The following is a 57,671-nucleotide window of genomic DNA, read 5'->3' as shown; positions in this document are numbered from 1 at the left end:
CGCGGTGACCGATCCGCCCGGCGAGTTGATGTACAGGGAGATGTCGCGGGTGGGATCCTCGGCCGACAGCAGAAGGATCTGCGCGCACAGCTTGTTCGCGATGTCGTCGTCGACCTGGGTGCCCAGGAAGATGATGCGCTCGCGGAGCAGGCGTTCGTACACCGAGTCGCTGAGGTTCAGCCCAGCGGTGGCCGAGGTCATCGTGGGACCGATGGATGTCGCCGGATTCTGAGGAGTCACGGGTACCTGCCTTCTCGTCGATCGTGGATTGCTGACACTGACACTAACGAAACGGGGCGGCACCGGATGCCCGGTGCCGCCCCTCTTCGCTCAAAGCGGAAATTCGTGTCCGTCGGATCTCGAATCTCCGCGGCTCGTCCGACTACTCGGAGGCCGAGTCCTCGGTGGTCTCCGCCTCGGCGTTCTCGTCCGCGGCGTCGTCGTTCTTCGTGCCGAACAGCTCACCGGTGTCGACGGTCGCACCCGTGGTGTCGGTCACGGTGGCGCGATCGACGACGGTGCCGAGCGCCTTGCCACGGCGGACGTCCGCGAAGACGGCACCGAGCTGGTTGGCCTGGCTGATCTGCTGGATGAACTGCTCCGGCGGGATGCCGTAGCGCTGCGCCTGGAAGAAGATGCGCTCGGTGAGCTCCTGCTGCTCGACCGTGGTGTTCTCCGCCTCGGCGATCGCGTCGAGGAGCAGCTGGGTCTTCACCGAACGCTCGGCGGACTCGCGTGCCTCCTTGTCGAACTCCTCACGGCTCGACCCCTGGCCCTCGAGCAGCTCGTTCAGCTTGGTCTCGTCGTGACCGAGCTCGTGGATCGCGTCGTGCAGCGCACTGTCGACCTCGGCCTGGACGGCGGCCTCGGGGACCGGGATCTCGACGGTCTCGAGGAGGGCCTCGAGGACCTTGTCGCGGATCTGTCCGGCCTGCTCGACCTGCTTGACGCGCTCGACGCGCTCGCGGAGGTCGGCCTCGAGTTCGCCGATGGTGTCGAACTCGCTCGCGAGCTGCGCGAACTCGTCGTCGGCCTCGGGCAGCTCGCGCTGCTTGACGGTGTTGACCTTGACGGTGACGACGGCTTCCTTACCGGCGTACTCGCCGGCGACCAGCGTGGAGGTGAACTCCTTCGACTCGCCTGCCGACAGGCCGATGATCGCCTCGTCGAGGCCGTCGATGAGCTGGCCGGAGCCGACCTCGTGCGACAGGCCCTCGGTGGCGGCCTCGGGAACCTCGTTGCCGTCGACCGTCGCGGACAGGTCGATGGAGACGAAGTCGCCGTCCTGCACCGGACGCTCCACACCCGTCAGGGTGCCGAAACGCTGACGCAGCGACAGCAGCTGCTCGGCGATGTCCTCGTCGGTGATCTCGACGGGATCGACGGTGACGGCGATCTCGGAGAAGTCGGGGAGGGTGATCTCGGGTCGGACGTCGACCTCGGCGGTGAACGCCAGCTCGACGTTGTCCTCGAGCTTGGTGACGTCGATCTCGGGCTGGCTGATGACCTTGACGTCGTTCGCGGTCACGGCCTCGCTGTAACGGCTCTGGATGGCCTCGTTGATGACCTGGTCCAGGACGGCGCCGCGGCCGACGCGGGCCTCGAGGATCTTGCGAGGAGCCTTACCGGGACGGAAACCCGGGATGCGAACCTGGCCTGCGAGGGCCTTGAAAGCGCGGTCGAAATCAGGCTGGAGCTCCTCGAAGGGCACCTCAACATTGATACGGACTCGCGTCGGGCTCAGCTGCTCGACGGTGCTCTTCACGGACATGCTCCTTCTGTCGTGCTCTCTTGTCGGTCGTTCGTTCACTACTGAGCGCGCTGACGCTGTTCGATCTGGTCGGGATGACAGGATTCGAACCTGCGACCCTCCGCTCCCAAAGCGGATGCGCTACCAAGCTGCGCCACATCCCGGTCGTGAAGGCACCGCAATCGACCCGCGGGACCCATCGCAGAATCCTACGGCCCCCCGATTATGAAATCCAAAGCGAGGTCCGGTACAGTCTCATCTCGCAAGCCGCAGCACCGGTCGACCACCGGCGCCGCAGCCCAACGGGGATGTAGCTCAATGGTAGAGCCCCAGTCTTCCAAACTGGCTACGCGGGTTCGATTCCCGTCATCCCCTCCATGAGGGTCGTGGATCCTGTCCGGGACCACGACACCACGAACTCCCGCCGATTGCGCACCGCATCGGCGGGAGTTCGTCGTTTCCGGAGGTTCGGCCGATCGGCGGCCTCCGCACGTATCCCGTCGTTCCTGGACACAGTGCCGGATGAGTGTCATCATGCGGTCGAGGTTGAGAAGCAGCCCACCACGAGTCGTTCGAATGCGATCTCGGCTGCAGTCCGCTTCCGCTTCGACCCACGGCACCGTTGCCGCACCGACACCGTGCGAGTCGCCCCCTCGTGCACCCGCATTCCGACGACCTCGTGGGACCACCGCGCCGCGATCCTGCGTCACCTCCACGAACGGACGTGACCACGAACGGGCGGGACGTCGTCGGGTGACACCGCAGGGGGGTGTCGACAGCCCGGCACCGTCCCGTCTCCGGCCGGCCGGAGTCGGGATCGGCTCCGGTCGGTCCCGACTCCGGAGGTTTCCACCGCGAACGTCCGGCATTTCGGTGATCGCGAAGGGGGAACACCGTTTCCGTGCAACCATGGTGCGAGATCCAGCAATTTCTCGTCTCACCCGTAGGCCGTGGTCGGTCGAGAAGGCGCCGGCGTCACCCCACGGCACCCGCCCGCATCGAGGGCGCCTCGCGAAGTAAGGGAGGCGGCGATGACTCGGCGCCCGGCATCGACATCCTTCGACCTCGCGGCCGTCGCGAGCCCCGGGGCAACGGATTCCGGTCCGACCGTCGGGGTCGAGGAGGAGTTCTTCCTCGTCGACACGACCTCGGAGTGTCTCACCGAGAGCAACGAGGCCGTCGTGGCCGCCGGCCGGAGGCTCGGCGCCCGGATGGACTACGAACTCAAGCGGATCCAGATCGAGGTGAACACGCCGGTCTGCCGCAGCTCGACCGAGTTGCGGGCCCGCGTCCTCGAGGCCAGGGCCACGGCCGCCGCTGCGGCCGTGCAGTGCGGTGTGGGTCTGCTGGCGGCGGGGGCATCGCCGACGGTTCAGCCGCTCGCACCTGTGACGGACGTGCCCAGGTACCGGACGATGGCGGAGCGCTACGGACGGCTGGTCGAGGAGCAGGAGGTCTGCGGTTGCCACGTCCATGTCGGCGTGGCAGACCGGGAGATCGCGGTCCATGTGTGCAATCACGTCCGGTTGTGGTTGCCCGCCCTGCTGGCCTCGACGGCCAACTCACCGTTGTACCGGGGCCGGGACACCGGATACGCGAGCTGGCGCGCGATCGTCGCCGGCCGATGGCCGTGCTCGGGTCCCCCACCTCGTTTCACGTCGGTGGAACACTTCGATTCCGTCGTGGACATCATGATCGAGAGCGGCAACATCCTCGATCCGGGCATGGTCTATTGGGACGTGCGTCCGTCCGCGCATCTTCCCACCGTCGAGGTGCGGGTGAGCGATGTCCCGGCGACCGTCGACGAAACAGTGCTCATGGCGACCGTCGTGCGTGCGCTCGTCGCCACGGCCGAACGGGACGTACGGGCAGGCATGGCCGCTCCCCCGGTCCCCGACGAAGTCCTCCGCGCCGCATATCTGTGCGCTGCGCGCGAGGGACCGGGAGGGCGCGCGATCGACGTGTCGACGGGACGGACGACGACCTCACGACAGTCGTTCGCCACTCTCCTCCGGCACATCCGGCCCCAACTGGAGGAGACGGGGGACTATCGCCGCACGGTGAAGATGTCGGAGAAGATCTTCTCGCGCGGCACCGGCGCGATGCTGCAACGCCGCGCATTCGGACGCCGCCACGACCCCGCCGATGTCGTCGACGCCCTGACACGGCAGTTCGTGGCCGAGCCGTGGGCGCACACCGTGTCCGGGGGCGCCCACCCGGCACCCGACGTGCCGGCGATGTGAGTCGCCCGGTCGCGGGCTGCCCGGCGCACACCGTCGTTTGACAGCTCCCGTGTCGGGTATCCGCGTCGACACGAACGACGACGAGGGAGCACAAGTGCGCGCGATGGTCTATCGCGGCCCGTACCGGGTTCGCGTCGAAGAGAAGGACATCCCCCGGATCGAACATCCGAACGACGCGATCGTCCGCGTCGAACTGGCGGCGATCTGCGGCTCCGACCTGCATCTCTATCACGGCATGATGCCCGATACCCGGGTCGGTACGACGTTCGGCCACGAGTTCGTCGGCGTCGTCCACGAGGTGGGCCCGTCGGTGCGGAATCTGAAACCCGGGGATCGGGTCATGGTCCCGTTCAACGTCTTCTGCGGGTCGTGCTTCTTCTGCGTGCGCGGGTTGTACTCGAACTGTCACAACGTCAACCCCAACGCGACCGCGGTCGGAGGCATCTACGGCTACTCGCACACCTGCGGGGGTTACGACGGCGGCCAGGCGGAGTTCGTGCGGGTGCCGTTCGCCGACGTCGGCCCCACCCTCGTCCCCGACTGGATGGACCGCGAGGACGCCCTGATGCTCACCGACGCTCTCGCGACCGGCTACTTCGGTGCCCAGCTCGGCGACATCGCCGAGGGCGACACGGTTGTGGTCTTCGGCGCCGGGCCGGTGGGCCTCTACGCCGCGAAGTCCGCCTGGTTCATGGGTGCCGGCCGGGTCATCGTGATCGACCACCTCGAATACCGGCTGGAGAAGGCCCGGACCTTCGCACACGCGGAGACCTACAACTTCGCGGAGTACGACGACATCGTCGTCCATCTGAAGAAGATCACCGGTCATCTCGGGGCGGACGTCGCCATCGACGCGGTCGGCGCGGAGGCCGACGGGAACTTCCTGCAGCACGTCACCGCTGCGAAGCTGAAGATGCAGGGCGGATCGCCGGTGGCGCTGAACTGGGCGATCGACGGTGTCCGCAAGGGCGGCACCGTCTCGGTGATGGGCGCCTACGGTCCGATCTTCAGTGCCGTGAAGTTCGGGGACGCGCTGAACAAGGGACTGACGCTGCGAATGAACCAGTGCCCCGTCAAACGTCAGTGGCCCCGCCTGTTCGAACACGTCCGCAACGGCTATCTGAAACCGAACGACATCGTCACGCACCGCGTTCCGCTCGAACACATCGCGGAGGCATATCACATGTTCTCGTCGAAACTCGACGGGTGTATCAAGCCGATCATCGTCACCGACGGGAGCTGAGGAGGATCCGCCATGGCCTACACCGCAGACAAGCCCGAACCCCCCGAGAGTCCCGACCGGTTGCGCGCTCGCATTCCCGGATGGGGAGTCGACCTGGATCCGCGCGACCGCCCGTCCGTCCCGAAGGAACGGTTCGCTCCCGAAGCCACCGGCGCGCACTGGGATTTCCCCGAACGCCAACCGGGCTACGAGAACCGCGAGCGCTCCATCGAGCACGCCTTCGTCACGCCGGTGTTCGGCACCACGGCACCGCTGAAAGGACTGTCCGGCGCCGTGCGCAGGCACGCCTACCGCCGGTACAGCGAAGGCCGGGCCGCGCACTGGCTGCTCCTGATCGGCGCCGACCGCATCGACGTCGCCGAGAGCCGCGTCCGCGCCCTGATGCAGGGCCGGCCCGACAATCCGGTGACCGAAAGCGGACTCCGGGCGGAGATCACCGCGCACGGCGGGGCGTCGAGGCGCCGCGGTTCGCGTGCCGACGTCAACCATCAGTGGCTCGACCCGCTCGTCTCGGGGGCACCGTGGATCGCCGCAGCCGGACTGGGGGCGGTGGCCGTGGGCCGGTGGAGAGGTCGTGCGCGGACGTGACGGCCTGCATGTGGGACGACTCCGAAGCCGGCAACGACGTGTCACCTTTTCGACTCGATAGTGCAAAGCGAGAGCAAAGCGCAGGTGTCCGACGATCACGATATGAGACGGTCCCTCATGTGAAGGACACCCCCGATGACCGCGCGCGGGCCCACTCCCCGGGTTCCTCCGTCGTCGCCGCGATCCTTCTCGATGCCACCCCCGACTGGGATCGGGTCGCCGCGGTGCTCGCGCCCGGCAATCACGAGTCGCCAAGTTTCCGGCACCGGGTGGTGGAACTTCCGTTCGGCCTCGACCCGCCGCGTCGCGCCGGACATCCCGACTCGGATCCGCCGTGGCATCTCGACCGGGTCGCGCTGTCCGCCCCGGCGAGTTTCGAGGAAGTGCTCGCCTACGCCCGCTCGGCGCCCGACCCTTCCGGTCTCCGGCACCCCCGCTGGGAACTGACCCTGCTCGACGGCCTGGACGGCGGCCAATCGGCACTCGTGATCCGCCTCCGGCACCTCGGCTCCACGCCGGCGTCCGGGCAGGCCGACTCGATGTTGTCATGGGCGAGGTCGGTCTCCGAGCAGGGTGCCGAGTCGTTCCGCACCGCGGCGCACGTGTTCACCTCGCTGAGCACCGGATTGATCAACGCCCTGCTCGGACGTACCGGTGACCGCGCCGAGGAGTCCGCGCCCCCCGCTCCGCGGTTGCACGTACTCGACGCGGATCTCGCCGCATTGCGACGCGCCTGCGAACGTGCGGGCTGTCGCGTCCCGAGCGGTTTCACCGCGGCGATGCTCCTCGCATACAGCGAATACCGACGGCGGCACGGACGCACGATGGACGGCCTGCGCGTCGTCGTCCCGGGACCGGAGGGCGGAGCGATCTCCATGACCCCCGAGGACGCGGCAGACCTCCACGCACTGGACACGGCCGATCTCATGCGACGGATCGACGTCTCGTTCCCGCCCTCCGCCGGGAGTCCGGCGGCGTCCTCCTCCGCCGGGTCTTCGACGGAATCCGGCATCGCCGTCGGCCCCGGGGACGTAGTGGTGTCCACCCTTCCCGGCTCCCACGCACCGCTCTACGTGGGTGGTGCGAAGATCGAACGGTACTACGGCTTCGGCGCGGCCGACGGCGCGATGCTCACCGTGTCGGCGATGTCCTATCGCGACACCTGCTGCATGGGCCTGGCCGTGGATCCCATCGCCGTCCCCGATCGTGATTCGTTCGACTCGTGCCTGCAGGACGGGTTGCGCGCGGTCCTCGGGGAGTGAGTCTTCCCGTCGGTACGCTGGAGGACAGGACCATCCCCCGACCGGAAGGATCGGCCGTGGAACTTCTGCTCATCGTCGCCGCCGTCGGCGCCGTGGTCTACTTCGTCTCCCGCGCCCAGAAGGGCACCACTCGTCACCGGACCGACACCCTCGACGACGCCAGAGCCGACGCGCGGCAGGCCATCGAGCGCCTCGGCGGCCAGATCTACAATCTGACCGGCACCGACGACGCCTCGCGTCAGGCACTTGCGGACGCCTCCGAACGGTTCACCGCGGCCGGCTCCCAGATCGAGCAGGCGAACACACCGATGCAGGCACGCCTCGCGAAGCAGACCGCCCTCGAAGGTCTGTACTACATCCGGGCGGCACGCCTGGCGATGGGCATGGATCCGGGCCCGGAGATCCCGACGCTCGACGGTCAGAAATCCGCGGGTGAGGTCACCGAGAAGCGCACCGTCGACTTCGAGGGCCGCACGATCGCCGCATCGCCGTCGCCGTCCTCGGTGACGCCGAACTACTATCCGGGCGGTCGCGTCGCGGGGCGGCCCGTTCCCGCGGGCTGGTATTCGGAACCGTGGTGGAAGCCGGCCCTCGTCGCGGGTGCGTGGGGCGTCGGCTCCATGCTGCTCTTCTCCTCGATGTTCGCCGGGATGGCCGGTGTCCCCTACGACGCGCAGGCGTTCGAATCCGGTGCGGGCGACCCGTCGGCGGACACCGATTACAGCGGTGGTGACGAGTACGGAGGAGGCGACGACGTCGGCGGCGGTGAGGATCTCGGCGGGGGCGAGTTCGGCGGTGGAGACGGCGGCGGATTCGATTTCGGCGGGTTCGACTTCTGAGTGAGCCGGGCCCTGCCCGGCCACGAATCCCGATCCTGATTCAGCGCGGCTGACAGACCGGGCACCAGAACAGGTTCCGCGCCTGCATCACCGAATGCAGCACGGGCGTCCCGCAGATACGGCAGGGTTCACCGGCGCGCCGATAGACGTACGTCCGGGGCCTGTTCCTGGCGTAGGCCGGTGCGCCGTGGTCGTGTTCGGGTCGAACGACGTGCATGCGCCCGTGCTTCACGCCGACGTTCATCAACTCGACGAGATCCTCCCAGATCGCATCGAACTCGGTGCGGGACAACTCGCCTCCCGGACGTTCGGGATGAATGCCGTGGCGGAACAGCACTTCGGCCCGGTACACGTTGCCCACCCCGGCGATCACCGCCTGGTTCATGAGCAACGCCCCGATCGCGGTGCGGGACCTACCGATCCGGCGCCACGCCCGTTCGGGATCGGCGTCGGAACGCAGCGGGTCGGGGCCGAGTCTCGCCTCGATCGCCTCGACCTCGCCCGGGGTGAGTATCTCGCACGCCGCCGGACCGCGCAGGTCGCTGCCGTGGCGTGCGCCGATCATCCGCATCCGCACCTGTCCGACCGGTTCGCCGAGCGGCAACTCCCGGTCGGTGAACTCCCCGTAGATGCCGAGATGCACGTGGACGGCGATACCGCCCTCGTAGTGGTGGAAGAGATGCTTCCCCCACGCGTCCGCGTGGGTCAGCACGCGCCCGTCCACCGCTGCGGCGCCGTCGGCGAACCGCCCCTGTGGACTGGACACCCGCACCGGCGCACCCGAGTACCACTCGTGGTGCAGCCGGGCGAGCCGGTGCAGGATGTGTCCCTCGGGCACGGATCAGGCAGGCGCGCCGGGCACTGCCGGTGCTCGGCCGGTCTTCTCGTACTCGGCGAGGATGTCGATGCGGCGCTGGTGACGCTCCTCGTCCGACCACTCGGCCGACAGGAATGCGTCGACGATCGCGAGGGTCTCCTCGAGGGTGTGCATGCGGCCGCCGATGCCGATGAGCTGCGCGTTGTTGTGCTCGCGCGCGAGCTTGGCGGTGTCGACGCTCCAGGCCAGGGCGCAACGGGCGCCCGGCACCTTGTTGGCGGCGATCTGCTCACCGTTACCGCTGCCGCCGAGCACGATGCCGAGGCTTCCTTCGTCGGCGACGGTGCGCCGTGCGGCCTCGATGCAGAAGGCCGGGTAGTCGTCGAGAGCGTCGTACTCGAACGCACCGCAGTCGATCGGCTCGTGGCCGTTCTTCTTCAGGTGCTCGACGATCTCATTCTTCCGTTCGAAGCCCGCATGGTCGGCTCCCAGGTAAACGCGCATGGCCAGAAGTCTAACGAGAGCCCGACACATCCCTGCACACCCACTGCCGTCGCACCGGGTGTCACGCCGGTGGGCGCCACGGAGGCCGAAGCTCGTCGACTCGTGCTGGAACTCGGCGCCGTAACCGGCCTCGTACCGCACCCGACTCGGCGCGTACTCCAACCCGTTGTTCTCGGCGGGGCGTAGCGTCCCCCGCCCCCGGGTCAGCGGCGCATCGCCCAGACCCTCGGGCCGTCGTCCGGCAGCTCGACGACACCGGTGACGACGAAGCCGAGACGTTCGTAGAGGGCGACGTTCGCTTCCGACGAGGTCTCCAGGCAGGCCGCGGCCCCGTGTTCCTCGGCCGCGCGGAGTCCGGGTTCGAGGACGGCCCGTCCCAGGCCGCGTCCCTGCGAGGCGGGATCGACGCCTACCGTGGCCAGGAACCACACGGGTTCGCTCGGCTGCAGTCCTGCGGTGGCCTGCTCGGCGAGTTCGGCGGCGCGGGCACGATCGCCGCGCAGTTCGGTCACCCGATCGGCGACGGAGGCGAACGCCTCCTCGAGCCCGGTGGAACGGGGCGTCGTCCACACTGCCACCGCGTCGACGTCGTCGGAGACCCACACCCTGCCGCACCGCATGCCGATCTCGGTGAGGTAGAGCCCCTGCAGGTCGCGGACGCGGGCCTCGTGGTCGCGGCCGTCGACGGTGTAGCGGGTGAACGGATAGTCGCGGAACGCTCGTCCGAGCGTTGCCGTCGCCTGCTCGATATCGCGCACCGTCGCCGGCCGGACCACATGTTCGTTCGACACGCCGTGGCACTCTACCGAGCGCCACGGCCACACCCGGTCAGGAGAAGTCGGGCTCCTCGTCGCGGCTGCGCTTGAGTTCGAAGAAGTGCGGGTAGGACGCGAGGGCGACCACGCCGTCCCACACCTTCCCGGCCTCTTCGCCGCGCGGGATCTTCGACAGGACGGGACCGAAGAAGGCGATGCCGTTGACGTGGATCGTGGGGGTACCGACGTCCTGGCCCACCTTGTCCATGCCGGCGTGGTGGCTCGTGCGCAGGGCCTCGTCGTAGGCGTCACTGTCGGCGGCCTCGGCCAGCGAGGCATCGAGGTCGAGTTCGGCGAGCGACGCGGCGATCACGTCCGCGAAGTCCTTGTTGCCCTCGTTGTGGATGCGGGTGCCCATCGCGGTGTACAGCGGGGAGAGGATGTCGTCGCCGTACTTCTGCGCTGCGGCGATCGCCACGCGCACCGGGCCCCACGCCTTCGTCATCAACTCGGCGTAGTCGTCGGGCAGGTCGCGACCCTCGTTGAGCACGGCCAGGCTCATCACGTGGAAACGCGCCTCGATATCGCGCACCTTCGTGACCTCGAGGATCCAGCGCGAGGTGATCCAGCACCACGGGCACAGCGGATCGAACCAGAAGTCGGCGGTGTCCTTGCCGGTCGCGGACGCGACAGTCGGATCGCTCAAGAGATCTCCTCACAAGAGTTCGGTACGGAGCCGGGCAACTACCGAAGGTGTACAACACGGCTCCGTCGCCGATTCTTCCCGAACCGGGCCGGAAGGTGTGCCGTACCCGTAACGTCGGACCCGGGAAGCAGGTCCGGCACGCATCTCAGTGGAGGCACCACGATGTCGGGTGAGGAAACGTTTCTGATCGTCGGCGCGGGTCTGGCCGGCGCCAGGCTGGCGGAGGAACTGCGCGCCCGCGACTGTCCCGGGCGCATCCTGCTCATCGGCGCGGAGGAGCATCTGCCCTACGAGCGACCACCCTTGTCGAAGGACTACTTCGCCGGACGCAAGCAGCTTGCCGACTTCACGGTGCACGACGGCGACTGGTACCGCGATCACCGTGTCGAACTGTTGCTCGGCACGAAGGTCACCGCGATCGATCCGGCCGCCCACACCGTGACGCTGCCCGACGGATCGACGCTGCGCTACGACAAGCTCGCTCTCGCAACGGGCTCGACGCCCCGCACGGTCCCGATTCCCGGCGCCGACGCCGAGCGCGTGTACGTCATGCGCACCGTCGAGGATTCCGATGCGTTGCTCGCCGCGATCCACGGTGAGACCGACCACGCGGGATGGCTGGCCGTCATCGGGGCCGGATGGATCGGCATGGAGATCGCCGCGAACGCCCGCGGCCGTGGTGCGGGCGTGGTGGTCGCGGAGTCCGCGAAGCAGCCGCTGCTCGGGGCACTCGGTGAGGAGATGGGAGCGGTCTTCGCCGACCTGCACCGCGCACACGGCGTCGATCTGCGCACGAGCACCTCGGTGCGCGAGATCGTCGCGTACGACGGGCGCGCGAGCGGAATCCGGTTCGGCGACGGCAGTGTGGTGCCCGCCGACGCCGTGCTCGTCGCCGTCGGGGCGCAACCGAACATCGACCTCGCCCGCGACGCCGGGCTCGCGGTCGACGACGGTGTGCTCGTCGACGCGTCGCTGCGCACGAGCGATCCGGACATCGTGGCGGTCGGCGACATCGCGTCGGTGGACCATCCGCTCCTTCGCAGCCGGGTGCGGGTCGAACACTGGGCGAACGCCCTGAACCAGCCGGCTGTCGCGGCCGCGACGATGCTCGGACGCGAGGCAGCCTACGACCGGCTCCCTTACTTCTTCACCGACCAGTACGACCTCGGCATGGAATATGTCGGGCTCGCTCCGCCCGATGCGCGAGTGGTCACCCGCGGCGACGTCACCGGACTGCAATTCCTCGCGTTCTGGCTCGACGACGAGCATCGGGTGCGGGCGGGGATGAACGTGAACATCTGGGATGCCGGCGACGACATCCGCGCTCTCATCACCTCCGGCCGGCCCGTCGACGCCGACCGTCTGGCGGACACCACGGTGCCGTTGTCCGACGTCGCTCCGTGAGGGTCCGCCGATCATGATGGGATGGACGCCGACCGACATTCCGTCGTGAGAAGGAGTTCTCCCGTGGCACCACCGAATCTGACCCGCGAGCAGGCCGCCGAACGGGCCGCGATCCTGTCCGTCGACAACTACAGCATCGAACTGGACCTCACCGACGGTGCCGGCGGGCCGGGCACCACGACGTTCCGGTCGGTGACCACCGTCCGCTTCGACGCCACCGAGGGTGCCTCGACGTTCATCGACCTCATCGCGAAGACGGTGCACTCGGCGACGCTCAACGGCGAACCCGTGGACGTGTCCGGATACTCCGAGGAGAGCGGCATCACCCTCACCGGGCTCGCCGCCCACAACGAACTCGTCGTCGACGCCGACTGCCTGTACACGAACACCGGCGAAGGCCTGCACCGGTTCGTCGACCCCACCGACGACGCTGTGTACCTGTACTCGCAGTTCGAAACGGCCGACGCCAAGCGGATGTTCGCGTGCTTCGATCAGCCCGACCTCAAGGCCACCTTCGATCTGAGGGTCACCGCGGCGCAGGACTGGGCCGTGATCTCCAATGCCGACACCGTGCAGACGGCGGCCGCGCAGCCGGGTCTCCACATCTTCCGCACCACCCCGCGTATGAGCACCTACCTCGTCGCGCTGATCGCCGGTCCGTACGCGGTGTGGTCCGACGAGTACACCGACGAGCACGGCACCATCCCGCTGCGCATCTTCTGCCGCGCGTCGCTCGCGGAGTACATGGACGCCGACCGGTTGTTCACCGAGACCAAGCAGGGATTCGGCTTCTACCACGCCAACTTCGGGATCCCTTACGCCTTCGGCAAGTACGACCAGTTGTTCGTGCCCGAGTTCAACGCCGGAGCGATGGAGAACGCCGGTGCGGTGACCTTCCTGGAGGACTACGTCTTCCGGTCCAAGGTCACCCGCTACTCCTACGAGCGGCGCGCCGAGACCGTCCTGCACGAGATGGCACACATGTGGTTCGGCGACCTCGTCACCATGCGCTGGTGGGACGACCTGTGGCTCAACGAGTCGTTCGCGACGTTCGCGTCGGTGCTGTGCCAGGCCTCGGACACCGAGTACACCAACGCGTGGACGACTTTCGCGAACGTGGAGAAATCGTGGGCGTACCGGCAGGACCAGCTGCCGTCCACCCACCCGATCGCCGCCGACATCCCCGACCTCGCCGCGGTGGAGGTCAATTTCGACGGCATCACCTACGCCAAGGGCGCGTCGGTGCTCAAGCAGCTCGTCGCCTATGTCGGGCAGGAGCCCTTCCTCGCGGGTCTGCGCGAGTACTTCCGCGATCACGCCTACGGCAACGCCACTTTCGACGACCTGCTCGCCGCGCTCGAGAAGTCCTCCGGCCGCGACCTGTCGGACTGGGGCGCCCAGTGGCTCAAGACCACCGGCCTGAACATCCTGCGACCGGACTTCGAGGTCGACGACCAGGGACGCTTCACGCGTTTCGCGGTGGTGCAGGAAGGTGCCCAGCCCGGCGCCGGTGAGTTCCGCGTGCACCGCCTCGCGATCGGTGTGTACGACGAAGACGGCTCCGGCACGCTCGTCCGCACGCACCGCGTGGAGATCGACGTCGACGCCGCCGAGCGCACCGAGGTCCCCGATCTGGTGGGCGTGCCGCGCGGCGCGTTCGTCCTCGTCAACGACGACGACCTGACGTACTGCTCGGTGCGGCTCGACGAGGAGTCGCTCGCGACCGTCATCGACCGGGTCGGCGACATCGCCGAGTCGCTGCCGCGCACCCTGGTGTGGTCGGCGGCGTGGGAGATGACCCGTCAGGCCGAGATGAAGGCGCGCGATTTCGTCGCCCTCGTGCAGCGCGGTATCGCCGCCGAGACCGAGGTCGGTGTCGTCCAGCGTCTGCTCATGCAGGCGCACACCGCGCTGGAGAGCTACGCCGATCCGTCCTGGGCCGCGGAGCAGGGCCGGGCGGACTTCGCCAACCGTCTGCTCGAGCTCGCCCGCGAGTCCGACGCCGGCTCCGACCATCAGCTCGCGTTCGTCAACGCGCTGACCACCGCGTACCTGTCACCCTGGCACACCGAGGTGCTCGAGGAGCTGCTGGGCGCCGATCCGGCGACGGTCGGCCTGCCGGGGCTGACGGTCGACACCGATCTGCGCTGGCGGATCGTCCAGGCGCTCGCCGCGGCGGGTGAGGTGGACGCCGAGGGCGTCGAGTCGCCGTTCATCGACGCGGAGGCCGAACGCGACCCGACGGCCGCGGGTGCCCGTCAGGCGGCGGCTGCCCGCGCGGCACGTCCGCAGGAGGCGGTCAAGGAACAGGTGTGGCAGACGGTCGTGCACGACGACAGCGTCCCGAACATCACGGCACGCGCCGTGATCGGCGGTTTCGCTCCCGCCGGTCAAGGAGAACTCCTCGAGCCGTATGTAGCACGGTACTTCGCGGAGGTGCCGGGGGTGTGGGAGCGCCGCTCGAGCGAGGTTGCGCAGACCGTCGTGATCGGTCTCTACCCGTCGTGGTCGATCGGTGAGCAATCGGTGGCGGCGGCAGACGAGTTCCTCGCCGGCGACCATCCGCCGGCCCTGCGCCGGCTCGTCGTCGAGGGTCGTGCCGGGGTCGTGCGCTCGTTGAAGGCGCGCGCGTTCGACGCGTCCTGACGCACCGACCTCACCGAACGACTGTGGCCCGCTGCCTCTCCGTCACGGAGCGGCAGCGGGCCATAGATGGTCGTGGGCTCCGGATCAGGGAGCGACCATGGCGTTCGCGATGACGCGGACGGCGCTGGTGATGCCGTCGAGCAGATTCCCTTGACCGAAGGACGACACGGCCGCGGTGATGCCGAGCTGCAGCACACGATCGGTGGCGCGGTCGGCGGCGGTGCGGCCCGAGCGGACCTCGATGCTCCGCTGGTTCGGGAAGACGGCGATGAGCACCGAGTTGTCGGCGTCCGGCGTCGTCGGCAGCAGGGCGTCGGTCGCCGCGGCCGGATTCACGTCGTCGCCGATGTACACGGTGAAGCGCACATGGGTGATCCGCACGGCGTGCGTGAGCGTGTCGTCGAGGATGATGAGGTCGCGGTCCTTGAACGGCGCACCCGTGAATGCCTGGCCGAGACCGCGCACCGCGGAGATGCGTCCGCTCGCGGTGAGTGCCGCACCGTGCGGCAGGTTCTCCGGCGCGACGGCCGGACGCCGGATCACGTCACCACTTGCCACTTGCGGTACCTCCGATCAGCTCCGCCGAGGTCAGAGCGGCATGACCGTGACCATGATGCGGGTATTTCCAGGGATGGGTCGATTCGTCGGTCGCGGTCCACAGGAGCGGCTCGTGCTCCCATTTCCGGTCGAGCGTGTACGGGTCGTCCGACGGCGTGGAGCCCGGGTACTTGCTCATGACGAAGGACAGCCCACCGAAGACCAAGACGATCAGCAGCGGGATGCCGACGAAGATCAGGGTTGTCTCGAGAATGCTCACAGCCAAACGTTAGCCCAGCCGAGCCCGAAAGGCCTCATACGCCCCGGAGAACGACCCCGATCAGGCCGCACCCTCCCCCAGATAGGGCAGCCAGGTGGGGTGCAACTCGGGCAGGGTGGCGAGCAGGCGCCAGTGCCGGCCCTTCGGCGGGTTCGGCACCACCCGCAGGTCCCATCCGAGTTCGGTGAGCAGCTTGTCGGCCTTGCGGTGGTTGCACGGCGCGCAGCATGCGACGCAGTTCTCCCAGGTGTGCTCGCCGCCGCGGCTGCGCGGCACGACGTGATCGATCGTCTCGGCCTTGCCCCCGCAGTAGGCACACCGGTTCCGGTCGCGGTGCATGAGCGCGGCCCGGGTGAGCGGCACCCGCGCGTGATACGGAACGCGCACGTAGCTGCGCAGACGGATCACGGACGGCAGTTGCAGCGACCATTCGGCCGACCGCACGAGCGGGGCGAGCGGATCGTCGTGCACGGTATCGGCCTTGCCCCCGGCCATCAGGACCACGGCCCTGCGGGCGGGCAGGGCGGTGAGCGGCTCGTAGGTGGCGTTGAGCAGCAACACTCGACGTTTCAACCAGTCGGGTACCGTCGCGGTGCTGTCGTGCACCACGCGCAGTGTGGTGGCCCCCGGCACCCCTGCAGGGGCGTCCGCGGGCGGGAGTTGTCGATGCGAGCTGCTGCTGTGCTTCATACGACCTCCGAAAAGACTGGGAACAGTGGACCACGGATGCTCCCGAATCGCACCCGGAATCAGTGGACCGGTCCAGGTCGGGTCGGTGAACATCCGGTGTCGCTCCCGGCGGGCCCGGCTCGTCGGACGGGGTGGTGTCGCGAGCGGGCACAATGGACGGTCGAGAGGGACGGTGAACGAATACAGATGAGTGACGAGCAGACCTTCTACGACGCGGTCGGTGGCGCCGAGACGTTCCGTCGGATCACGGCGCGGTTCTACGAAGAGGTGGCACGGGACGAGATCGTCCGGCCCCTGTACCCCGAGGAGGATCTCGGTCCGGCCGAGCGGCGCATGCGGATGTTCCTGGAGCAGTACTGGGGCGGCCCGCGCACCTACTCCGAGGAACGAGGGCACCCGCGGCTGCGCATGCGCCACCACCCGTTCCGGATCGGGCCGCTCGAGCGCGACGCCTGGTTGCGATGCATGCACACCGCGATCGCGTCGATAGAGGAGACGACACTCGACGACGAACATCGTCGACAGCTCGTCGACTACATGAACATGGCCGCCGACTCGATGATGAACTCGCCTGTCTAGAGATCAGCGGCCCAGCGTCCGGCGCAGGCGGTCCTCCACCTTCTGGGTGAACCGCGCCACGGGCGACAGGTGGCGACGCAGGACGGCGTGCTTGCGCACGTACTCGGGGACCTCCCACAGCGCGGTGGTCCCCGCACGGAAGAGCGCGGCGTCCCCGGCCCGCAGCGTGCGGGGTTCGGAGTCGGCGGACGAGACGATCACCGAGCCCTCCACGATGTGGACGATCTCGTCGACGCCGAAATGCCAGTCGAAGCGACCCGCGGTGCAGTCCCACACATGTGTAGTGGTGGTGCGGTCGGCGCTGGTCGCCCACTGACCGCTGCGCGCCACCGGGGCGCCCTCGTGGATCCACGCAGGGTTGATCGGGTCGTCGCGCAACTCCACGTCGTCCAGCCGGACCGCGACGATCGATGTCGTATTCATGCCGTTCGTCCTATCATGCGGCCCGGTCCCGGCGGAACGGCCGCGGGCACTGTTCGCCCTGCCTTTCGCCCTGTCGTCTGACACGATGAGTCCCGTGGCCCACCACGCAGCACCGACCTCCGGACGAGGCGACCCGACGGCGCCGTGGTGGCGTAACGCGGTCTTCTACCAGGTCTATCCCCGCTCGTTCGCCGACGCGAACGGTGACGGCATCGGCGATCTCGCGGGTATACGCAGCCGCCTGGGTTATCTCGAACTCCTCGGAATCGACGCGATCTGGCTCAACCCGGTGATGCGTTCGCCGATGGCCGATCACGGCTACGACGTGTCCGACCCCCGCGACATCGACCCGCTGTTCGGGGATCTCGGCGATCTCGAGGCACTGGTCGCCGACGCCCATGCACGCGGGATCCGGGTGGTGATGGACCTCGTACCGAACCATGTCAGCGTCGAACATCGGTGGTTCCGGGCAGCACTCGAGGCAGGGCCGGGCAGCCGCGAACGACGACGGTTCCATTTCCGGGACGGCCGGGGTCCGGACGGCAACACACCACCGAACAACTGGCCGAGCGTCTTCGGTGGCCCTGCCTGGACCCGCATCACCGAACCCGACGGCACGCCGGGTCAGTGGTATCTGCACGTGTTCGCACCCGGGCAGCCCGATCTCGACTGGGACGACGAAGAGGTCGTCGAGGATCTCGGCACGACCCTGCGATTCTGGCTGGACCGGGGCGTGGACGGTTTCCGGATCGACGTCGCCCACGGCATGGCGAAGCCGGCAGACCTGCCCGATCACGACGGGTGGGAGACCAACGAACTGCTCGGGCACTCCCCCGCCGACCCGCGGTTCAACAATCCCGAGGTCCACGACATCCACCGCCGGCTCCGGCGGGTCTTCGACGAGTACCCGGGCGCGGTGGCGATCGGTGAGATCTGGGTCGACGACCACGAACGGTTCGCCGAGTACCTGCGACCGGACGAACTCCACCTCGCCTTCGACTTCCACCTGACGTTGTCGGACTGGGACGCCGACGCCATCCGCGGTGCCGTCGAGAAGGGCCTGGCCGCAGTGACGTCGGTGCAGGCCTCACCGACGTGGACCCTGTCGAACCACGACGTGGACCGTGAGGTCACCCGCTACGGAGACGGTGAGCTCGGGACGGCACGAGCACGCGCGATGATCCTCGTCGCCCTCGCTCTTCCTGGGGCGGTGTTCGTCTACAACGGCGCCGAACTGGGGCTGCCCAACGTCGACCTGCCCGACGAGGTGCTGCAGGATCCGGTGTGGGAACGATCCGGGCACACCGAACGCGGACGCGACGGGTGCCGCGTGCCGCTGCCGTGGGAGGGTGGGACGCCGCCGTTCGGATTCACCTCCGCGCAGTCCGCGTGGCTCCCGCAACCTCCGGAATGGTCGGCGCTGACCGTGGAGACGCAACTCGAGGACGTGGACTCGACGCTCTCGCTGTACCGCAGGGCGATCGAGATCCGCAAGGAGCGAACGGAATTCGACGGCAACGAGGTCGCCTGGTACGGAAGCCCGGCGGGGTTCCTGGCGTTCCGTCGCCCCGGCGGCCTGACGTGCGTACTCAACGCCGGCGACGTCGCGGTCGAACTGCCACCCGGAGAGGTGCTGCTCGCGAGCCGGACGCTCACCGGACGCGAACTGCCACCGGATACCGCCGTCTGGCTGGTGTGACGACCCTCAGAGGACGCTCAGACCGAGCCCGCCGCCGCGCCGCAGGTAGACCGAACCGTAGCGGGCGTCGAGGCGCATCCATGTGGCGGACGCACGGACCCGGACCACCTCGGCAGGGTCGATGCCGGCCGAGTCGACGGTGTCGCGACCGGCACCGGGCACGAAACCCATCGCACCGAGCGCGAACACCATGCGCATCGGCACGCCCACCGTCGTTCCGGCGCCGCTCACCTCGAGAACTTCCTGGGCCAGCAACGACGCCGGGGGTCCCTGCGCACCGTGCTCACGGGTGAGCGCGACACCGCGCTGCGCGAGTTCGACGAGGACTCGCGCCGGCACGTCGTCGACGTGGACGTAACCGTCGTCCGGCGGCAGTGCCCCGCGCCATGCGGAATCCATCGCCCAACCCGGGTCCACCTCGGTGCGGGGTTCGGAGCCGGCGAGGAGCGCGGCCCGCAGCGACTCGGCAGCGACGCAGGTGTCGGCCGGCGCCACGGTTCCGCGGACGACGCGGCCCGCGAGTACCTCGAACCCGGTGCGGGTCCACACGCCGAGCAGCCCGTCGCTGCGGCGGCGCAACCGCACCACGGCGGCCTCGTCGAGACGCGCGGCGCGCGCGAGGAATGCAGCGAGATCGACGCTGTCGTCGGGGCCGTCGAGCCTCAGGAGACGCTCGTCGTGCCGGGCCTCGTCAGTCACGTCGCCACTGTCGCAGGAACTCGCGCTCGGCGTCGGTGAGCCGGCGCAGGCGCTGGGTCTCGATGTCGAACGCCGCGATCTGGGTGGACGCGACCACGGCCGGCGCCGAGTCGACCGGGGCACCGCTCGGCCGCACCTCGTAACCGATCGTGAAGTCGACCGCGCGTACCTTCTCCGTCCACATCAACACGTCGAGCGGACCGTCGTCGTGACGCAACTGCCCTCGGTAGCGGACGTGGAGATCGGCGATGACGGCCCCCTCGCGCAGGTCCCGGGTGGGGCGGCCGTCGGCGAACAACCACGGGATCCGCGCTTCTTCGAGGAGGGTGACCATCCGCGCGTGGTTGATGTGCTGGAAGACGTCCATGTCGGACCACCGCACCATCACCTCGGTGTGGAAACCGAACTGTTCGCCCGCACCGCTCACTCGTTACCTCCGATCGGATGCGCCCGTGCGCACCATGCCCCTGATCTGTCGTGCCGCCACCGACAGGGTGGCGAGGTCCAGACTTCCAGACGCGAAGATCTCGTCGAGCGCCGCCCTCGCACGCACGAGTTTGGATCCGTTGGACGACTCCCAGTCCTCGATCATCTCCTCGGTCGATTCGCCGGGTTCGGCGCCGGCCAGCACATCGAGAACGAGTGAACGCAGCGAGCCGTACAGGTCGTCGCGCAGCGCGAGTCGTGCCAGCGAATGCCAGCGGTCGCCCCGTTCGAGGCCGGAGACCGCCGTGAGCAGGCGGTCGACGCCGAGATGCGCGTCGAGGGCGTAGTAGAGGTCGGCGACCTCCGCCTCGTCTCGTTGTTCGATGTCGGCGATGTCGATGACATCGAGCAACGGGAACTGGTCGAGGAGCCGGAAGACGACGCCCGTCAGCTCCTGCGGAGCGCCCCGTTCGAGGAGGGGACGGGTGCGGCGCTCGAAGTCCTCGGCGTGGTGCCCGCGCATCCATTTCCCGACGCGCGGAGCGAGGCGGGCGAAGGCGTCGCGGTACCGGCTGATCTCGGCACCGACGGCGAGGGGTTGCGGCCGCGTGGCGAGCAGGCGACGCGACGCCCGGTCGAGCACGCGGCGGGATTCGAGCAGCAGATCGTCCTCGATGTCGACGGGCAGCCCGGCGGCGCGGATCTCGTCCCACAGCCCCGGCAACCCGAAGACGGTGGTGACGGCGGCGTAGGCGCGGATGGCGTCGGTCGCCGTCGCCCCGGCCTCCTCGGCGAGTCGGTAGACGTAGGTGGGGCCACCGTTGTCGACGGTGGTGTTCGCCAGCAGCGTCGCGACGATCTGCCAGCGCAGCGGATGCGCCCGGATCCCGGTGCGGAACCGCTCACGCAGAGCCGGCGGGAAGTAGTCGTGCAGGATCGCCGCGAAGGTCTCGCTGTCGGGCAGATCCGTGGCGAGCAGGTCGTCGACCAGGGCGAGTTTGACATGAGCGAGGAGCTGCGACAGCTCCGGCGAGGTCAATCCCTCCCCTGCGGCTGCGCGGCGGTCGAACTCGGCCTCGTCGGGCAGCGCCTCGAGGTCGCGGTCGAGTCCCCGATCCAGTTCGAGAGCCGCGAGCAACCTGCGATGCACCCCCAGCAGGGACGGTGCGGCGGCCCGTTCCAGTCCGAGCACGGCGTTCTGCGAGATATTGTCGGCGAGAACGAGATCGGCGACGTCGTCGGTCATCGACGCGAGCAGCGGATTGCGGTCCTCCGCCGCGAGCTCACCGGTGGTGACCATGCCGTCGAGCAGGATCTTGATGTTGACCTCGTGGTCGGAACTGTCGACACCGGCCGAGTTGTCGATCGCATCGGTGTTGATCTTGCCGCCGGTGCGGGCGAACTCGATTCGGCCGCGTTGTGTGACACCGAGATTGCCCCCTTCGCTCACGGCCCGGGCGCGCAGGTCGCGGCCGTCGACACGCACGCCGTCGTTGCTCTTGTCTCCCACTTCAGCGTGGGTTTCCGTCGACGCCTTCACATAGGTGCCGACGCCGCCGTTCCACAGGAGATCGACCGGCGCGCGCAGGATCGCGCGGATCAGTTCGGGCGGTGAGAGTTCGGTGATGTCGTCGGGAAGGTCGAGTACCGCGCGCGCCTCGGGGCCGACGGGCACGGACTTGGCCGTCCGATCCCACACCCCGCCTCCTGCCGAGATGAGCTCTTCCGAGTAGTCCCTCCACGACGACCGGGGCAGTGCGAACAGCCGGCGACGCTCGTCGAACGACCGCTGCGGGTCGGGATCGGGGTCGAGGAAGATGTGACGGTGGTCGAACGCCGCGACGAGCCTGATGTGCCGGCTGAGCAGCATGCCGTTGCCGAAGACGTCGCCGCTCATGTCACCGATGCCGACCACGGTGACATCGTCGGTCTGCGGGTCGGATCCGAGTTCGCGGAAGTGGCGCCGGACGCTCTCCCACGCACCGCGTGCGGTGATGCCCATCTCCTTGTGGTCGTAACCGGCGGAACCACCGGAGGCGAAGGCGTCGCCGAGCCAGTAGCCGTATTCCGCCGCAACGGAATTGGCGATGTCGGAGAACGATGCCGTGCCCTTGTCTGCGGCCACCACGAGATACGGGTCGTCCTCGTCGTGGCGCACGACCCGCGGCGGCGGGACCGCTTCGTTGCGAGCCGCGTCGAGGTTGTCGGTGATGTCGAGCAGACCGGCGATGAAGCACCGATAGCACCGTTCGCCGCGCTCCCGGACCGCGCGACGGTCGGCCTCGGCGTCGCCGGTCGGACGCGGAGCGTGCTTGACGACGAACCCGCCCTTCGCTCCCACCGGCACGATCACCGCGTTCTTCACGGCCTGCGCCTTGACCAGACCGAGCACCTCGGTGCGGAAGTCCTCGCGGCGGTCGGACCAGCGCAGACCACCACGGGCAACGGGACCGAACCGCATATGGACACCCTCGACGTCCGGGGCGTAGACGAACACCTCGAAAGCCGGTCGTGGTTGGGGTAGTTCGGCGATGCGCCGCGGATCGAACTTGAGCGACAACGCGCGACCGTCCGGGTGTTCGTTCCCGATTCCGCCGGTCACATGGAAGTTGGTGCGGAGCGTGGCACGGATCAGGGAGAACAATCCCCGGAGGATCCGGTCGGTGGCCAGCGCGGTGACCTCGGCGATCGTCGCGGTGAGTTCGTCGACGATCTCACGTTCGCGTTCGGCGGATGCGCTGTCCGGATCGAAGCGGGCCTCGAACAGTCCGGCAAGCAGTGTCGCGGTGTGCGGGGCACCGAGCAGGACGCCTTCGATGTTGTACTGGCTGTACGGGAATTCGGTCTGGCGCAGGTATTTCGCGTACGCCCGTAGCAGCACGACCTGTTTCCAGGTGAGCCCGGCGCGCAGCACGAGCTGGTTGAAGCGGTCGGTCTCGACCGCACCCCGCCATGCCACGGTGAAGGTCTCGGTCAGGCGCCCCGCCAAAGTCGGGTCGGCCTCGACAACCTCGGGCTCGATGTCCTCGGGCAGGCAGAGTCCGAAATCGTAGATCCAGCAGTCGATCCCGTCCGATCGCGGCAAACGGTACGGTCGCTCGTCGACGACCTCGACGCCGAGACTCTGCAACACCGGCAGGATCCGGCCGAGGGTGACGGTCTCGTCCGCCACATACAGGGTGAAGCGCAACGACAGCGGATCGCCGGATCCGGGCCGGTACAGATGCGTGTCGAGATCACCGGAGTCGAGCGCTTCGAGACGCATCAGATCGAACAGAGCGCGTTCGGAGTCGAAGTCCTCCTTGTACGCCTCGGGTACGACCTCGGCATACCGCTGCACCAGCACCGGATCGAGATCACCCGTGACCGCGGCTGCTTCCCCGAGACGGTCGGCCCAGTTGCGGGTCACCTCCGCGAGCATCGCCTGGATGCGCAGACGGTTGTCCTCCGAAGTGTCCACCTCGCGTCGCGCGCGGCCGGAGAACCGGATCGTCACGTGCAGCAACGCCAGGTCACGTTCGGAGACACGGGCGGTGTAGTCGAGCACGCCACCCCCGAACTCGCGCAGCAGGATGTCCTGGATCGCGATGCGCACCTTCGTCGTGTAGCGGTCGCGCGGCAGGTAGACCAGGCACGAGATGTATCGTCCGTAGGTGTCGACGCGGACGAACAACCGCACCTGCCGGCGGATGTCGACCACGGCGCTGACGGTCTCGTAGAGGGTGTCGGTATCCATGGAGAACAGTTCCGCGCGCGGCACGGTCTGCATGATCTCGAGCATCGCCTGACCGCTGTAGGACGACAGGTCGACCCGCGCCCGCGCGACGACCTCACGCACCCGGCGTGACACGACGGGGATGTCGAGGATGTTCTCGTGCAGGGCCGTCACCGTGAGGACGCCGAGGAAACGATCCTCCCCGACCAGCGCGCCGTCGGCGTCGAGCCGGGCGACGCCGACGAAGTACGGATAGACGGACCGGTGCACGGTGGCGGGAAGTGCCCCCTGGGTGAGGACGAGCAGCGGGCGCCGGCCCGTGCCGACCTCACCGGGCAGGTCGAGCGGGTCCCCCACCGCCGCATCGGTGCGCAGCACTCCCCTACCGCTGCCGGACACGGGTGCGGCGCGGACCTTCCCCCCGCCGCCGTCGGGGACGAAGTCGTAGCGCCGGTAGCCGAGGATGGTGAAATTTCCGCCGCTCAACCATCGCAGCAGTGCGGCGGTCTCGGCGAGTTCGTCGGCCGTGTACTGCGTGGGCGGATGGGCGGCCAGGACGTCGAACGCGTCCGCGATGTCGCGCTGCAGGGCGTGCATCGCGTCCGAGTCCGAGGCCACCTGGCGTACGTCGGACAGCACACGCCGCAGTCCGTGCTCGATCTCGTCGACCGCCTCGTCGTCGACGGGTCCGCGCAGCTGGATGTGCATCCACGATTCGGGGGATCCGCCGGAGGCACCGCCCCCTTCGTCGGCCAGGCGCTCGAGGTCACCCTCCGCGTTTCGTCGCGCCGCCAGGACGGGGTGGATGACGGCCCCCACCGAGACACCGAGCCGTGAGAGCAGCGCCAGCACCGACTCGACGAGCAGCGGCATGTCGTCGGTGACGATCTGCACGGCGACACCGAGGGTGTCGGTGCGGCGCACGCCGACGACCGCAGTGTCCTCCTCACGGTGACGACCGAGGTGTACGTGCTCGAGCGCGGCTGCGCCGGGGTCGGTCGCGAACTCTCCGGAGCGCTCGTAGATCCGCTCGAGGACGACTTCGGGAGAGACGTCGCCACCCGTCGAACTTTTCTGCGCCACAGCCGGATCGGCCATCGACACCCCTCCTGCTCTGTCGGGCGGATACACCGCGCGCCGCGGACGGACTCGTGATCGAGCCTATCCGCGGCGCGCAGTCGGGGTGCCGGAACCGGCGGGCCGGACAGCAGCGGAGGACCGCTGGGTCAGACGGTAGCGGCGATACGGTGCCGGTCGAGCACCGCCCGGACCTCGTCGCTCAACGGCCGGGACGTGTCGGTCGCGGGATCGAAGCCGACGAGCACGGTGTCGGCGACGGCGCACACCACGCCCTCCCTGTCGAGGATCGTCTGGCGCACCGTGAACGAACTGGTGCCGAGACGCAGCACCGCGGTCTCGACCTCGATCGGCGCCGACGAGTCCTTGAGCGTCCGCAGGAACTCGACGTCCATCTTCCGGACGACAACCGCGTCGCGCGACGGCAGCTCGCTCAGGAAGAACTTGATGCGTCCCTCCTGCAGGTACTCGACGACCTTGGCGTTGTTGACATGCCCCAGCCGGTCGGAGTCGCCCCAGCGCACCTCGATCGGGCACCGGTAGGGCCGGTGACCGTTCGACTCAGTCACGCGTGAGCTTCCGGTGCGTGACACGGTGCGGACGTGCGGCGTCCGCACCGAGGCGCTCGACCTTGTTCGCCTCGTAGGCCTCGAAGTTGCCCTCGAACCAGAACCACTGGCCCTCTGCGACGTTGCCCTCCCACGCCAGGATGTGGGTACAGGTGCGGTCGAGGAACCAGCGGTCGTGGGAGATCACGACGGCGCAGCCCGGGAACTGCTGCAGCGCGTTCTCGAGCGACGACAGGGTCTCGACGTCGAGGTCGTTGGTCGGCTCGTCGAGGAGGATCAGGTTGCCGCCCTCCTTGAGCGTGAGCGCCAGGTTGAGGCGGTTGCGCTCACCACCGGAGAGCACACCGGCCGGCTTCTGCTGGTCGGGACCCTTGAAACCGAACGCGCTCACATAGGCGCGCGAGGGCATCTCGTTCTGCCCGACCTCGATGAAGTCGAGACCGTCGGAGACCACCTCGAAGACCGTCTTCTTCGGATCGATGTTCGCGCGGTTCTGGTCGACGTAGCTGAGCTTGACCGTGTCGCCCACCTTGACGGTGCCGCTGTCCGGCTCCTCGAGCCCGACGATCGTCTTGAACAGCGTGGTCTTACCGACACCGTTGGGGCCGATGACACCGACGATGCCGTTGCGCGGCAGCGTGAACGACAGGTCCTTGATCAGGACGCGGCCGTCGAAGCCCTTGTCGAGGTGCTCCACCTCGACGACGACGTTGCCCAGACGCGGCGGCGTCGGGATCTGGATCTCCTCGAAGTCGAGCTTGCGGTGCTTCTCGGCCTCCGCGGCCATCTCCTCGTAGCGGGCCAGACGCGCCTTGTTCTTCGTCTGCCGAGCCTTGGCACCGGAGCGGACCCACTCGAGCTCTTCGCGGAGCCGCTTCTGCAGCTTCTGATCCTTCTTGCCCTGCACCTCGAGGCGCTCGGCCTTCTTCTCCAGGTAGGTGGAGTAGTTGCCCTCGTAGGGGTGCAGCTTGCCGCGGTCGACCTCGCAGATCCACTGCGCGACGTGATCGAGGAAGTACCGGTCGTGGGTGACGGCCAGCACGGCGCCCGGGTAGGACGCGAGGAACTGCTCGAGCCACAGCACCGACTCGGCGTCGAGGTGGTTGGTGGGCTCGTCGAGGAGCAGCAGGTCGGGCTTGCTCAGCAGCAGCTTGCACAGCGCGACACGGCGACGCTCACCACCGGAGAGATGGGTGACGGGCTCGTCCGGCGGAGGGCAGCGCAGCGCATCCATGGCCTGCTCGAGCTGCGAGTCGAGATCCCATGCGTTGGCATGATCGAGCTCCTCCTGGAGCTTGCCCATCTCCTCCATCAGCTCGTCGGAGTAATCGGTGGCCATGAGCTCGGCGATCTCGTTGAACCGATCGAGCTTGACCTTGATCTCGCCGAGACCCTCCTCGACGTTCTCCTTGACCGTCTTCTCCTCGTTGAGGGGCGGCTCCTGCAGGAGGATGCCGACGGTGGCCTCCGGATCGAGGAAGGACTCACCGTTGCTGGGCTGATCGAGCCCGGCCATGATCTTGAGAATCGACGACTTGCCCGCGCCGTTGGGTCCGACGACGCCGATCTTCGCGCCGTGGTAGAAGCTCATGGTGACGTCATCGAGGATGACCTTGTCACCGTGCGCCTTGCGCACCTTCTTCATCGTGTAAATGAACTCCGCCATGACCACCAGCGTATCGGGCGACGGTCGATTACCCACATCGTGCGACCACGGGATGCCCGGGCCGCGCCGGCGTCAGCGCCGCAGCAGGTCGGCGACGAACCCGGTGGTGTCGGGCAGCGACGCGAACATCGTCTCGGAATGCCCTGTCGGATACGTCCGGAACTGCGCGTTCGCGCCCCCGGCCCACAGGTTCCCGATCAGTTCGAACGCGAGCGGCGCGGGCACCGTCGTATCGCGCAGACCCTGCGCGAGGAACAGTGGCCGGTCGTAACCACGGGTCGGCACCGCGACATAGTCGGTGAAGGCGGCGCGGAACCGGTCGTCGCTCAGCGGACGGGCGAGGACCTCACCGATGCCGACCTCGCCGTAGCGGTCCATCAGCTCGTCGTAACAGAGTCGCTCGGCGGCGTCGACCACCTCGCGACCGAGGGGAGTGAGGTATCCGTCGACGTCCAGGGAAGGATCGGCGTCGCGCAGACCCGCGAAGATGTAGGCGGCGAACGCCGTGAGCCCGTCGAGACCGAGATCGGGGAAGCCCGGGAATCCGAGCGGGAACGCGTACTCGAGGTTGGACGGCGCGCCCGTCGTGAGCGTCCCGCGGAAGTCCAGTTCGGGCGCGCGGGTGGTCGCCGCGTGCGCGGTGTGCAGACCCGCGTGCCCACCCTGCGACTGCCCGATCACGACCCAACGGTCGGACAACGCCGGCTCGACGGCGCGTCCCGCCCGCACGATGTCGATCACGCTGTTCGCGGCACTCTGCCCGTCCAGATAGCGGTGCAGTCCGTCCGAGCCCAGGCCCGGATAGTCGGCTGCCACCACGGCGTAGCCCTGCCCGAGCCAGTGGTCGAGATAGGTGGTGTCGCGCGGGGTACGCGGCAACCGCGACGGCGCGCACGAATCGTCGAGACCGACCGTGCCGTGGGCCCATGCGACCACGGGCCACCCGCCCTCGGGCGGCGTGCCGGGAGGGACGAACAGTGCCCCGGTCGCTGTGGTCGGGGTGCCGTCGCGCCACTGCGTGGTGTAGGCGAGGACGCGAGCCGAGGACGCCCCGGGCAGGGACGATTCCGGGTCGAGCGGGGCGACCTCGACAACCTTTCCCGGCGCCGGGTTCGCGCCCACCGCGGGAGGTGACACGACGGTCGTCAGCAGTGCCAGAGCACCGGCGAGCAGCAGGGCGGGGACGTGCGTGGTACGGGTCACGCCGAGGACGATACGGACCGTCCGGCCGCGGCGTCCGTATTCGTCCGATTCGCCGCGGCGCGACAGGATGTGCGTGTCGGATCGGCGCGGCTAGCGGCCTTCGCGGTCGCGGCGCGCCAGCTCGGCGAACATCGCGTTGTGTGCCGCGAGGTCGGCGTCGTCGTCGCGCTCCGCAGCCCGGTCGACGCGACGGGCCGTGCGCCGGTCGGTGCGCGACCACTGGACGAGCAGCGCGAGCATCACGAGTACGAGCGGAATCTCGCCGGCCGACCACGCGATGCTGCCGCCGACCTTCTGATCGGAGAACAGGTCGTAGTTCCACGGCAGGGCCAGGCCACGGTAGTAGCTCTCGGCCATCACCGTGCCCATGCTCATGAGCGTCACACCGAAGAAGGCGTGGAACGGGAGCGAGCCGAAGACCATCGCCAGCTTCGTCACGGGCTGCAGGTCGCGTGGCGACGGGTCGACGCCGATCACCACCCAGTAGAACAGGTAGCCGCTCAGCAGGAAGTGCAGGTTCATCAGGACGTGGGCGGTGTGACTGTCGATGAACGCGGTGAAGATCCCTCCGAGATACAACGCGTAGAAACCGCCGACGAACATCACCGATGCCACGATCGGGTGCGTGAAGAAGCGCGACAGCGGGCTGTGGAGGAACTCGAGGATCCATTCGCGCGGGCCGGGAGGGGCGTTGCGTCCGGCCGGCTTGAACGCACGCAGGGCGAGGGTCATCGCCCCGCCGAGCGCCAGAAGTACGGGAGCGAGCATCGACAGGGCCATGTGCGCGCCCATGTGCACGCTGAACATCGCCGGGGAGTACATGCCGACGCCGGAACTGGTGGCGACGAACAGCACGAAGCAGCCCGAGAACCAGGCGATCGACCGGCCGAGCGGCCACGAGTCACCACGCTTGCGCAGGGTCCACAGACCGACGGCGTAGGCGGCGGCGAGTACGAGTGCGGCAGTGCCGAAGATGAGGTCGAATCGCCATTGCCCGAAGAACAGGCTCACGAAGGACGGGGGTACGTCGAGCTGGTATCCGAGCTCGACCTCCTGGATCGTCGGCACCGAAGGCGGGGGCGGCGGAGGCGTGCGACCGAGTCCCACGGCCAGGCCGATCGTGGCGGCGAGGACGAACGCCTCGGCGACGGTGAACCGCACGAGAGCGGACCGGCTGGTGGGGTCGGCCTCGAGGGCCGGCAGCGCCCGGCGTCGCTGGGCCCAGCCGAAGATGCCGAGCAGGACCAGCGCGACGGTCTTCGCGAGCAGCAGCCTGCCGTAGGTGGTGGTCGTCAGGTCGTCGAACGACATGCGGACCGCAGCGTTGATCACGCCGCTGACAGCCATCACCACGAACGCGAGTCCGGCGACGAAGGAGAACCGCCGGGCGGCGACATCGGTGTGCTCCCCGCCCCGCATCGAATGGGCGAGCAGCGCGAACAACCCGCCGGCCCAGACGGACGCCGCGCCGAGGTGCAGCACGAGGCTGTTGGTCGCCATGTCGTGCGAACCGCCCGACGAGGAGTGCCCGGTCAGGGCGATCGGCATGAGGGCGACGAACGACAGCAGCAACAGATACGGCGTCCACGACCAGCGCACCGCGAGCCGGGCCAGCAGCGCGGTGATCAGCGCGAGCACGGTCGTCCAGGCCCAGGCCAGCGCGACCTCCACCTGTCCGAGTGCCGAGAACAGGTTTTCCGGACGGATGGCCTCGCTCAGCGGACTGCCGGAAGTGTCGGACAGGGTCAGCGGCACCATCAGCGCGGCGGTGACCGCCCATACCGTTGCGGCGACACCTGCCGTCCGCACGGCGCGATAGCCGCCGACGTCGAGTACCCCGCTCCGCTGCGGGGGTACGAGGAAGGCGGCGAAGAACAGCGACCCGATCGTGATGACCGTCGCGATCTCGGAGATCGCGCGCACCGCGGGAAGCCCGTAGGTCGTGAGCGAACCGGGGTCGGGGATACCGAGCAACACCAGAGCCTGGGCAGCGGACAGTCCGACCGCGAACGCCGCGACGATCGCTGCGAGGAGGCCGAAGAGAATCAGCAGTGCCGGCGGGTTTCCCCTCATGGGGGCGGGCGCCGGAAGCTGCGCGGGAGACGCGAGCTCGGATGTTGCCATGGCTACCAGGGTAGGACGTCCACGCCATGACCTACGACACGCCGTCGGAGTCCCCCGTCCCCCGTACCGGTGGACGTGACGACGTCGACGGCGTGCTGCAGGGCCACGAGTGTGTCGGCCGCCACCATCGCGTCGCAGTGCGGAAGCGCGGCGGACATCGGCCCGGTCGAGGGCGTGAAGCCGGACTGCCCCGCCCGGGGGTTGAGCCACACCAGCCGGTGCGCGCGACGCCGGATCCTGGCCAGGACGTGGGCGAGGTCGGTGGGATCGTCGCTGTCCCAACCGTCGGACGCGACGACGACGATCGCTCCGCGCATCAGGTGTCCGTGACGCGAGGCGACCACCTCGGCGAGGGAACCGGCGATGCGGGTGCCTCCGAACCGCGTCCGCACCCGCTCGTTGGCGACGTCGATCGCCTGGTCGACCGACCGGTGCCGGAGCACGGGTGTCAGACGCGCAGCTGTGGTGGAGAACACGAAGACCTCGGCCGTTCCGGTGTGCGCGAGCGCACGGACGAGATGCAGATACACCCCGATGTGGGGACGCATGGAACGGCTGACATCGCAGAACACGACGATCTGCCGCCGGCGTCGACCCGGTCGCGTGCGGATCAGGCGGAGCGGCTCGAACCCGGTGCCGCGGGAGGCGGCGATGCTCGCGCGGATGTCGACGCGTCCGGTACGGCCTTCGACCCGGCGGCGGGTGCGGCGAGTCGCCCAGCGCGCTCCGGCCGCCTCGATCCATGCCTCGAGGAGTGCGAGTTGCGCCGGGTCGAGGTCGTCGAACCGCTGATCGGCGATCTCGGCCAGTGCGCTCGCCACCTCGCGCCCCGGGCGACCGGGCGCCCGCTCCCCCTCTGCGGACTCGACGATCGTCCTGGTGACCCATGGAACGTCGTGTCCGGAAGGGGGAACCCCGCTGGGCCGGCGGGGTCCGTCCGGTGTCGACGCCCCCGGCGCGCCTTCGTCCTCGGGTCCCGTGCGACGGGCGTGCGGGTCGAGCGGAACTGGCGCCTCGCCGAACACCCGGTCGAAGACCGTATCGAAGGTGGACAGGCTCTCGTACCGGTCGACGAGGGTGAGCCGCGCGGTCCAGTACAACCGAGTCCGGGTGGTCGGCGGACACGCACGCAGGCCGCGCGTGAAGGTCGCCGCTCCGTCCGCCGGGACCACGATCCCGGCGGACCTGAGCCGGTCGACCAACGCGACTGTGAAGGCGGCGTGATCGACCCCGGGGAGCAGCCCGGCGCTCATTACACTTCGGTGGAGACGAAGCGGGTCAGCGCCTCCCCCAGCGCGTCGCCGTCGTCGGGGGTCTTCGCCAGTGCCGCGAGCGACATCGCCGCTTCGGGCCGGACGAGGTCGGTGACACCGAGTGCGGCGAGGGCCGATACCCAGTCGATGGTCTCCGCGATTCCGGGTGCCTTGTCGAGATCGAGCCGGCGGGCCACCGCGACGAAATCCGTGGCACGTTCGACGAGCGCGATGTTCGCCGATGGCACCGTGCGACGCAGGATCGCCACCGCCCGGGCGCGGTCGGGGTAGTCGATCCAGTGGTACAGGCAACGTCGCCGCAGTGCGTCGTGCAGGTCGCGGCTCCGATTCGAGGTCAGCACGACAACGGGTGGGCGGGTCGCGGTGAGGGTGCCGAGTTCGGGAACGGTGACAGCGAACTCCCCCAGGAATTCGAGCAACAACGCCTCGAATTCGTCGTCGGCACGGTCGATCTCGTCGACGAGCAGAACGGCGGGTGTGTCGCCGCGGTGGCGGACGCAGCGCAGGATGGGGCGTTCGAGGAGGTATTCCTCGGAGTACAGGTCGGCTTCGGCGGGAACGTCGCCGCGCGCTTCGGCGAGCCGGATCGCGAGCAACTGGCGTTGGTAGTTCCAGTCGTAGAGGGCCTCGGCGACCGACAGTCCCTCGTAGCACTGCAACCGGATCAGCGGGCTGCCGAGGATCTGCGCGAGCACCTTGGCGGCAGTGGTCTTGCCGACCCCCGGTTCGCCCTCGAGCAACAGCGGTCGCCCCAATGCGACGGCGAGGTGGATCGCGGCGGCGGTGCCCTGATCGAGCAGGTGATCGTGGCTGTCGAATCTGGCCACCACGTCGTCGACGCCGGTGAAGATGCCCGGAGAGGACGGGTCGGTCACGCGACGTCGTCCTTCTCGAAGCGGCTGCGGCAACCCGGGCAGCAGAACCACATCGTCCGGCCCGCAACGACGAGGTGCGGGGTGGACTCGGTGATCGTGACGGTCATCCCGCACACCGGGTCGACGGCCGTCTGCGGCTTCGACTCCGCCTCCCTCGGCACCTCGACGCGTCGACAACTCTCCTCGGAGGGGCGGGTGAGGCCGCCGCTGCGCGCGACTCGCACGATGTCGGCCACGATCGACAGTCCGATCTCCGCGGGGGTGCGGGCACCGATATCGAGCCCGACCGGGGTGTGCACGTGGGCACGCTCGTCGTCGGTCGGATCCACCTCGTCGAGCACCGCGGCGCCACGGGTGTGACTGGCCACCAGACCGATATAGCGGCTTCCGGCGTCGAGCGCCGCGCGGATCACACTCCCCTCGTCACCTCCGTGACTCGCGACGATCACCACCGAAGCGTCGGCGGGCACGCGCGTCCCGCGGATCCGTTCCACCGAGTAGTCGACGCGCCGCGCGAAGTCGCTCACGGCGTCGGCCACGGGCGAGTCCCCGAAGACGGCCACCACGAGCGCAGGCATCCGCGGCTCGAGAAAGATCTCGGTGGCCCCACCGGACATGCACGGGTTGACCGCGATCGTCGCCCCCGGAGTGTCGGGGAACTCGGCGGCTCCGGCCGGCAGCACCCGCAGGAGCATGCTCTCCCCTCGCTCGAGCACCGTGCGGGACATTTCGCGCACCGAGTTCTCGGTGCACTGTCCGCCCACGAACCCCTCGATCGTGCCGTCGGCGTGGACGAGCGCCCGGTCGCCCGAGTGCGCGGACGTCGGCGGTTGCGCCCGTACAACGGTCGCTTCCACGAACGGGCGGCGTTCGCTGCGCAACTGTGCTGCCCGCACCGCAAGGTCCATGTCCTCGTACTCCGCTCGTTCCACTCGAATCCTTCTGTCGCGTCGCTCAGATCGGCGGGGTCGCGCGACCCTGCATGGCTTCCCACACCCGCGACGGTGTCAACGGCATGTCGGCGTGCCGGACGCCGAGGGGTTTCAACGCATCGACCACGGCGTTGACGATCGCGGGTGGGGAACCGACCGTGGCGGATTCGCCGATGCCCTTCGCGCCGATCGGGTGATGCGGTGACGGGGTGACGGTGAACGCCGTCTCGAGCGTGGGTACTTCGAGGGCGGTGGGGATCAGGTAGTCCATGAACGACCCGCCCAGGCACGTTCCGTTCTCGTCGAACGCGATCATCTCCATCAGGGCCATGCCGATCCCGTCGACGATGCCACCGTGCACCTGCCCTTCGATGATCATCGGGTTGATGCGGGTGCCGCAGTCGTCCACGGCCAGGAACCGGCGGATCTTCACCTCCGCGGTGCCGGGATCGACGTCGACGACACAGAAATAGGCGCCGTAGGGATAGGTCAGGTTCTCGGGGTTGTAGCAGATCTGCGCCTCGAGACCGCCTTCGAGACCTTCGGGCAGATCGCCGGCGCCGTGGGCCCGCATCGCGATGTCCTGGATCGTGACCGCCGCCGCCGGGTCGCCCTTGACCCGGAAGGTGCCCTTCTCCCATTCGAGATCGGCGACGGAGACCTCGAGCATGCCCGATGCGATGATCTTCGCCTTGTCGCGCACCTTGCGGGCGACCAGCGCGGCGGCCGCGCCGGACACCGGTGTCGAGCGGCTTCCGTAGGTGCCGAGTCCGAAGGGGGTGTTGTCGGTGTCGCCGTGGACGACGTCGATGTCGTCGGGCGGGATGCCGATCTCCTCCGCGACGATCTGCGCGAAGGTCGTCTCGTGTCCTTGCCCCTGGGACTGCACCGACAGCCTCACCACGGCCTTACCGGTGGGATGGACGCGCAGTTCGCAGCCGTCGGCCATGCCGAGACCGAGGATGTCCATGTCCTTGCGCGGCCCCGCGCCGACGGCCTCGGTGAAGAACGACATGCCGATGCCCATCAGTTCGCCCCGTGCGCGGCGTTCGGCCTGTTCGCGCCGCAGATCCTCGTATCCGACGAGGTTCATGGCCTTGCGCATGGTGGTCTCGTAGTCGCCGGAGTCGTACTTCCAGCCGGTCTTGCTCGTGTACGGGAACTGTTCGGGGCGCAGAAGGTTCTTCAGTCGTAGTTCGGCCGGGTCCATATCGAGGTCGTAGGCCAGACAATCGACGAGCCGTTCGACGAAGTACACGGCTTCGGTGATGCGGAACGAGCACGCGTAGGCGACACCGCCGGGTGCCTTGTTGGTGTAGACCGCGGTCATGTGGGAGTACGCGGCCTCGATGTCGTAACTGCCGGTGAACACCCCGAAGAAGCCGGCCGGATATTTCACCGGGGCCGCGGTGGCGTTGAACGCGCCGTGGTCGGCGAGGACACGGGACCGGATGGCGAGGATGCGGCCTTCCTTCGTCGCCGCGATCTCCCCGATCATGATGTAGTCGCGCGCGAAGCCGGTACTCATGAGGTTCTCGCTGCGGTCCTCCATCCACTTGACGGGCCGTCCGGTGACCAGCGACGCGACGATCGCCCCGACGTAACCGGGGTAGATGGGCACCTTGTTGCCGAATCCACCGCCGATGTCGGGCGAGATGACGCGGATCTTGTGTTCGGGCAGACCCGCGACCAGCGCGTACAGCGTGCGATGGGCGTGCGGGGCCTGTGTGGTGGACCAGAGCGTCAGCTTTCCGGAGATCCGGTCGTAATCGGCGACCGCACCGCACGTTTCCATGGGCGCCGGGTGCACCCGCGGATAGACGATCTCCTGCCGGGTGACGACGTCGGCCTTCGCGAAGACCGCGTCGGTGGCCGCCGCATCGCCGGTTTCCCAGTCGAAGCAATGGTTGTCGGTCTTCCCGTCGAGATCGGTCCGGATCACCGGTGCCTCGGGCGACAGGGCCGTGCGCACATCGACGACCGGGTCGAGCATCTCGTAGTCGACGTCGATCAGTTCGAGGGCATCGCGCGCCGAATAGTGGTCGTCGGCGACGACGAACGCGACCTCCTGGCCGTGGAAGCGCACCTTGTCGGTGGCGAGCACGGCCTGCACGTCGTTCGACAGTGTCGGCATCCACGCCAGGCCCTTCTCGGCCAGGTCGGCGCCCGTGATCACCGCCCGCACCTTCGAGTGTGCGAGGGCGGCGGACGTATCGATGCTGTTGATCCGGGCATGCGCGACCGGCGATCGGAGCACTGCGAGATGCAGCATGCCGGGCAGCCTGACATCGTCGACGTAGGTGCCGCGGCCGCGCACGAAGCGCGGGTCCTCCTTGCGCAGCATGCGGCCGTGTCCACACGGCGTGCGATCGTTGTCCTGTTCCTCCGGGCGCATGTCCGGTTCGACCGCGGTCATCACGACACCTCCGTGGGCTGTGAGGTCGAGGAGTGTTCGGCGGCCCACCGGACCGACCGGACGATGGTGGTGTAGCCGGTGCAGCGGCAGATCTGCCCGGAGATCGCCTCGCGGATCGTCGCGTCGTCGGGGTCGGGATCGCGATCGAGCAGCGCCCGGGCGGTGATCATCATTCCCGGGGTGCAGAAGCCGCACTGCAGCCCGTGGCAGCGCACGAATCCTTCCTGCACCGGGTCGAGGACGCCGTCGCGTTCGAGTCCTTCGACGGTGAGCACCTCGTGGCCGGCGACCATGACCGCCAGGGTGGTGCACGACTTCACCGGTTCGCCGTCCACGGAGACGACGCACGTTCCGCAATTGCTCGTGTCACATCCCCAGTGGGTTCCGGTCAGACCGAGGTGGTCTCGCAGGAAATGCACGAGCAGAGTTCGAGGTTCGACGTCGGCGGTGACGTTCTCGCCGTTGACTGTCATCGAGATCTGCATCGGATCACACCCTTTCGGTGGCGCCGAGACGTTCGGCGGCTCGGCGCAGGGCACGCACCGTCAACTCGGACGCGAGGTGACGTTTGTAGGCGGCGGTGCCACGCTGGTCGGTCTCGGGATCGCAGGCCCGCGCGGCTGCGGCGCCGGCCTCTCGGAACAGGTCGTCGGACAGTGGCGCACCCCGCAGCAGGTCGGTGATCGCCGACAACGCCTCGTCGTCGCCGCGCACGGCCGTCAGCCCGACCCGTGCGTCGGTGATCCGTCCTCCCGACGTCCACAGCGCGACACCCGCGGCGGCCACCGCCCAGTCGCCGGTGCGACGCTCGACCTTCTCGTACGCACTGGCCCCGGTGCCCTTCCTCGGCAGCCGCACCTCGACGAGCAGTTCGTTCGGGGCGACCGCCGTCTCGTAGGGGCCGAGATGGAAGTCGTGGAAATCGAGCTCGCGCACCCCGCCCGGTCCGCGTACGACACAGGTCGCGCCGAGCACTGCACACACGGTGGACAGGTCCTCGGCAGGATCTGCCTGACACAACGACCCACCGAGCGTTCCACGATTGCGGACGACGGGATCGGCGATCACTCGCTCGGCATCGCGGAAGATCGGGAAGATCTCGGCGAGTTCGTCGGATTCGAGAAGCCGGCGGTGCCGGACCAGGGCACCGAGGCGCACGGACCCGGGTTCGAACACGATGTGATCGAGTTCGTCCGCGAGATCGTTGATGTCGATCAAGTACTCCGGATTCGCGAGCCGAAGTTTCATCATCGGCAGCAGACTGTGTCCGCCGGCGACGACCCGGGCCCCCTCTCCGTGCCGGTCGAGCAACTCGACGGCGTGATCCACTCCGGTGGCACGCTCGTACTCGAATGGGCCAGGAACCTGCATGAAGAACTCCCGCCATCAGGTGGCGCGGACCGGCTTTCCCCCACCGGCCGCCCACGATTCCCCCTTGGTGCGCCCATAGTAGACCCGAGTCGAGATCGATGCGACGAAACGGGCGAATCGGAATCGAATCGTTCTCTTGCGGTCGACGGTGTGTGCCGTAACGCCGCCCTCGTCCGGAGTCCTCGGCGGCGCGAGCGGATAGCGTGGAAGGAGCCGACCGGCGGACCCGACGGGAGCACCACGCATATCCATGGACGTGATCAACGAATTCATCATCGGCCAGGCCGCGGCCCTCTGGGTCTATCCGTTGGTCTTCGCCGTGTGCATCCTCGACGGCTTCTTCCCTCCGGTGCCCAGCGAGACCGTCCTGGTGACCCTGGCGTCCCTCTCGGGCTCGACCGGACTTCCCCACCTGTGGATCGTCGTCGTGCTCGCGGCGCTCGGCGCGATCATCGGCGACAACATCGCCTACACGATCGGACGGAAGGTCGGCACGGACCGGTTCCGGTGGATGCGCCGCCCGAAGGCACGAGCCGCTTTCGCGTGGGCGCGGCGCGGACTCGACAAGCGCGGCGCGGCAGTGATCCTCACGGCCCGCTACATCCCGATCGGCCGGATCGCTGTGAACATGACGGCCGGAGCGACCCGCTACCCACGACAGAAGTTCGTGCCCCTCACGATCCTGGGCGGTACGACCTGGGCGCTGTACTCGGCGCTGGTGGGCCGTCTCGTCGGGGGCTGGTTCGAATCGCAACCGTTGTTGGGTGCGGCCGTGTCCATCTGCGTCGCGGTGGTCCTGGGGGTCGGAATCGATCACCTCGTCCAGCGGTTCAAGACCGGGGATGTGGACGTCCCCGGGGGCGAATCGAGCACCGGCGACGACCGCGGCACAGCACTCGAGCGATGACCCGCCGACGGTGAGGGTGCGTGCACCCGCCGCCGACGGCACCCGCTAAGATTCTGGCCGCGCCTCCGTAGCTCAGCTGGATAGAGCAAGAGCCTTCTAATCTCTAGGTCGCAGGTTCGAGTCCTGCCGGGGGCACCTCCCACCGCCGGCGGATCATTCGCGGCGGGGTCGCGCATCCTACTTCCGAAACGGGCAATTCGCTCTTTTCACACGCCGCTCCGGCCGTGTGTTTCTCATCCCACCTCGGTGCTGGGTTAACACATGCTAAGGACCACGTCCTATAGTTCTCGTCGTAAATCGCGTGTTACAGAATCCTCACAGAGTCAGGTAGGTGGGCGTGTCGACATCGGACCGCATCGAAGAGATCTACGAGCAGGTCAAGGCCCGCAACGCAGGTGAACCCGAATTCCACCAGGCTGCAGCCGAAGTGTTCGAGTCTCTGCATGTCGTGCTCGAGCGGCACCCCGGATACTTCGAATCCGGCCTGATCGAGCGCCTGTGCGAGCCCGAACGGCAGATCATCTTCCGTGTGCCGTGGATCGACGACCAGGGCAACGTCCACGTCAACCGTGGCTTCCGCGTGCAGTACAACAGCGTTCTCGGCCCCTACAAGGGCGGCCTGCGCTTCCACCCGAGCGTGAACCTCGGCATCGTCAAGTTTCTCGGCTTCGAGCAGATCTTCAAGAACGCTCTCACCGGCCTGCCCATCGGCGGCGGCAAGGGTGGCTCGGACTTCGATCCCAAGGGTCGCTCCGAGCAGGAGATCATGCGCTTCTGCCAGTCGTTCATGACCGAGCTGCACCGCCACATCGGCGAGTACACCGACGTCCCGGCCGGTGACATCGGTGTCGGTGGCCGCGAGATCGGCTACCTGTTCGGCCAGTACAAGCGCCTCACCAACTCCTACGAGTCCGGCGTGCTCACCGGCAAGGGCCTCACCTGGGGCGGTTCGCAGGTGCGCAAGGAGGCCACCGGTTACGGCGCGGCCTACTTCGTCAACGAGATGGCCAAGACCGCGGGAACCTCGCTCGAAGGTCGCACCGCCGTCGTCTCGGGTTCCGGCAACGTCGCGATCTATGCCATCGAGAAGATCCACCAGCTCGGTGGCACCGCGATCGCCTGCTCCGACTCCTCCGGTTACATCGTCGACCGCAAGGGCCTCGACGTCGCTCTCCTCAAGGAGATCAAGGAAGTCCGGCGCGGACGCATCTCCGAGTACGTCGACGAGCGCGGCGACGCCGAGTTCTTCCCCGGTGGCAACATCTGGAACGTGCCGTGCGACGTCGCACTGCCGTGCGCCACGCAGAACGAACTCGACGAGGACTCGGCGAAGACCCTCGTCAACAACGGCGTGAAGATCGTCGCCGAGGGCGCCAACATGCCCACCACTCCGGGTGGCATCAGCGTCTTCCGCGACGCCGGAGTCGCCTTCGCGCCCGGCAAGGCCGCCAACGCCGGTGGTGTGGCGACCTCGGCACTGGAGATGCAGCAGAACGCCTCGCGCGATTCGTGGCACTTCGACTACACCGACGAGCGTCTCGCCGGCATCATGGCCGACATCCACGGCCGCTGCGTCGAGACCGCCGCCGAGTACGGCAAGCCGGGCGACTACATCCACGGCGCCAACATCGCCGGCTTCGTGAAGGTCGCCGACGCGATGTTCGCACTGGGCGTCATCTGACGACCCACTTCTCACACCCGAGTGCGGGTACCGACGAGGTCGGTACCCGCACTTCGTGTTTCGACACACTTCGTGGTCGGGTGCACGTCACCTCGCGCATCCGCGCAGAACGGGACTCGACCGCCCCGACAGTCGGTGCCGCCCTAGTGGACGATCTCGCGACGGTCGTCGGGGAGCCGTCGCGTACGGCCCGCCTTGTCGAGCCGGTCGAGCAGCGGCAGGACCACCCGCCGTGTCGTTCCCAGCCGCTCGCGTGCCGCACTGGTCGTGAAGGGCTGTTCCAGCTCTCCCAGCAACTCGACGGCAGCATCGGCGGCGTCGGGTAGCAGGACGATGCCCGGACCGACCCGCCACAGTCGTCCGCTGCGCTCGGCCGCGCCCAGTGCACGGTCGTCGAGGCCGAGTTCGCGGAGTCGATCGGCGGTCGGGGCCGCGAACGGGGCGGCCGACAGGTCGCGGCGCACCTGCTCGACGGCCTTGCGGATCTTCGTCGGCAGACCGTCGGCTCCCGGAGCGATCACCCGTCCCCCTACGACTTCGAGAGGCGGCCGTACCAGCGCACGCACGAGGTCGGGAGTGGGAAGCCGCAACTGCGATGCCAGCACGGTCAACGGTGCCGCCGGGTCCAGGGGATGAGCGCGAGCGTGTGCCTGCACGAGGGCGGGCAGCCGATCGGTGACCGCTCGCGCGAGGCCGGGTGCGACGAGCCACGGACCCACCACCAGGTGATCTCCCTCCTCGAGAGGGATGCCCAACTGACGCAACCGCTGACGGTGCAGGATTCCGCGGCGGGCGAGTTCGTCGGCCAAGTTCGGCGTACCGTCGGCACCCGCGAGTTGCCGGGCACGGCGTGCCGCGGCACCACGCCGCCGGAAGCGGGGCGGGTCCGGATCGAGAACGTCGGCCCGCCAGATCGTGCGGCGACCCGGATCGCGCAGCAGCGCGCGGTCGCCGATCCGCAGGGGCAACGGGCGATCGAGAGTGAGCCGGACGAGATCGCCCGCCAGCGGACGACAGTGGACGCCGACGTCGGCAGCACCGATGTGGAGAACTGGGGCGACGGGAGGCCGGTCCTCGCCGCTGATCCGCACGTCGACGACGGACGTGTGGTGCCACGCACCGGGCGTCACGAGCACACTGCCCCGGCCCAGGTCGTCGATCCGGCCGGTGAGATTGAGGGCGACCCGGGCCACGCCGCTCACCGCGGTCCGGTCGCGCCCGAGCGCCTGCACGCCACGGACCCGCAGCGGTGCGCTGCCGAGGGCGAGGGTGTCGCCGACCCGGACCGTGCCGGCGGGAAGCGTTCCGGTGACGACGGTTCCGGACCCGCGCACGGTGAACCGGCGGTCCACCCAGAGCCGGACATCGCCGAGCGGATCCGGATCCGGGAGCGCGGCGACCATCGTCGTCAACGCGGCCCTGAGATCGTCGAGGCCCATCCCGGTGCGTCCGCTCACAGCGACGACGGGCGCCCCCGCCAGGCTCGTGCGGGCGACCTCCGCCGCGGCCCGCGCGGCTGCGGGACCCGGGTCGGCGAGATCGGCGCGGGTCACCGCGACGACCGCGTGGCGCACGCCGAGCGCGTCGAGCGCCGCGAGATGTTCGGCTGCTTGAGGCATCCACGGATCGTCGGCGGCCACCACGAACAGCGCGGCCGGGACCGATCCCACCCCGGAGAGCATCGTCGTCAGGAAACGCTCGTGTCCGGGGACGTCGACGAAGGCGACCTCCCCCACTCCGGGCCAGGAGGTCCAGCAGTAGCCGAGCTCGATGGTCAGTCCTCGCCGCCGTTCCTCGGCGAGCCGATCCGGATTCGCGCCGGTGAGCGCTTCGACCAGCGTCGACTTGCCGTGGTCGACATGACCGGCGGTCGCGACGACGTGCATCAGCGTCCTTCGCGGCGGGCCACACGCGTCACGGCGCCGATCAGATCGCGGTCCTCACCGGGGTCGACGGCGAGCAGGTCGAGCAGCAACCTGCCCCGTTCCACACGGCCGACGACCGGGTGTTCGCCGAGACGCAACGGCACGGCGAAGTGTTCGGGCAGCGCGATCGCCACGCTCGGCAGGGTCACATCCGGGGCGCCGCCACCACCGACGACGCCGTCGGAGTCGACCACCTCGGGCTCGCACTCGGCAGGCAGCGCAGCGCAGATCGCCCGGGCACGGGCGCGAAGGTCCTCCGGCCGCGTGGCCAGTGCTGCCGCGACGGGAGGCGTCGGTCCCGTCAGGGTCGCTTCCAGCGCGGCGAGGGTGAGCTTGTCGACGCGTAATGCCCGTGCGAACGGATCGCGGCGCAGGCGTTCCACCAGCTCGGCCCGTCCGAGCAGCAGCCCCGCCTGCGGACCACCCAGCAGCTTGTCGCCCGAAGCCGTGACCAGGTCGGCGCCGGCGCGCAGGGCACTGGTGGCGTCGGGCTCGTTCGGCAGGCGTGGATGCGGTGCGAGCAGTCCCGACCCGATGTCGACCACGACGGGCGGACCGAGCCCCGTGAGTTCGCGGACCGAGACGGACGACGTGAAGCCGGTGACCGTGAAGTTCGACGGATGCACCTTGAGGACGAAGGCGGTGTCGTCGTCGACGGCCGCGGCGTAGTCGCTCAGGCGGACACGGTTGGTGGTACCGACCTCCCGCAGCGCGGCACCGACCGATTCCAGCAGTTCCGGGATCCGGAAGCCGTCGCCGATCTCGACCAGTTCGCCCCGCGCGATCACGATCGAGCGACCCCCGCGCGCAAGCACCCGCGTGGCCAGAGCGAGAGCGGCGGCACCGTTGTTGACCACGTGGACGCCTCCGGCATCCGGTACCTGCTCGGCGAGCGCCTCGAGAGCGCCGCGGCCGCGCCGCCCGCGCCTGCCGGTGGCCAGATCGAGCTCGACATCGGTCGCGCCCGCCGCGGTCGTCACGGCTTCGACCGCCGCGCGGGAGAGGGGGGCGCGGCCGAGATTGGTGTGCACCACCACGCCGGTCGCGTTGAGGACGCGACGCAGGGTGGCCGCCTGTTGCGGCAACGATTCGGCTGCGACGTCGGCGACGGCCCCCGGCTCGATCTCTCCGTCGCGGCACCGCTGCTGGGCCGCGACCACGGTCTGCTTGACCAGACGGGAGCCGAGCCGGTCGACGGCTTCGCGCAGGCGCGGATCGGCCAGGACCTGGTCGGTGCGGGGAACATCCCGTCGCGGATCCGGCACGCGCCTCCTCATCCCACACTCGACGACAAAATTTGGCGGAGGCGGACGGGAATCGAACCCGCCCAGCCCAGATACTGGGCCACAACGGTTTTGAAGACCGCGACCGTCACCAGACGAGAACCACCTCCGCGCTCACCCTAACCGAAGTCGAGCCCTCGGTTACGGCACGCCCGTATGTTCGGTCGTATGACCGCACACGTCGACCTTCCCGAGGGCGCCATCCGACTCACCCAGTACGCGGCCGGCGGCGGCTGCGCGTGCAAGGTTCCGCCGGGCGAACTCGAACGGGTACTCGGTGGCCTGCAGGGTGGACGAGCGACCGGCGAACTGCTGGTCGGTGTGGAGAACGGCGACGACGGCGCCGCGGTCCGGATCGACCCCGCACCCGACGGGAGCGGACGGGCCGTCATCGTGACGGCCGACTTCTTCACCCCGGTCGTCGACGATGCCTACGACTGGGGCCGCATCGCCGCCACCAATGCCATGTCCGACGTCTACGCGATGGGCGGCACGCCGATCGTCGCGGTCAACCTCCTGGGCTGGCCGCGCGAACTCATCCCGTTCGAACTCGCAGCCGAGGTGATGCGGGGCGGTGCCGACGCGTGCGCCGAGGCGGGTGCTCATCTCGCCGGAGGGCACAGCATCGACGACCGCGAACCGAAGTACGGACTGGCGGTGACCGGGCTCGGCGATCCGGATCGCCTGCTGCGCAACGACGCTGCGACACCCGGCCTGCCGCTCACCCTCACCAAGCCACTCGGCCTCGGCATCCTCAACAACCGTCACAAGGCCACCGGCGAGCGGTTCGAGGAGGCGGTAGCGGTGATGACGACCCTCAACCGCGAGGCCGCGCAACTCGCCCACGCCGCAGGTGTCCGCGCCGCCACCGACGTCACGGGTTTCGGTCTGCTCGGCCATCTGATGAAGATGATGCGGGCCAGTGGCACGACCGCCGTGCTCGATGCCGCGGCCGTGCCGTACGTCGCGGGAGCGCGCGAGTCGCTCGCGGAGGGTTTCGTGCCCGGCGGGAGCCGTCGCAATCTCGACTGGGTGCGCGACGAGGTCGACTCCGAGGTGGACGACGACGAACTGCTGCTGCTCGCGGATGCTCAGACGTCCGGCGGTCTCCTGGTCGTCGGGGAGATCCCCGGTCATCCGGTGATCGGCGAGGTGATCCCCGCGAGCGAGCACGCGATTCGGGTGCGCTGACCCCGACGACCGTCGGACATGCCGACACACCTGCACGGGATCCGGATTACCCGGCACGAAGCGCGGGTAGACGGTAGCTTCGGAAACGACAGCGCAGGAAAGGAGCACCGATGGCGGAGAAGGACACGTCCCTCCCTTGGCCCGTCCTGCGCCAGTTCCTCGGTAAAGACCTGCTCGGGCGCGGCAGAGCCGCGCGTTCCCGTCGTACCGACGAGATCGAACCGCGCACCTCCACCGCCGATCGTGTCGCGCGCAGCGTGTGTCCCTACTGCGCTGTCGGATGCGGACAGAAGATCTTCGTCAAGGACGAACGGATCGTCCAGATCGAAGGTGACTCCGACAGCCCCGTGAACCGCGGACGGCTGTGTCCCAAGGGTTCGGCGAGCAAGAATCTCGTCACCAGCGAGCTGCGCGAGACCAAGATCCGCTATCGCCGGCCCTACGGCACCGAATGGGAAGATCTCGACCTCGACACGGCCATGGAGATGGTCGTCGATCGCGTGCTGAAGACCCGTCGCGAGACGTGGCAGGAGTTCGACGACAAGGGCCGCCGTGTCCGGCGCACGATGGGCATCGCCAGTCTCGGCGGTGCGACGCTGGACAACGAGGAGAACTACCTCATCAAGAAGCTGTTCACAGCGATGGGGGCGGTCCAGATCGAGAACCAGGCCCGTATATGACACTCCGCCACCGTCCCCGGTCTGGGGACCAGCTTCGGGCGCGGCGGCGCCACCGGCTATACAGCCGACCTGGCCAACGCTGACTGCATCATCATCCAGGGTTCCAACATGGCCGAAGCCCACCCGGTGGGCTTCCAGTGGGTCGTGGAGGCCCAGAAACGCGGTGCCCGCGTCATCCACATCGACCCGCGCTTCACCCGTACGAGCGCGGTGGCGGACAAGCACGTCCCGATCCGGGTCGGCAGCGACATCGCCTTCCTCGGCGGCATCGTGAACTACGTCCTGAGCAACGAGCTGGACTTCCGCGAGTACGTCGTCGATTACACGAACGCCGCGGTGCTCGTCAGCGACAAGTTCGAGGACACCGACGACCTCGACGGGCTCTTCTCGGGCTTCGACCCCGAGAAGCGGACCTACGATCCGACGAGCTGGCAGTACGACGTGGAGGACGAATCCGGCGACCTGCACACGTCGCAGGCCGACAACGCCGAGGAACACGCCGAGCATCGGGACACGGCCGCGGGCCTGCAGAACGAGTCGCACGGCATGCAGACGGCGAGCCACCCGAGGCGCGACGAGACCCTGCAGCACCCGCGGTGCGTCTACCAGGTGCTCAAGCGGCACTTCGCCCGCTACACCCCCGAGGTGGTCGAGCAGGTGTGCGGCGTCTCGCAGGAGGACTTCCTCGACGTCTGCCGCGCGTGGACCGAGAACTCCGGTCGGGAGCGGACGACGGCGCTCGTCTACAGCGTGGGCTGGACCCAGCACAGTGTCGGTGTGCAGTACATCCGCACCGGTGCGATCCTGCAGTTGTTGCTCGGCAACATGGGCCGCCCCGGCGGAGGCATCATGGCGCTGCGCGGTCACGCCAGCATCCAGGGATCGACCGACATCCCGACGCTGTTCAACCTGTTGCCCGGCTACCTGCCGATGCCCGATGCGAACAAGCACCACTCGTTCACCGATTGGGTCGACAGCGTCCGCAACCCGGGCAGCAAGGGCTTCTGGTCGAAGGCCGACGCCTACGCCGTGAACCTGCTCAAGGCGTACTGGGGCGACGCGGCGACCGCCGACAACGACTACTGCTTCGACCACATGCCGAAGATCACCGGCGACCACGGCACCTACCGCTCGGTGCTCGACATGATCGACGGAAAGGTCAAGGGCTACTTCCTTCTCGGTCAGAACCCGGCCGTCGGCTCCGCTCACGGGCGCGCCCAGCGGCTCGGGATGGCGAACCTCGACTGGCTCGTGGTGCGCGATCTGTTCGAGATCGAGAGCGCGAGCTTCTGGAAGGACTCCCCGGAGGTCGAGACCGGCGAGATCGTGACCGAGGAGTGCGCCACCGAGGTGTTCCTGTTCCCGGCGGCTTCCTACGCCGAGAAGGAAGGAACCTTCACCCAGACCCAGCGGATGCTGCAGTGGCGGGAGAAGGCCGTCGAGCCGCCCGAGGACTGCCGCTCGGAACTGTGGTTCTTCTACCACCTCGGCCGCATGATGCGGGAGCGTCTGGCCGCGTCCACCGACGAGCGCGACCGTCCGCTGCTCGACCTGGCATGGGACTATCCCGTACACGGGGAGCACGACGAGCCGAGTGCCGAAGCGGTGCTCATGGAGATCAACGGCTACGACGTCGCGACCCGGCGGCCGCTGTCGTCGTTCACCGAGATGAAGAACGACGGCTCCACGCTCGGTGGCTGCTGGATCTACACCGGGGTCTATGCCGACGGCGTCAATCAGGCCAACCGTCGCAAGTCCCGTCACGAGCAGTCGTTCGTGGCTCCCGAGTGGGGCTGGGCGTGGCCGATGAACCGCCGCATCCTCTACAACCGGGCATCCGCCGACCCCGAGGGCAGGCCGTGGAGCGAACGCAAGGCCTACGTGTGGTGGGACGAGGACGCACAGCAGTGGACCGGCGCGGACGTGCCGGACTTCGAGAAGACGAAGCCGCCGAGCTACCGCTCCCCCGACGGCGCCGACGGTGTCGAGGCGATCGAAGGGATCGATCCGTTCATCATGCAGGGCGACGGCAAGGGTGCCCTCTACGCTCCCCAGGGACTCGTCGACGGTCCGATGCCGACGCACTACGAACCGGTGGAGTCGCCGTTCCGCAATCCGCTCTACGCGCAGCAGGCCAACCCGACACGCATGGAGTACCGGCGCGACGACAATCCGATGAACCCCTCACCGCCGGAGGAACACAGCGACGTCTTCCCCTTCGTGTTCACGACGAGTCGTCTCACCGAGCACCACACCGCCGGCGGGATGAGCCGCTATCTCGAACATCTCGCCGAACTGCAACCGGAGATGTTCGTGGAGGTCTCCCCCGCCCTGGCGGCCGAGCGCGGACTCGAGCACATGGGCTGGTGCCACGTGATCACCGCCCGCTCGGCGGTCGAGGGCCGGGTACTGGTGACCGAGCGGTTGCGTCCGCTGAAGGTCGAAGGCCGCACCGTGCACCAGATCTGGATGCCCTACCACTGGGGTGGCGGCGGCATGGTGACCGGCGACTCGACCAACGATCTGATCGGGATCACGCTGGACCCCAACGTGCTCATCCAGGAGAGCAAGGTCGGTACGTGCGACGTGCGGGCCGGACGCCGGCCGAGCGGACCGGCGCTGCGGGAGTACGTCGAGGGATATGCGCGGCGGGCCGGGGTAACCGACGGTGTGTACCCACCCGTCGTCACGATCTCGGATGACGGACGCACTCCGGAGGAGGACGAGTGACCGGCCCCAACAGCTTCTTCGGACCGATCGACCCGGCACCCGATGCCGGGTACGAGAATCCACCGGCTCGCAAGGGCTTCTTCACCGACACCAGTGTGTGCATCGGGTGCAAGGCCTGTGAGGTCGCCTGCAAGGAGTGGAACGACGTTCCCGAGAACGCGTTCGCGATGCTCGGCACCTCGTACGACAACAGTCATTCGCTCAACGCGAACCAGTGGCGGCACGTCGCCTTCATCGAGCGCCCGGCCGAGAAGAAGCCGGCGGTGTCGCTGGGGATGCCGACCGTCGGTGCGGCACCGAGCGAGCGGCCGGACGAGGAGAAGCCGGACTTCCGGTGGTTGATGTCCTCGGACGTGTGCAAGCACTGCACCCACGCGGCCTGCCTCGACGTGTGCCCGACCGGGTCGCTGTTCCGCAGCGAGTTCGGCACGGTGGTCGTGCAGGACGACATCTGCAACGGCTGCGGATACTGCGTGGCCGCGTGCCCGTACGGTGTCATCGACCGCCGCAAGGGCCCGGAGGGCGACCCGAAGGTCGGTATCGCCCAGAAGTGCACGCTCTGCTACGACCGGCTCACCGACGGCCAGACACCGTCCTGCGCGCAGGCGTGCCCCACGGAGTCGATCCAGTTCGGCGACGTCGAGGAACTGCGTGCCCGCGCCGACGAGCGCCTGGCGGCCCTGCACGAGCGCGGTGTGAGCGAGGCACGGCTGTACGGCAACGATCCCGAGGACGGGGTCGGCGGGACCGGCGCCTTCTTCCTGCTCCTCGACGAACCGGAGGTCTACGGCCTGCCCCCGGACCCGGTGGTGACGACCAAGGATCTGCCGGAGATGTGGAACCGTGCTGCCGTCGCGGCCGTCGCGATGCTGGCGGGCGCCGCCCTGTCGTTCCTGAGGAGGCGCGGATGACCCAGGTGCAGCACGGCGGCAGCCCGGGCGATTCCCGCCGGTCCGGAGGCGGTCGCGGCGGCGACCGCGTGATGGTGCCGGAGGCCGACTTCGAGTCCTATTACGGACGCCCGATCGTGAAGCCAGCCCCGTGGGAACACGACATCGCCGTCTACCTGTTCACAGGCGGCGTGGCCGCGGGCAGCTCGCTGCTCGCCGCAGGCGCCGATCTGACGGGCCGCGCCGCACTGCGCCGGGTGGCCCGATTCGGTTCGCTCGCATCGCTGCTCGTGAGTGTCGGTGCCCTCGTCCACGATCTCGGCAAACCGAGCCGCTTCCTCAACATGCTGCGGGTCGCCAAGCCGACCTCCCCGATGTCGGTCGGTACGTGGATCCTGTCGCTGCACGGTCCGTTCGCGGGTGTCGCGGCGGTCGCGGAGATCGCCGAGATGCTGCCCTCCCGGTGGAAGCGGGGGCCGGTGCGACTCCTGCTCGCGCTCGGCCGACCGGCCGGGATCGTAGGGGCGCTGACGGCGCCGCCGGTCGCCGCCTACACCGGTGTTCTGCTGTCCGACACCGCAACTCCGGCCTGGCACTCCGCCTACAAGGAGATTCCCTTCGTGTTCTGCGGGTCCGCGGCGGCCGCCTCGGGTGGTCTCGGGCTGCTGGGCGCACCGCTTGCCGAGGCCGGACCGGCGCGTACCTTCGCCGTCGGCGGTGCGCTCGCCGAACTCGTGCTCGAGCAGCGGATGGAGGAGTCCATGGGCCTGTCGGCCGAGACGCTCCACCAAGGGCGGGCCGGGCGATTCATGAAGGCCAGCAAGGCATTGACGGTGGCCGGTGCGCTCGGGGCGCTCGTCGGCCGTCGCCATCGGGCGGTGTCGGCGGTGTCCGGTGCCGCACTCATGGTCGGTTCGCTGTGCACGCGACTCGGCGTCTACGAGGCCGGCATCGCATCGGCGAAGGATCCCAAATACACCGTCGTTCCCCAGCGTGAACGAGTCGATCGCGGGGAACCCGTTCGCTACCGCAGCTGAGATCCGGCTCGCGGGCAGAACGAAGGAGCACGCATGGACTCCGCCAAGCCCACGCGCGAACCACAGGGCGACACCGCGACGGCACAGCCTCCGGGCAGCTTCCGGTGGTTGCTCGTCGCCGGAGGTCTGTTGCTGCAGTTCTCGATCGGCGCGGTCTACGCATGGTCGGTCTTCGGTGGGGCCCTCGAGAGCGCCGACTCCTGGCAGCTCAGCACGGTCAAGGCGTCACTGCCGTTCACCGTCACCATCGGCATGATCTTCGTCGGCACCTATCTCGGTGGCCGCCTGCAGGATCTGAAGGGACCGCGCGTCGTCGCGCTCATCGGCGGGGTCATCTACGCCCTCGGCATTCTCCTCGCGTCGTTCACCAACGGTGCCGACGATTACTGGCTGCTCATCCTCGGATACGGCGTCATCAGCGGCTTCGGTCTGGGCTTCGCGTACATCGTCCCGATCGCCATGCTGCAGAAGTGGTTTCCCGACAAGACCGGTCTCATCACCGGGCTCGCGGTGGGAGGCTTCGGGTTCGGTGCGGTGCTCACCTCGCCGGTCGCGCAGTGGCTCATCGACCGGAACCCCGACGATCCCACGAGCGCCTTCCTGCCGCTGGGCATCGCCTACCTCGTGATGTCCCTCGCCGGCGCAGCGCTCTTCCGCAATCCGCCCGAGGGGTACACCGTGCCCGGTTACGAACCTGCTTCGAAGACCGGTGCCGGAGCGACGGGCGGCAAGGAGTACACCCAGGGAGAGGCACTGCGCACGCCCCAGTGGTATCTCCTGACCGCCATCCTCACCCTGTGTGTCACCGCAGGCATCTCACTGATCTCCCAGGCCAAGCCGAGTGCTTCCGACATCGCCGGCTTCAGCGCGAGCGGCGCGGCGGCACTCGTGGGCGCGCTCGCGATCTTCAACGGTGCCGGCCGGATCGTGTGGGCAGCGATCTCCGACCGCATCGGGCGGATGAGGACGTTCACCGCACTGCTCGTCCTGCAGGGCGTGTGCCTGATCGTGTTGCCGCATGCCGGCGGTGTCGTGCTGTTCTCGATCCTGGCCGCGATCATCTACCTCTGCTACGGCGGCGCTTTCGGCACCATGCCCGCCACTGCCGGCGATTTCTTCGGGGTCCGCAATGCCGGTGCCATCTACGGACTCATGCTCATCGGTTGGAGCATCGGCGGCATCATCGGCCCGATCATTGCGTCCACGCTGATCGGCGAGGACAAGGCCTATACCCTTGCCTACACCACGATCGGCATCATCGCTCTGGTGTCGGTGGTACTCACGTTGATCACCAAGGTGCCTGCGGCACGCCGAGAGTCCGTCCCGACACACTCCTGAACCCGGCTACCGCCCCGCCGGCTCACGCTCCGCGCTCTTCGTGGGCGTGCAACCACGACACGACCTGCGTGCGGGAGTGCACGCCGAGTTTGTCGAGGATCCGCTCGACGTGACCGTCGACGGTCCGGCGGGAGATGACGAGGCGGTCGGCGATCGCACGGTTGCTCAACCCTCCGGCGACGAGTGCCGCGATCTCCTGTTCCCGCTTCGTCAACGGTGATTTCTGTGAGACCGCGGCAGCTCGAGCACGCGGTGTCCGGGATTCGGGAGTCCCACCCGGTTCCAGTGCGCTGCACACGAGATCGCCGATGGTCGCGCCGACCTGCGAACCGAGCAGCCCGGAGAGTGTCGCTTCGTCCACGGCGTCCCGGAGGCGTCGTTCCGCGGCGAGCGAATCCTGCTCGATGTGCGGTCCGAACGCGGCGATCGTCGTACCGAGACGCTGCCATACCGTCCGTGCGGCCCCGAGCAGTCCCGCCGATTTCTCCGGGTCGCCTTCGGCGCCCGCCGACCACGCCAGCAGTTCGATCGACAACGCCGTGCAGATCTTGTCCTCGAAATCGCGCTGGATGATCAGGGCCTCGTTCGCCGCTTCGACCGCAGAGCCCAGGCGCCCGAGATGGAAGTGGGCGAGCCCGGAGACCCACAGCGCATAGGCCTTGTTCCACCGCTCGCCGTGCTGGTCCGCCATGTCGACGACATGAGCGCACGTCGCCAGGGCGTCGTCGAGTCGTCCTTCGTAGGTCTGCGCCATCGCCAGCTGGAACAGGCAGGTCAGGTGGGCGGCGTGATCGCCGTGCGCACGATGCACCCGGGCCGCACGGAGGTAGAGGTCGATCGCCTCGGCCGTCGCGCCGCAGAACAGGGCGTGCAGAGCACTCCAGTGATCGCAATGTGCCCGCAACCGGACGTCGCCGGATTCGTCCGCGATCGAACGACACTCGGCGAGGTGGACCGCCGCCCCGTCGCGATCACCCTGGATGAGCGCCGTCCACGCGGTCACCCACAGCACGTTGCCGCGCTCGCTGCTCGAACGCGGAAGTCGTTGCAGGATCCGCTCGAGCCGGGCCCGCCCGGTGGACAGGTACCCGCCCGCGATCCAGTGGTACCGCAGCGCGACGGCGAGCGCCGCCCCTGCGGCGAGTTCGTCGTCGTCCCGGATCGACCGGTCGAGCGCTGCCATGAAATCCGTGTGGTCGGCGCGCATCGACGACAACAGGGCGGATTGTCTCGGCCCGTACCAACTCTCGGCACAGCGACGGGCACGATCGAGATAGTGCTCGCAATGCCGCCGGTACAACCGCTCCCGCTCCTCGCGGACGTCGAGCAGTTCGTGACCGTACTCGCGCACGGTCACCAATTGCGAGTACCTCAACACCGACGACGAACGGTCGACACCCACGAGCGACTTCGCGATCAACCTGTCGAGCAGGTCGATGACCTGCTCGCTCGGCAGATCCTCGTCGGCGCAGACGGTCTCCGCGCCCTCGAGGTCGAAGCTGCCGGTGAACACCGACAACCGCGCCCACAACGTCCGCTCGGCATCGGAGCACAGTTCGTAGCTCCAGTCGATCAGGGCACGCAACGTCTGCTGGCGCGGCACCGCCACACGACTGCCTCCGGTGAGCAACGCGAAACGCCGGTCGAGTCGTTCGACGAGTTGCGCCGGAGACAACGAACGCAGGCGGGTCGCGGCGAGTTCGAGAGCGAGCGGAACGCCGTCGAGTGCAATGCACAGTTGCGCAACGGCATCGGCGTGGTCGTCGGTCACCTCGAAACCCGGGACCACCTGCCGGGCCCGGTCCACGAGCAGACCGACCGCTTCGAATCGTTCGAGATCCGCCGCCCTGTTTCCCGTCGACCGGCTCGGCGTGGTCAGAGGCGGAAGCACGTACTCCGCCTCCCCCGGCACACTCAGAGGCTCACGACTGGTGGCGAGGATCCGCACCTCCGGCGCATCACCGAGGACGGCAGCAACGAAGTCGGCCACGGTCCCGATCACGTGCTCACAGTTGTCGACCACGATCAGCATGTGCTTGTCGCGGAGATGGTCGACGATCTTGTCCATCACGGGCCTGGTGGACTGGTCGGTCACCCCCAGTGCGGCCGCCGCGGTCGAGGGAACGGATTCCGGGTCGCGCACGACCGCCAGGTCGAGCCAGCGGAACGAGTCGCGGAAAGCTCGCGATGTCCGCATCGCCAACTCCTCGGCCAACCGTGTCTTTCCCACACCCCCCGGGCCGAGGATCGTCAGCACACGGGTCCGCTGGAGGCACGACCGCGCCTCGTCGATCTCGCGACGGCGACCGACGAAGGTCGTCACCGAACGGGTGGGTCCCGATATGCGGGGCAGCGCAGATTCCGGGAGGGCAGATTCCGGGAGGGCAGATTTCGACAGGGCAGATTCCATCGTCACGCTTCTCAGTGATAGTGGGCCCAACATACCCGGGCGGTGGTGTGACGGCCAACACAGGTAATGAATAGGGTAATTCACCCCGCGTCCTCGCGTGTGATCCGCGTCATCGTCGATGCAGACCTTCGGTTCACCCGCCGGAGCGACATCCCCGATACCGAGGAGCCAGGACAGATGACCACTTCGTCCAACACCCCCGACACCGACGTCGTCGTCGTAGGAGCCGGATTCGCCGGGTTGTACGCGCTGCACAAGCTCCGCGACACCATGAACATGTCGGTGCGCGTCTTCGAAGCCGGCGACGATGTGGGTGGAACCTGGTACTGGAACCGTTATCCCGGCGCCCGCTGCGACATCGAGTCGATCCACTACTCCTACTCGTTCGACGACGACCTGCAGCAGGAGTGGCAGTGGAGCGAGAAGTTCGCCGGGCAGCCGGAGATCCTCCGCTACCTGAACCACGTGGCCGACCGCTTCGACCTGCGGAGGGGAATCACATTCGGCACGCGGGTGATCGGCGTGCACTGGGACGACGAGAACTCGTGGTGGTCGGTCCGCACCGACACCGGCGAAACCGTGACGGCCCGGTGGTTCATCTCCGGTGCCGGTAACCTCTCGGTCCCCAAGAAGCCCGAGTTCGGGGGGATCGAGAACTTCCGCGGCGAAGTCCTGCTCACCGGCAACTGGCCGCACGAACCCGTCGACTTCACCGGCAGGCGCGTCGCGGTCATCGGCACCGGTGCCAGTGGAATCCAGGCGATCCCTGTGATCGCGCAACAGGCCGCGGAACTGGTGGTCTTCCAGCGCACACCGCAGTTCGCCACCCCGCTCGGGAACGGCCCGCTCGACCCGCAGGTGCTCGACGAGGCCAAGAAGGTCTACCCCGAACTGAGAGAGGCCGCGCGCAACCACTTCCTGGGTGTTCCGTTCGACCAGGTCCGGCCGTCGGCGCTGGCCGTCGACGCCGAGGAGCGTCGGCGGGTGTTCGATGAACGCTGGAATGCGGGCGGGTTCCGCCTGTTCATCGACAGCTTCCAGGACATCCTCGTCGACAGGAAGGCCAACGATACCGCCGCCGAGTACATCCGCGAACGGATCCGGGAGCGGGTGCAGGACCCTGACATGGCCGACAAGCTCGCACCCAGGGGATACGCCTACGCCACGAAACGTCCCCCGCTCGAGACGAACTACTACGAGGCCTACAACCGTGACAACGTGCAGCTCGTCGATGTGAAGAGCACCCCGATCAGCGAGATCACCGAAACCGGCGTGCGCGTCGGCGACCGTACCTACGAGGTGGACACCATCGTGCTCGCGACCGGCTTCGACGCGATGACCGGCCCGCTCATGGCCATGGACATCCGTGGACGCGGCGGACTGCGCCTGGCCGACAAGTGGGCGCACGGGCCACGCACCTGTCTCGGCATCATGATCGACGAGTTCCCCAACCTCTTCACGATCACCGGGCCCCAGTCGCCCTCGGTGCTCTACAACATGCCGCTGGCCATCGAAGATCATGTCGACTTCGCGACCGACGCGATCGCGTATCTGCGCGCACACGATCTCGACGTCATCGAACCCACCGCCGAAGCCGAAGCCGACTGGGTGCGCACCACCACCGAGATCGCCGAACAGACGCTGCTGCCGCAGACCGACTCGTGGTACATGGGCGCGAACATCCCCGGTAAACCGCGTGCCTGCATGGTCTATCTGGGCGGTGCCCCGACCTATCGGCAGACCTGTGCGGACATCGTCGAGGGCGGCTACGTCGGCTTCGACCTGGCCCCGGCACGAGCCACCGTCCCGGCCGCCTCGTAGCGCGCGCTTCTCCCCATCTCGGAAGGAAGATACCCATGGCACTCGACGAGCACGCCGCCGGCCTCATCACAGGACTCGAGCAGCAGGGATTCACGTCGTTCTCGCAGATGACGGTCGAGCAGGTTCGCGCCACGATCGCGACCTTCACCGACCTCCAACTCCCACCGCAGGACGTCGACCGCGTGGACGAGACCCACTACGAGAGCGACGGCATCCCTCTCCCCCTACAGATCTACACCCCCGGGGCCGACTCCGGTCCCCGGCCGGTGGTGCTCTACTTCCACGGCGGCGGGTTCGTCGCCGGCGACCTCACCGTGGTGGACGAACCGGCGCGGGCGATCTCCCGCGCCACCGGGGCCACCGTCGTGACCGCGGGATACCGCCTCGCGCCGGAACATCGGTTCCCCGCGGCGACCGACGATGCCTGGGCTGCGTTGCAGTGGGTCACCGCCCACATCGCCGAGTACGGCGGTGACCCGGACGACGTGGTGGTCATGGGCGACAGTGCCGGTGGCAATCTCGCGGCCGGTGTCACCTTGCGGGCCCGCGACGAGGGAGCGCCCGCGTTGCGGGGGCAGGTCCTGATCTATCCGGCTGTGGACCGGGCTGCGGACGTGCCCTCGCGCCGCGAGTTCGCCGAGGGATACATCATCACCGCCGCCGACATGGACTGGTTCCTCGAGCAGTACTTCGCGTCGGCCGAGGACGCAGAGAAGCCGTACGCACTTCCGGCTCGTGCCGAGCGTTTCGACGGCCTGCCACCGACCCTGGTGCTCACCACCGAGAACGAAGTGCTCCGCGACGAAGGTGAGCTCTACGGACAACGTCTACGGGAGGCCGGTGTGGACGTGACGATCCGCCGTTTCGACGGACTCGTACACGGCGCCTTCTGGATGTCGGGCGCGGTGCCGCGCAGCGGCGAGATGCGCGACGAGGTGGCCGGGTTCGTCACCCGTGTCACGACGGGCGTGCCCGCACGGTAGAGACCGCGTCTCGCTACTCCTCGGGAGGGGCCGAGCGATGCCGATCCGGCGTCGCCGGCCCTTCCTCGCGTTCGTCGTCGTCCCGCGCCGCGCGGGCGGCCTCCCGCATCTCGATCGCGTCGGTGATCCACTCACCGATCTCGCGGGTGACGTCCCGGACCGCTCCGGTGATGATCCCGGCGATCGCGCCGACGTGGGTGGCGGCCGACTCGGTGACCTCCTGGACCGTGTCCTTGTTACGCTCGAATCTTCCCACCATGTTCGACCCCCTCGATCGTGTCGTCCGCGAGGGTACCCGCATCGTCGAGCCGGCGATCGGTGGAGTGGTGACGTTGGATGATCACCTGCGACTCGGGTTCGGGCGCGAGCCAACCGGGTGGGAGGGCGAACTTGAAGATCTTCTTCCACACCGATGTCACCTGGGCGGTGAAGCCACCGGTGTTGTACGGAAGTCCGTGCTTCTCGCACAGCTCCCGCACCTTCGGGGCGAGCTCCGGATAACGGTGCGCCGGCAGGTCGGGGAACAGGTGGTGCTCGATCTGGTGCGACAGGTTTCCGGACATGATGTGGAACAGCGGGGAGCCGGTGATGTTCGCGCTGCCCAGCATCTGCCGGACGTACCACTCACCACGGGTCTCGTCGGCGGTCTCCTCCTCGGTGAAGGACTGCACACCGGACGGGAAATGGCCGCAGAAGATGATCGAGTACGCCCACACGTTGCGCACCACGTTGGCGGTGACGTTGCCGAGCAGCGTCGGCACGAACATCGGGCCGCTCAGCAGCGGGAAGGCGACGTAGTCCTTGATCACCTGGCGACGGGCCTTGCGCCACCATCCCTTCGCGATCGGGATCACATGGCGCCACGACCGCGTGCCGGCGACGATCCGATCGACCTCGGCATCGTGCATCATCACGCCCCACTCGAACATGAACATGAGCACGGTCGCGTAGACCGGGTTGCCGAGATAGTAGAGATGCCACTTCTGCGCGGGGTCCATGCGCAGGATCCCGTATCCGATGTCGCGATCCTGACCGAGGATGTTGGTGTAGGTGTGGTGCAGGTAGTTGTGCGAGTGCCGCCACTGGTCCGACGGGCACACCGTGTCCCATTCGAATACACGCGAATTCAGCGACGGTTCGCGCATCCAGTCGTACTGGCCGTGCATCACGTTGTGCCCGATCTCCATGTTGTCGAGGATCTTCGACACGCTCAGCGCCGCCACGCCGGCGACCCAAGCGGGAGGGAGGAATCCGACGAACAACAGGCCGCGACCGGCGATCTCGAATCCACGTTGCGCCTTGATGATCCGGTAGAGATACTCGCGGTCCTCGTCGCCGAGGGAGGCGAGGGTCTGCTCACGCAGGGCGTCGAGTTCGCGGCCGATCTCCTCGACGCTGTCGTGGTCGAGCACGAGCGGTTCGGTCTCGGCCGCAGCGGTACGGCCCGACAGGAAGGGAAGGAAGGGCAGGGTGGGCAGGGTGG

Annotated in this window: 46 protein-coding genes and 4 tRNA genes (1 of these 50 running past the window's edge); 20 read left to right on the top strand and 30 right to left on the bottom strand. The window is 68.4% G+C overall.

Annotation, left to right across the window (positions count from 1 at the left end):
• From EQ874_RS08775 to EQ874_RS08765, 3 genes are all read right to left on the bottom strand, one after another.
• Nucleotides 1–240 carry the 5' portion of an ATP-dependent Clp protease proteolytic subunit gene (locus tag EQ874_RS08775; protein WP_016933881.1) on the bottom strand. Its footprint begins 387 nt before the window's first position, so 240 of the gene's 627 nt are visible here — the first part of the coding sequence; it begins with the start codon at nucleotides 238–240; the stop codon falls past the left edge of the window.
• A gap of 142 nt (nucleotides 241–382) precedes the next feature.
• Nucleotides 383–1,765 (bottom strand): trigger factor, encoded by a 1,383-nt coding sequence (gene tig, locus EQ874_RS08770; RefSeq protein WP_347400867.1) that lies wholly within the window; start codon nucleotides 1,763–1,765, stop codon nucleotides 383–385.
• Between the two features lie 72 nt (nucleotides 1,766–1,837).
• Nucleotides 1,838–1,914: transfer RNA gene (locus tag EQ874_RS08765), tRNA-Pro, on the bottom strand.
• A gap of 140 nt (nucleotides 1,915–2,054) precedes the next feature.
• On the opposite strand from EQ874_RS08765, the gene EQ874_RS08760 reads away from it, so the two are divergent.
• The 6 genes from EQ874_RS08760 (at nucleotide 2,055) to EQ874_RS08735 (ending at nucleotide 7,925) form a co-directional block, all read left to right on the top strand.
• A tRNA-Gly gene (locus EQ874_RS08760) sits at nucleotides 2,055–2,128 on the top strand.
• Between the two features lie 653 nt (nucleotides 2,129–2,781).
• Complete coding sequence (locus EQ874_RS08755; protein WP_129976552.1) at nucleotides 2,782–3,993, top strand: glutamate--cysteine ligase; 1,212 nt, start codon at nucleotides 2,782–2,784, stop codon at nucleotides 3,991–3,993.
• Nucleotides 3,994–4,087: 94 nt separating this feature from the next.
• Nucleotides 4,088–5,236, top strand: a complete 1,149-nt coding sequence (locus tag EQ874_RS08750) for a zinc-dependent alcohol dehydrogenase (RefSeq protein ID WP_026003493.1) — start codon at nucleotides 4,088–4,090, stop codon at nucleotides 5,234–5,236.
• Between the two features lie 12 nt (nucleotides 5,237–5,248).
• Nucleotides 5,249–5,824 carry a hypothetical protein gene (locus EQ874_RS08745; RefSeq protein ID WP_016935058.1) on the top strand — a complete coding sequence of 192 codons (576 nt, stop codon included), beginning with the start codon at nucleotides 5,249–5,251 and terminating at the stop codon, nucleotides 5,822–5,824.
• 119 nt (nucleotides 5,825–5,943) lie between these two features.
• On the top strand, nucleotides 5,944–7,086 hold the full coding sequence (locus tag EQ874_RS08740; protein ID WP_129976551.1) for a wax ester/triacylglycerol synthase domain-containing protein: 1,143 nt from the start codon (nucleotides 5,944–5,946) through the stop codon (nucleotides 7,084–7,086).
• Between the two features lie 56 nt (nucleotides 7,087–7,142).
• Complete coding sequence (locus EQ874_RS08735; protein ID WP_129976550.1) at nucleotides 7,143–7,925, top strand: DUF1542 domain-containing protein; 783 nt, start codon at nucleotides 7,143–7,145, stop codon at nucleotides 7,923–7,925.
• Between the two features lie 40 nt (nucleotides 7,926–7,965).
• On the opposite strand, the gene EQ874_RS08730 is transcribed toward EQ874_RS08735, so the two are convergent.
• The 4 genes from EQ874_RS08730 to EQ874_RS08715 form a co-directional block, all read right to left on the bottom strand.
• Nucleotides 7,966–8,763: a DNA-formamidopyrimidine glycosylase family protein gene (locus tag EQ874_RS08730; protein ID WP_129976549.1), complete on the bottom strand. Its 798-nt coding sequence runs from the start codon at nucleotides 8,761–8,763 to the stop codon at nucleotides 7,966–7,968.
• A gap of 3 nt (nucleotides 8,764–8,766) precedes the next feature.
• The gene (locus EQ874_RS08725; RefSeq protein WP_064063316.1) at nucleotides 8,767–9,246 is read right to left on the bottom strand and encodes a ribose-5-phosphate isomerase; all 480 of its coding nucleotides are present in this window, start codon (nucleotides 9,244–9,246) and stop codon (nucleotides 8,767–8,769) included.
• A gap of 203 nt (nucleotides 9,247–9,449) precedes the next feature.
• Nucleotides 9,450–10,037, bottom strand: a complete 588-nt coding sequence (locus EQ874_RS08720; protein WP_064063315.1) for a GNAT family N-acetyltransferase — start codon at nucleotides 10,035–10,037, stop codon at nucleotides 9,450–9,452.
• Between the two features lie 37 nt (nucleotides 10,038–10,074).
• Complete coding sequence (locus EQ874_RS08715; protein ID WP_016933429.1) at nucleotides 10,075–10,707, bottom strand: DsbA family protein; 633 nt, start codon at nucleotides 10,705–10,707, stop codon at nucleotides 10,075–10,077.
• Nucleotides 10,708–10,869: 162 nt separating this feature from the next.
• On the opposite strand from EQ874_RS08715, the gene EQ874_RS08710 reads away from it, so the two are divergent.
• Together EQ874_RS08710 and pepN are read left to right on the top strand one after the other, a co-directional pair.
• Entirely contained in the window at nucleotides 10,870–12,111 is a 1,242-nt protein-coding gene (locus EQ874_RS08710) for an FAD-dependent oxidoreductase (protein ID WP_064063314.1), read from the top strand.
• 63 nt (nucleotides 12,112–12,174) lie between these two features.
• Nucleotides 12,175–14,757, top strand: coding sequence for an aminopeptidase N (gene pepN / locus EQ874_RS08705; protein WP_129976548.1), 2,583 nt, complete (start codon nucleotides 12,175–12,177; stop codon nucleotides 14,755–14,757).
• 84 nt (nucleotides 14,758–14,841) lie between these two features.
• Here the strand turns inward: pepN and EQ874_RS08700 are convergent, their stop codons facing one another.
• Genes EQ874_RS08700 through EQ874_RS08690 form a run of 3 tightly spaced genes read right to left on the bottom strand, consistent with a single transcriptional unit; the run spans nucleotide 14,842 to nucleotide 16,264 of the window.
• The gene (locus EQ874_RS08700) at nucleotides 14,842–15,315 is read right to left on the bottom strand and encodes a DUF5130 domain-containing protein (protein WP_064063312.1); all 474 of its coding nucleotides are present in this window, start codon (nucleotides 15,313–15,315) and stop codon (nucleotides 14,842–14,844) included.
• Nucleotides 15,302–15,574 (bottom strand): membrane protein, encoded by a 273-nt coding sequence (locus tag EQ874_RS08695; protein ID WP_016933425.1) that lies wholly within the window; start codon nucleotides 15,572–15,574, stop codon nucleotides 15,302–15,304. The genes EQ874_RS08700 and EQ874_RS08695 overlap by 14 nt, the downstream gene beginning before the upstream one ends.
• Nucleotides 15,575–15,634: 60 nt before the next feature.
• Nucleotides 15,635–16,264, bottom strand: coding sequence for an HNH endonuclease (locus EQ874_RS08690; RefSeq protein WP_129976547.1), 630 nt, complete (start codon nucleotides 16,262–16,264; stop codon nucleotides 15,635–15,637).
• Nucleotides 16,265–16,450: 186 nt separating this feature from the next.
• Here EQ874_RS08690 and EQ874_RS08685 point away from each other — a divergent pair, with 186 nt between their 5' ends.
• A complete protein-coding gene (locus EQ874_RS08685) occupies nucleotides 16,451–16,843 on the top strand; it encodes a globin (protein WP_064063309.1) in 393 nt (130 codons plus the stop codon).
• A gap of 3 nt (nucleotides 16,844–16,846) precedes the next feature.
• Here the strand turns inward: EQ874_RS08685 and EQ874_RS08680 are convergent, their stop codons facing one another.
• Nucleotides 16,847–17,266 carry a cupin domain-containing protein gene (locus EQ874_RS08680; RefSeq protein ID WP_129976546.1) on the bottom strand — a complete coding sequence of 140 codons (420 nt, stop codon included), beginning with the start codon at nucleotides 17,264–17,266 and terminating at the stop codon, nucleotides 16,847–16,849.
• A 94-nt stretch (nucleotides 17,267–17,360) separates the two neighbouring features.
• On the opposite strand from EQ874_RS08680, the gene EQ874_RS08675 reads away from it, so the two are divergent.
• Entirely contained in the window at nucleotides 17,361–18,965 is a 1,605-nt protein-coding gene (locus EQ874_RS08675) for a glycoside hydrolase family 13 protein (protein ID WP_242496698.1), read from the top strand.
• Between the two features lie 6 nt (nucleotides 18,966–18,971).
• Here EQ874_RS08675 and EQ874_RS08670 read toward each other — a convergent pair whose 3' ends face one another.
• The 13 genes from EQ874_RS08670 to EQ874_RS08610 form a co-directional block, all read right to left on the bottom strand.
• A complete protein-coding gene (locus EQ874_RS08670; protein WP_129976901.1) occupies nucleotides 18,972–19,631 on the bottom strand; it encodes a hypothetical protein in 660 nt (219 codons plus the stop codon).
• A gap of 25 nt (nucleotides 19,632–19,656) precedes the next feature.
• Nucleotides 19,657–20,091, bottom strand: coding sequence for a thioesterase family protein (locus EQ874_RS08665; protein WP_064063306.1), 435 nt, complete (start codon nucleotides 20,089–20,091; stop codon nucleotides 19,657–19,659).
• A gap of 3 nt (nucleotides 20,092–20,094) precedes the next feature.
• The gene (locus EQ874_RS08660; RefSeq protein WP_129976544.1) at nucleotides 20,095–24,903 is read right to left on the bottom strand and encodes an NAD-glutamate dehydrogenase; all 4,809 of its coding nucleotides are present in this window, start codon (nucleotides 24,901–24,903) and stop codon (nucleotides 20,095–20,097) included.
• 128 nt (nucleotides 24,904–25,031) lie between these two features.
• Complete coding sequence (locus EQ874_RS08655; protein ID WP_129976543.1) at nucleotides 25,032–25,451, bottom strand: thioesterase family protein; 420 nt, start codon at nucleotides 25,449–25,451, stop codon at nucleotides 25,032–25,034.
• Entirely contained in the window at nucleotides 25,444–27,117 is a 1,674-nt protein-coding gene (ettA, locus tag EQ874_RS08650) for an energy-dependent translational throttle protein EttA (protein ID WP_026002935.1), read from the bottom strand. Before ettA ends, EQ874_RS08655 begins: the two co-directional genes overlap by 8 nt.
• Nucleotides 27,118–27,189: 72 nt before the next feature.
• On the bottom strand, nucleotides 27,190–28,293 hold the full coding sequence (locus EQ874_RS08645) for a lipase family protein (protein WP_242496737.1): 1,104 nt from the start codon (nucleotides 28,291–28,293) through the stop codon (nucleotides 27,190–27,192).
• Between the two features lie 117 nt (nucleotides 28,294–28,410).
• On the bottom strand, nucleotides 28,411–30,444 hold the full coding sequence (locus EQ874_RS08640; RefSeq protein WP_129976541.1) for a cytochrome c oxidase assembly protein: 2,034 nt from the start codon (nucleotides 30,442–30,444) through the stop codon (nucleotides 28,411–28,413).
• Nucleotides 30,445–30,446: 2 nt separating this feature from the next.
• On the bottom strand, nucleotides 30,447–31,697 hold the full coding sequence (locus EQ874_RS08635) for a VWA domain-containing protein (RefSeq protein ID WP_016932555.1): 1,251 nt from the start codon (nucleotides 31,695–31,697) through the stop codon (nucleotides 30,447–30,449).
• Nucleotides 31,697–32,593 (bottom strand): MoxR family ATPase, encoded by an 897-nt coding sequence (locus EQ874_RS08630; protein WP_129976540.1) that lies wholly within the window; start codon nucleotides 32,591–32,593, stop codon nucleotides 31,697–31,699. The genes EQ874_RS08635 and EQ874_RS08630 overlap by 1 nt, the downstream gene beginning before the upstream one ends.
• Nucleotides 32,590–33,501, bottom strand: a complete 912-nt coding sequence (locus EQ874_RS08625; RefSeq protein ID WP_165369237.1) for an XdhC family protein — start codon at nucleotides 33,499–33,501, stop codon at nucleotides 32,590–32,592. The genes EQ874_RS08630 and EQ874_RS08625 overlap by 4 nt, the downstream gene beginning before the upstream one ends.
• A gap of 46 nt (nucleotides 33,502–33,547) precedes the next feature.
• Entirely contained in the window at nucleotides 33,548–35,941 is a 2,394-nt protein-coding gene (locus EQ874_RS08620; protein WP_064063300.1) for an aerobic carbon-monoxide dehydrogenase large subunit, read from the bottom strand.
• Nucleotides 35,941–36,426, bottom strand: coding sequence for a (2Fe-2S)-binding protein (locus EQ874_RS08615; protein ID WP_064063299.1), 486 nt, complete (start codon nucleotides 36,424–36,426; stop codon nucleotides 35,941–35,943). Before EQ874_RS08615 ends, EQ874_RS08620 begins: the two co-directional genes overlap by 1 nt.
• Nucleotides 36,427–36,430: 4 nt before the next feature.
• Nucleotides 36,431–37,312: a xanthine dehydrogenase family protein subunit M gene (locus EQ874_RS08610; RefSeq protein WP_129976538.1), complete on the bottom strand. Its 882-nt coding sequence runs from the start codon at nucleotides 37,310–37,312 to the stop codon at nucleotides 36,431–36,433.
• A gap of 250 nt (nucleotides 37,313–37,562) precedes the next feature.
• On the opposite strand from EQ874_RS08610, the gene EQ874_RS08605 reads away from it, so the two are divergent.
• The 3 genes from EQ874_RS08605 (at nucleotide 37,563) to gdhA (ending at nucleotide 39,900) form a co-directional block, all read left to right on the top strand.
• Complete coding sequence (locus EQ874_RS08605) at nucleotides 37,563–38,219, top strand: DedA family protein (protein WP_129976537.1); 657 nt, start codon at nucleotides 37,563–37,565, stop codon at nucleotides 38,217–38,219.
• A 61-nt stretch (nucleotides 38,220–38,280) separates the two neighbouring features.
• Nucleotides 38,281–38,354, top strand: a tRNA-Arg gene (locus EQ874_RS08600).
• Between the two features lie 202 nt (nucleotides 38,355–38,556).
• A complete protein-coding gene (gdhA, locus tag EQ874_RS08595; protein ID WP_024100550.1) occupies nucleotides 38,557–39,900 on the top strand; it encodes an NADP-specific glutamate dehydrogenase in 1,344 nt (447 codons plus the stop codon).
• Nucleotides 39,901–40,043: 143 nt separating this feature from the next.
• On the opposite strand, the gene EQ874_RS08590 is transcribed toward gdhA, so the two are convergent.
• The 3 genes from EQ874_RS08590 to EQ874_RS08580 form a co-directional block, all read right to left on the bottom strand.
• On the bottom strand, nucleotides 40,044–41,786 hold the full coding sequence (locus tag EQ874_RS08590; protein ID WP_129976536.1) for a selenocysteine-specific translation elongation factor: 1,743 nt from the start codon (nucleotides 41,784–41,786) through the stop codon (nucleotides 40,044–40,046).
• Nucleotides 41,786–43,090, bottom strand: a complete 1,305-nt coding sequence (gene selA, locus EQ874_RS08585; RefSeq protein WP_129976535.1) for an L-seryl-tRNA(Sec) selenium transferase — start codon at nucleotides 43,088–43,090, stop codon at nucleotides 41,786–41,788. Before selA ends, EQ874_RS08590 begins: the two co-directional genes overlap by 1 nt.
• A gap of 33 nt (nucleotides 43,091–43,123) precedes the next feature.
• Nucleotides 43,124–43,218 (bottom strand) — tRNA-Sec (locus EQ874_RS08580).
• Between the two features lie 58 nt (nucleotides 43,219–43,276).
• Here EQ874_RS08580 and selD point away from each other — a divergent pair.
• The 5 genes from selD (at nucleotide 43,277) to EQ874_RS08550 (ending at nucleotide 50,974) form a co-directional block, all read left to right on the top strand.
• Nucleotides 43,277–44,299 (top strand): selenide, water dikinase SelD, encoded by a 1,023-nt coding sequence (selD, locus tag EQ874_RS08575; RefSeq protein ID WP_064063398.1) that lies wholly within the window; start codon nucleotides 43,277–43,279, stop codon nucleotides 44,297–44,299.
• A 110-nt stretch (nucleotides 44,300–44,409) separates the two neighbouring features.
• The gene (fdh, locus tag EQ874_RS08565; protein WP_242496697.1) at nucleotides 44,410–47,709 is read left to right on the top strand and encodes a formate dehydrogenase; all 3,300 of its coding nucleotides are present in this window, start codon (nucleotides 44,410–44,412) and stop codon (nucleotides 47,707–47,709) included.
• Nucleotides 47,706–48,620 (top strand): 4Fe-4S dicluster domain-containing protein, encoded by a 915-nt coding sequence (locus EQ874_RS08560; protein ID WP_064063291.1) that lies wholly within the window; start codon nucleotides 47,706–47,708, stop codon nucleotides 48,618–48,620. The genes fdh and EQ874_RS08560 overlap by 4 nt, the downstream gene beginning before the upstream one ends.
• A complete protein-coding gene (gene nrfD / locus EQ874_RS08555) occupies nucleotides 48,617–49,636 on the top strand; it encodes an NrfD/PsrC family molybdoenzyme membrane anchor subunit (RefSeq protein ID WP_129976533.1) in 1,020 nt (339 codons plus the stop codon). The genes EQ874_RS08560 and nrfD overlap by 4 nt, the downstream gene beginning before the upstream one ends.
• Nucleotides 49,637–49,669: 33 nt before the next feature.
• Nucleotides 49,670–50,974 (top strand): OFA family MFS transporter, encoded by a 1,305-nt coding sequence (locus EQ874_RS08550; protein WP_064063289.1) that lies wholly within the window; start codon nucleotides 49,670–49,672, stop codon nucleotides 50,972–50,974.
• A gap of 22 nt (nucleotides 50,975–50,996) precedes the next feature.
• Here EQ874_RS08550 and EQ874_RS08545 read toward each other — a convergent pair whose 3' ends face one another.
• The gene (locus EQ874_RS08545; protein WP_064063288.1) at nucleotides 50,997–53,297 is read right to left on the bottom strand and encodes a LuxR C-terminal-related transcriptional regulator; all 2,301 of its coding nucleotides are present in this window, start codon (nucleotides 53,295–53,297) and stop codon (nucleotides 50,997–50,999) included.
• Between the two features lie 264 nt (nucleotides 53,298–53,561).
• Between EQ874_RS08545 and EQ874_RS08540 the strand changes: the two genes are divergently transcribed.
• Together EQ874_RS08540 and EQ874_RS08535 are read left to right on the top strand one after the other, a co-directional pair.
• Nucleotides 53,562–55,205 (top strand): NAD(P)/FAD-dependent oxidoreductase, encoded by a 1,644-nt coding sequence (locus EQ874_RS08540; protein WP_129976532.1) that lies wholly within the window; start codon nucleotides 53,562–53,564, stop codon nucleotides 55,203–55,205.
• Nucleotides 55,206–55,240: 35 nt separating this feature from the next.
• A complete protein-coding gene (locus EQ874_RS08535; RefSeq protein WP_129976531.1) occupies nucleotides 55,241–56,188 on the top strand; it encodes an alpha/beta hydrolase in 948 nt (315 codons plus the stop codon).
• Between the two features lie 13 nt (nucleotides 56,189–56,201).
• Here EQ874_RS08535 and EQ874_RS08530 read toward each other — a convergent pair whose 3' ends face one another.
• Nucleotides 56,202–56,447: a hypothetical protein gene (locus tag EQ874_RS08530; protein ID WP_026003588.1), complete on the bottom strand. Its 246-nt coding sequence runs from the start codon at nucleotides 56,445–56,447 to the stop codon at nucleotides 56,202–56,204.
• Nucleotides 56,425–57,639 (bottom strand): acyl-CoA desaturase, encoded by a 1,215-nt coding sequence (locus EQ874_RS08525; RefSeq protein WP_242496736.1) that lies wholly within the window; start codon nucleotides 57,637–57,639, stop codon nucleotides 56,425–56,427. The genes EQ874_RS08530 and EQ874_RS08525 overlap by 23 nt, the downstream gene beginning before the upstream one ends.
• Nucleotides 57,640–57,671: the final 32 nt, after the last annotated feature.

It is taken from the genome of Rhodococcus sp. Q1 (assembly GCF_004153645.1).
GTDB classification, from domain to species: Bacteria; Actinomycetota; Actinomycetes; order Mycobacteriales; family Mycobacteriaceae; genus Rhodococcus; species Rhodococcus gordoniae.
This window is presented reverse-complemented; position numbering and strand designations above follow the sequence as displayed.

What these genes read in the sequence shown, in the direction of transcription:
- EQ874_RS08755 (WP_129976552.1), top strand. Translation starts at nt 2,782, where the DNA reads ATGACTCGGCGCCCGGCATCGACATCCTTCGACCTCGCGGCCGTCGCG.
- EQ874_RS08745 (WP_016935058.1), top strand. Translation starts at nt 5,249, where the DNA reads ATGGCCTACACCGCAGACAAGCCCGAACCCCCCGAGAGTCCCGACCGG.
- EQ874_RS08725 (WP_064063316.1), bottom strand. Translation starts at nt 9,246, where the DNA reads ATGCGCGTTTACCTGGGAGCCGACCATGCGGGCTTCGAACGGAAGAAT.
- EQ874_RS08710 (WP_064063314.1), top strand. Translation starts at nt 10,870, where the DNA reads ATGTCGGGTGAGGAAACGTTTCTGATCGTCGGCGCGGGTCTGGCCGGC.
- EQ874_RS08690 (WP_129976547.1), bottom strand. Translation starts at nt 16,264, where the DNA reads ATGAAGCACAGCAGCAGCTCGCATCGACAACTCCCGCCCGCGGACGCC.
- EQ874_RS08685 (WP_064063309.1), top strand. Translation starts at nt 16,451, where the DNA reads ATGAGTGACGAGCAGACCTTCTACGACGCGGTCGGTGGCGCCGAGACG.
- EQ874_RS08680 (WP_129976546.1), bottom strand. Translation starts at nt 17,266, where the DNA reads ATGAATACGACATCGATCGTCGCGGTCCGGCTGGACGACGTGGAGTTG.
- EQ874_RS08660 (WP_129976544.1), bottom strand. Translation starts at nt 24,903, where the DNA reads ATGGCCGATCCGGCTGTGGCGCAGAAAAGTTCGACGGGTGGCGACGTC.
- ettA (WP_026002935.1), bottom strand. Translation starts at nt 27,117, where the DNA reads ATGGCGGAGTTCATTTACACGATGAAGAAGGTGCGCAAGGCGCACGGT.
- EQ874_RS08640 (WP_129976541.1), bottom strand. Translation starts at nt 30,444, where the DNA reads ATGGCAACATCCGAGCTCGCGTCTCCCGCGCAGCTTCCGGCGCCCGCC.
- EQ874_RS08635 (WP_016932555.1), bottom strand. Translation starts at nt 31,697, where the DNA reads ATGAGCGCCGGGCTGCTCCCCGGGGTCGATCACGCCGCCTTCACAGTC.
- EQ874_RS08625 (WP_165369237.1), bottom strand. Translation starts at nt 33,501, where the DNA reads ATGGACCTTGCGGTGCGGGCAGCACAGTTGCGCAGCGAACGCCGCCCG.
- EQ874_RS08620 (WP_064063300.1), bottom strand. Translation starts at nt 35,941, where the DNA reads ATGACCGCGGTCGAACCGGACATGCGCCCGGAGGAACAGGACAACGAT.
- EQ874_RS08615 (WP_064063299.1), bottom strand. Translation starts at nt 36,426, where the DNA reads ATGCAGATCTCGATGACAGTCAACGGCGAGAACGTCACCGCCGACGTC.
- EQ874_RS08610 (WP_129976538.1), bottom strand. Translation starts at nt 37,312, where the DNA reads ATGCAGGTTCCTGGCCCATTCGAGTACGAGCGTGCCACCGGAGTGGAT.
- EQ874_RS08605 (WP_129976537.1), top strand. Translation starts at nt 37,563, where the DNA reads ATGGACGTGATCAACGAATTCATCATCGGCCAGGCCGCGGCCCTCTGG.
- EQ874_RS08590 (WP_129976536.1), bottom strand. Translation starts at nt 41,786, where the DNA reads ATGCACGTCGTCGCGACCGCCGGTCATGTCGACCACGGCAAGTCGACG.
- selD (WP_064063398.1), top strand. Translation starts at nt 43,277, where the DNA reads ATGACCGCACACGTCGACCTTCCCGAGGGCGCCATCCGACTCACCCAG.
- nrfD (WP_129976533.1), top strand. Translation starts at nt 48,617, where the DNA reads ATGACCCAGGTGCAGCACGGCGGCAGCCCGGGCGATTCCCGCCGGTCC.
- EQ874_RS08550 (WP_064063289.1), top strand. Translation starts at nt 49,670, where the DNA reads ATGGACTCCGCCAAGCCCACGCGCGAACCACAGGGCGACACCGCGACG.
- EQ874_RS08540 (WP_129976532.1), top strand. Translation starts at nt 53,562, where the DNA reads ATGACCACTTCGTCCAACACCCCCGACACCGACGTCGTCGTCGTAGGA.
- EQ874_RS08535 (WP_129976531.1), top strand. Translation starts at nt 55,241, where the DNA reads ATGGCACTCGACGAGCACGCCGCCGGCCTCATCACAGGACTCGAGCAG.
- EQ874_RS08530 (WP_026003588.1), bottom strand. Translation starts at nt 56,447, where the DNA reads ATGGTGGGAAGATTCGAGCGTAACAAGGACACGGTCCAGGAGGTCACC.